58 protein-coding genes and 5 pseudogenes (2 of these 63 only partly in view) are annotated in these 55,847 nt (G+C 66.8%); 42 read left to right on the forward strand and 21 right to left on the reverse strand.

The window, feature by feature from the left end; all coding sequences use genetic code 11:
- Positions 1–1,521, forward strand: the 3' portion of a protein-coding gene (locus tag ACJ512_RS12035) for a PE family protein (protein ID WP_461480062.1). It extends 540 nt beyond the left edge of the window; 1,521 of the gene's 2,061 nt are visible here — the last part of the coding sequence; its start codon lies beyond the left edge, outside the window; the stop codon is at positions 1,519–1,521.
- A gap of 139 nt (positions 1,522–1,660) precedes the next feature.
- Positions 1,661–2,017, forward strand: coding sequence for a DoxX family protein (locus ACJ512_RS12040; RefSeq protein WP_407689701.1), 357 nt, complete (start codon positions 1,661–1,663; stop codon positions 2,015–2,017).
- On the opposite strand, the gene ACJ512_RS12045 is transcribed toward ACJ512_RS12040, so the two are convergent.
- A complete protein-coding gene (locus ACJ512_RS12045; RefSeq protein ID WP_407689700.1) occupies positions 2,014–2,490 on the reverse strand; it encodes a nitroreductase family deazaflavin-dependent oxidoreductase in 477 nt (158 codons plus the stop codon). The two genes, ACJ512_RS12040 and ACJ512_RS12045, sit on opposite strands and share 4 nt — an antisense overlap.
- Positions 2,491–2,615: 125 nt before the next feature.
- On the opposite strand from ACJ512_RS12045, the gene ACJ512_RS12050 reads away from it, so the two are divergent.
- Both ACJ512_RS12050 and ACJ512_RS12055 read left to right on the forward strand, forming a co-directional pair.
- Positions 2,616–4,031: an MFS transporter gene (locus ACJ512_RS12050; protein WP_407689703.1), complete on the forward strand. Its 1,416-nt coding sequence runs from the start codon at positions 2,616–2,618 to the stop codon at positions 4,029–4,031.
- Between the two features lie 80 nt (positions 4,032–4,111).
- Entirely contained in the window at positions 4,112–5,452 is a 1,341-nt protein-coding gene (locus tag ACJ512_RS12055) for an MFS transporter (protein WP_461480120.1), read from the forward strand.
- A 19-nt stretch (positions 5,453–5,471) separates the two neighbouring features.
- On the opposite strand, the gene ACJ512_RS12060 is transcribed toward ACJ512_RS12055, so the two are convergent.
- From ACJ512_RS12060 to ACJ512_RS12070, 3 genes are read right to left on the reverse strand one after another with little or no spacing between them, the layout of a single operon-like run.
- A complete protein-coding gene (locus tag ACJ512_RS12060) occupies positions 5,472–5,870 on the reverse strand; it encodes a hypothetical protein (protein ID WP_461480063.1) in 399 nt (132 codons plus the stop codon).
- 49 nt (positions 5,871–5,919) lie between these two features.
- A complete protein-coding gene (locus tag ACJ512_RS12065) occupies positions 5,920–6,327 on the reverse strand; it encodes a type II toxin-antitoxin system VapC family toxin (RefSeq protein ID WP_407689773.1) in 408 nt (135 codons plus the stop codon).
- The gene (locus ACJ512_RS12070) at positions 6,324–6,557 is read right to left on the reverse strand and encodes a FitA-like ribbon-helix-helix domain-containing protein (protein WP_407689774.1); all 234 of its coding nucleotides are present in this window, start codon (positions 6,555–6,557) and stop codon (positions 6,324–6,326) included. Before ACJ512_RS12070 ends, ACJ512_RS12065 begins: the two co-directional genes overlap by 4 nt.
- An 84-nt stretch (positions 6,558–6,641) precedes the next feature.
- On the opposite strand from ACJ512_RS12070, the gene ACJ512_RS12075 reads away from it, so the two are divergent.
- Entirely contained in the window at positions 6,642–7,352 is a 711-nt protein-coding gene (locus ACJ512_RS12075; RefSeq protein WP_407689775.1) for a response regulator transcription factor, read from the forward strand.
- Entirely contained in the window at positions 7,349–8,848 is a 1,500-nt protein-coding gene (locus ACJ512_RS12080; protein WP_461480064.1) for an ATP-binding protein, read from the forward strand. Before ACJ512_RS12075 ends, ACJ512_RS12080 begins: the two co-directional genes overlap by 4 nt.
- Here the strand turns inward: ACJ512_RS12080 and ACJ512_RS12085 are convergent.
- Together ACJ512_RS12085 and ACJ512_RS12090 are read right to left on the reverse strand one after the other, a co-directional pair.
- Positions 8,829–9,806 (reverse strand): S1 family peptidase, encoded by a 978-nt coding sequence (locus ACJ512_RS12085; protein WP_407685859.1) that lies wholly within the window; start codon positions 9,804–9,806, stop codon positions 8,829–8,831. The genes ACJ512_RS12080 and ACJ512_RS12085 overlap by 20 nt on opposite strands.
- A 46-nt stretch (positions 9,807–9,852) precedes the next feature.
- Entirely contained in the window at positions 9,853–10,587 is a 735-nt protein-coding gene (locus ACJ512_RS12090; protein ID WP_407685860.1) for a TVP38/TMEM64 family protein, read from the reverse strand.
- Positions 10,588–10,753: 166 nt separating this feature from the next.
- Here ACJ512_RS12090 and mutA point away from each other — a divergent pair, with 166 nt between their 5' ends.
- From mutA to hepT, 12 genes and pseudogenes are all read left to right on the forward strand, one after another.
- Positions 10,754–12,607: a methylmalonyl-CoA mutase small subunit gene (gene mutA / locus ACJ512_RS12095; protein ID WP_407685861.1), complete on the forward strand. Its 1,854-nt coding sequence runs from the start codon at positions 10,754–10,756 to the stop codon at positions 12,605–12,607.
- A 5-nt stretch (positions 12,608–12,612) separates the two neighbouring features.
- The gene (scpA, locus tag ACJ512_RS12100; protein ID WP_407685862.1) at positions 12,613–14,832 is read left to right on the forward strand and encodes a methylmalonyl-CoA mutase; all 2,220 of its coding nucleotides are present in this window, start codon (positions 12,613–12,615) and stop codon (positions 14,830–14,832) included.
- A 79-nt stretch (positions 14,833–14,911) separates the two neighbouring features.
- Complete coding sequence (gene meaB / locus ACJ512_RS12105; protein WP_407685863.1) at positions 14,912–15,883, forward strand: methylmalonyl Co-A mutase-associated GTPase MeaB; 972 nt, start codon at positions 14,912–14,914, stop codon at positions 15,881–15,883.
- A gap of 35 nt (positions 15,884–15,918) precedes the next feature.
- On the forward strand, positions 15,919–16,953 hold the full coding sequence (locus tag ACJ512_RS12110; protein ID WP_407685864.1) for a patatin-like phospholipase family protein: 1,035 nt from the start codon (positions 15,919–15,921) through the stop codon (positions 16,951–16,953).
- Between the two features lie 155 nt (positions 16,954–17,108).
- The gene (gene lipL / locus ACJ512_RS12115; RefSeq protein ID WP_407685865.1) at positions 17,109–18,395 is read left to right on the forward strand and encodes an esterase/beta-lactamase LipL; all 1,287 of its coding nucleotides are present in this window, start codon (positions 17,109–17,111) and stop codon (positions 18,393–18,395) included.
- A 78-nt stretch (positions 18,396–18,473) separates the two neighbouring features.
- The gene (locus ACJ512_RS12120; RefSeq protein ID WP_407685866.1) at positions 18,474–21,074 is read left to right on the forward strand and encodes an SEC-C metal-binding domain-containing protein; all 2,601 of its coding nucleotides are present in this window, start codon (positions 18,474–18,476) and stop codon (positions 21,072–21,074) included.
- A 70-nt stretch (positions 21,075–21,144) separates the two neighbouring features.
- Positions 21,145–21,405 (forward strand): annotated as a pseudogene (locus tag ACJ512_RS12125) (type II toxin-antitoxin system antitoxin MazE5); the annotation flags it as partial.
- Complete coding sequence (locus ACJ512_RS12130; protein WP_407685908.1) at positions 21,402–21,731, forward strand: type II toxin-antitoxin system PemK/MazF family toxin; 330 nt, start codon at positions 21,402–21,404, stop codon at positions 21,729–21,731. The pseudogene ACJ512_RS12125 and the gene ACJ512_RS12130, both read left to right, overlap by 4 nt.
- A 96-nt stretch (positions 21,732–21,827) precedes the next feature.
- Positions 21,828–22,079, forward strand: a complete 252-nt coding sequence (locus ACJ512_RS12135) for a FitA-like ribbon-helix-helix domain-containing protein (protein WP_407685867.1) — start codon at positions 21,828–21,830, stop codon at positions 22,077–22,079.
- Complete coding sequence (locus ACJ512_RS12140; RefSeq protein ID WP_407685868.1) at positions 22,076–22,492, forward strand: type II toxin-antitoxin system VapC family toxin; 417 nt, start codon at positions 22,076–22,078, stop codon at positions 22,490–22,492. Before ACJ512_RS12135 ends, ACJ512_RS12140 begins: the two co-directional genes overlap by 4 nt.
- A gap of 281 nt (positions 22,493–22,773) precedes the next feature.
- Positions 22,774–23,157, forward strand: coding sequence for a nucleotidyltransferase domain-containing protein (locus ACJ512_RS12145; RefSeq protein ID WP_407685869.1), 384 nt, complete (start codon positions 22,774–22,776; stop codon positions 23,155–23,157).
- 108 nt (positions 23,158–23,265) lie between these two features.
- Positions 23,266–23,577 (forward strand): type VII toxin-antitoxin system HepT family RNase toxin, encoded by a 312-nt coding sequence (gene hepT, locus ACJ512_RS12150; RefSeq protein ID WP_407685870.1) that lies wholly within the window; start codon positions 23,266–23,268, stop codon positions 23,575–23,577.
- Positions 23,578–23,684: 107 nt separating this feature from the next.
- On the opposite strand, the gene ACJ512_RS12155 is transcribed toward hepT, so the two are convergent.
- Both ACJ512_RS12155 and ACJ512_RS12160 read right to left on the reverse strand, forming a co-directional pair.
- Entirely contained in the window at positions 23,685–23,939 is a 255-nt protein-coding gene (locus tag ACJ512_RS12155) for a Txe/YoeB family addiction module toxin (RefSeq protein WP_407685871.1), read from the reverse strand.
- Entirely contained in the window at positions 23,936–24,211 is a 276-nt protein-coding gene (locus ACJ512_RS12160) for a type II toxin-antitoxin system Phd/YefM family antitoxin (RefSeq protein WP_407685872.1), read from the reverse strand. The genes ACJ512_RS12155 and ACJ512_RS12160 overlap by 4 nt, the downstream gene beginning before the upstream one ends.
- 173 nt (positions 24,212–24,384) lie before the next feature.
- Between ACJ512_RS12160 and ACJ512_RS12165 the strand changes: the two genes are divergently transcribed.
- Together ACJ512_RS12165 and ACJ512_RS12170 are read left to right on the forward strand one after the other, a co-directional pair.
- Positions 24,385–24,642 carry a ribbon-helix-helix domain-containing protein gene (locus tag ACJ512_RS12165; RefSeq protein ID WP_407685873.1) on the forward strand — a complete coding sequence of 86 codons (258 nt, stop codon included), beginning with the start codon at positions 24,385–24,387 and terminating at the stop codon, positions 24,640–24,642.
- Positions 24,639–25,070, forward strand: a complete 432-nt coding sequence (locus tag ACJ512_RS12170; protein WP_407685874.1) for a type II toxin-antitoxin system VapC family toxin — start codon at positions 24,639–24,641, stop codon at positions 25,068–25,070. The genes ACJ512_RS12165 and ACJ512_RS12170 overlap by 4 nt, the downstream gene beginning before the upstream one ends.
- Positions 25,071–25,227: 157 nt before the next feature.
- Here ACJ512_RS12170 and ACJ512_RS12175 read toward each other — a convergent pair whose 3' ends face one another.
- The 5 genes and pseudogenes from ACJ512_RS12175 to ACJ512_RS12195 form a co-directional block, all read right to left on the reverse strand.
- Positions 25,228–25,620 carry a type II toxin-antitoxin system VapC family toxin gene (locus ACJ512_RS12175; RefSeq protein WP_407685875.1) on the reverse strand — a complete coding sequence of 131 codons (393 nt, stop codon included), beginning with the start codon at positions 25,618–25,620 and terminating at the stop codon, positions 25,228–25,230.
- Positions 25,605–25,850: a type II toxin-antitoxin system Phd/YefM family antitoxin gene (locus ACJ512_RS12180; RefSeq protein ID WP_407685876.1), complete on the reverse strand. Its 246-nt coding sequence runs from the start codon at positions 25,848–25,850 to the stop codon at positions 25,605–25,607. Before ACJ512_RS12180 ends, ACJ512_RS12175 begins: the two co-directional genes overlap by 16 nt.
- A 226-nt stretch (positions 25,851–26,076) precedes the next feature.
- Positions 26,077–26,264 (reverse strand): annotated as a pseudogene (locus ACJ512_RS12185) (dodecin family protein).
- 267 nt (positions 26,265–26,531) lie between these two features.
- Positions 26,532–26,834: a toxin gene (locus ACJ512_RS12190; protein WP_407685877.1), complete on the reverse strand. Its 303-nt coding sequence runs from the start codon at positions 26,832–26,834 to the stop codon at positions 26,532–26,534.
- A complete protein-coding gene (locus tag ACJ512_RS12195; protein WP_407685878.1) occupies positions 26,831–27,058 on the reverse strand; it encodes a ribbon-helix-helix protein, CopG family in 228 nt (75 codons plus the stop codon). Before ACJ512_RS12195 ends, ACJ512_RS12190 begins: the two co-directional genes overlap by 4 nt.
- Positions 27,059–27,194: 136 nt before the next feature.
- Here ACJ512_RS12195 and ACJ512_RS12200 point away from each other — a divergent pair, with 136 nt between their 5' ends.
- Positions 27,195–27,410 (forward strand): FitA-like ribbon-helix-helix domain-containing protein, encoded by a 216-nt coding sequence (locus ACJ512_RS12200; RefSeq protein ID WP_407685909.1) that lies wholly within the window; start codon positions 27,195–27,197, stop codon positions 27,408–27,410.
- Positions 27,407–27,823: a PIN domain-containing protein gene (locus ACJ512_RS12205; RefSeq protein ID WP_407685879.1), complete on the forward strand. Its 417-nt coding sequence runs from the start codon at positions 27,407–27,409 to the stop codon at positions 27,821–27,823. The genes ACJ512_RS12200 and ACJ512_RS12205 overlap by 4 nt, the downstream gene beginning before the upstream one ends.
- 114 nt (positions 27,824–27,937) lie before the next feature.
- On the opposite strand, the pseudogene ACJ512_RS12210 reads toward ACJ512_RS12205, so the two are convergent.
- A pseudogene (locus ACJ512_RS12210) lies at positions 27,938–28,135 on the reverse strand (type II toxin-antitoxin system Phd/YefM family antitoxin); the annotation flags it as partial.
- 199 nt (positions 28,136–28,334) lie between these two features.
- Between ACJ512_RS12210 and ACJ512_RS12215 the strand changes: the two are divergent.
- The 8 genes and pseudogenes from ACJ512_RS12215 (at position 28,335) to ACJ512_RS12250 (ending at position 34,515) form a co-directional block, all read left to right on the forward strand.
- Positions 28,335–29,357, forward strand: coding sequence for an ImmA/IrrE family metallo-endopeptidase (locus ACJ512_RS12215; RefSeq protein ID WP_461480065.1), 1,023 nt, complete (start codon positions 28,335–28,337; stop codon positions 29,355–29,357).
- Between the two features lie 1,189 nt (positions 29,358–30,546).
- On the forward strand, positions 30,547–30,786 hold the full coding sequence (locus tag ACJ512_RS12220) for a hypothetical protein (protein ID WP_407685881.1): 240 nt from the start codon (positions 30,547–30,549) through the stop codon (positions 30,784–30,786).
- Entirely contained in the window at positions 30,774–31,127 is a 354-nt protein-coding gene (locus tag ACJ512_RS12225) for a type II toxin-antitoxin system PemK/MazF family toxin (RefSeq protein WP_461480066.1), read from the forward strand. The genes ACJ512_RS12220 and ACJ512_RS12225 overlap by 13 nt, the downstream gene beginning before the upstream one ends.
- A gap of 60 nt (positions 31,128–31,187) precedes the next feature.
- Positions 31,188–31,598 carry a nucleotidyltransferase domain-containing protein gene (locus ACJ512_RS12230; protein ID WP_407685883.1) on the forward strand — a complete coding sequence of 137 codons (411 nt, stop codon included), beginning with the start codon at positions 31,188–31,190 and terminating at the stop codon, positions 31,596–31,598.
- Positions 31,595–31,660, forward strand: a pseudogene (locus ACJ512_RS12235) (hypothetical protein); the annotation flags it as partial. The gene ACJ512_RS12230 and the pseudogene ACJ512_RS12235, both read left to right, overlap by 4 nt.
- A gap of 72 nt (positions 31,661–31,732) precedes the next feature.
- A pseudogene (locus tag ACJ512_RS12240) lies at positions 31,733–31,987 on the forward strand (type II toxin-antitoxin system TacA family antitoxin); the annotation flags it as partial.
- Entirely contained in the window at positions 31,984–32,484 is a 501-nt protein-coding gene (locus ACJ512_RS12245; RefSeq protein ID WP_407685884.1) for a GNAT family N-acetyltransferase, read from the forward strand. The pseudogene ACJ512_RS12240 and the gene ACJ512_RS12245, both read left to right, overlap by 4 nt.
- A gap of 66 nt (positions 32,485–32,550) precedes the next feature.
- On the forward strand, positions 32,551–34,515 hold the full coding sequence (locus ACJ512_RS12250; protein ID WP_407685885.1) for an SEC-C metal-binding domain-containing protein: 1,965 nt from the start codon (positions 32,551–32,553) through the stop codon (positions 34,513–34,515).
- A gap of 54 nt (positions 34,516–34,569) precedes the next feature.
- Here the strand turns inward: ACJ512_RS12250 and ACJ512_RS12255 are convergent, their stop codons facing one another.
- Positions 34,570–34,782 (reverse strand): dodecin, encoded by a 213-nt coding sequence (locus tag ACJ512_RS12255; protein WP_407685886.1) that lies wholly within the window; start codon positions 34,780–34,782, stop codon positions 34,570–34,572.
- Between the two features lie 231 nt (positions 34,783–35,013).
- On the opposite strand from ACJ512_RS12255, the gene ACJ512_RS12260 reads away from it, so the two are divergent.
- From ACJ512_RS12260 to ACJ512_RS12280, 5 genes are all read left to right on the forward strand, one after another.
- Complete coding sequence (locus ACJ512_RS12260; protein WP_407685887.1) at positions 35,014–36,906, forward strand: hypothetical protein; 1,893 nt, start codon at positions 35,014–35,016, stop codon at positions 36,904–36,906.
- A gap of 325 nt (positions 36,907–37,231) precedes the next feature.
- Positions 37,232–37,867: an FkbM family methyltransferase gene (locus ACJ512_RS12265; RefSeq protein ID WP_407685888.1), complete on the forward strand. Its 636-nt coding sequence runs from the start codon at positions 37,232–37,234 to the stop codon at positions 37,865–37,867.
- Between the two features lie 303 nt (positions 37,868–38,170).
- On the forward strand, positions 38,171–39,508 hold the full coding sequence (locus ACJ512_RS12270; protein ID WP_407685889.1) for a UDP-glucose dehydrogenase family protein: 1,338 nt from the start codon (positions 38,171–38,173) through the stop codon (positions 39,506–39,508).
- Positions 39,509–40,480, forward strand: coding sequence for a UDP-glucuronic acid decarboxylase family protein (locus tag ACJ512_RS12275; RefSeq protein ID WP_407685890.1), 972 nt, complete (start codon positions 39,509–39,511; stop codon positions 40,478–40,480).
- A 10-nt stretch (positions 40,481–40,490) separates the two neighbouring features.
- The gene (locus tag ACJ512_RS12280; protein WP_407685891.1) at positions 40,491–41,495 is read left to right on the forward strand and encodes a methyltransferase type 11; all 1,005 of its coding nucleotides are present in this window, start codon (positions 40,491–40,493) and stop codon (positions 41,493–41,495) included.
- Here the strand turns inward: ACJ512_RS12280 and ACJ512_RS12285 are convergent.
- The 4 genes from ACJ512_RS12285 to gmd are packed head-to-tail and all read right to left on the reverse strand — an operon-like array spanning position 41,407 to position 44,934.
- Positions 41,407–42,159 (reverse strand): glycosyltransferase family 2 protein, encoded by a 753-nt coding sequence (locus ACJ512_RS12285; protein ID WP_407685910.1) that lies wholly within the window; start codon positions 42,157–42,159, stop codon positions 41,407–41,409. The two genes, ACJ512_RS12280 and ACJ512_RS12285, sit on opposite strands and share 89 nt — an antisense overlap.
- Positions 42,160–42,164: 5 nt before the next feature.
- Positions 42,165–42,887: an FkbM family methyltransferase gene (locus tag ACJ512_RS12290; protein WP_407685892.1), complete on the reverse strand. Its 723-nt coding sequence runs from the start codon at positions 42,885–42,887 to the stop codon at positions 42,165–42,167.
- 59 nt (positions 42,888–42,946) lie between these two features.
- Positions 42,947–43,915, reverse strand: coding sequence for a GDP-L-fucose synthase family protein (locus ACJ512_RS12295; protein WP_407685893.1), 969 nt, complete (start codon positions 43,913–43,915; stop codon positions 42,947–42,949).
- Positions 43,912–44,934: a GDP-mannose 4,6-dehydratase gene (gene gmd / locus ACJ512_RS12300; RefSeq protein ID WP_407685894.1), complete on the reverse strand. Its 1,023-nt coding sequence runs from the start codon at positions 44,932–44,934 to the stop codon at positions 43,912–43,914. Before gmd ends, ACJ512_RS12295 begins: the two co-directional genes overlap by 4 nt.
- Before the next feature lie 653 nt (positions 44,935–45,587).
- Between gmd and ACJ512_RS12305 the strand changes: the two genes are divergently transcribed.
- From ACJ512_RS12305 to ACJ512_RS12330, 6 genes are all read left to right on the forward strand, one after another.
- The gene (locus tag ACJ512_RS12305) at positions 45,588–46,397 is read left to right on the forward strand and encodes a class I SAM-dependent methyltransferase (protein ID WP_407685895.1); all 810 of its coding nucleotides are present in this window, start codon (positions 45,588–45,590) and stop codon (positions 46,395–46,397) included.
- Between the two features lie 57 nt (positions 46,398–46,454).
- A complete protein-coding gene (locus tag ACJ512_RS12310; protein WP_407685896.1) occupies positions 46,455–47,420 on the forward strand; it encodes a GDP-mannose 4,6-dehydratase in 966 nt (321 codons plus the stop codon).
- On the forward strand, positions 47,417–48,514 hold the full coding sequence (locus tag ACJ512_RS12315) for a glycosyltransferase family 4 protein (RefSeq protein WP_407685897.1): 1,098 nt from the start codon (positions 47,417–47,419) through the stop codon (positions 48,512–48,514). Before ACJ512_RS12310 ends, ACJ512_RS12315 begins: the two co-directional genes overlap by 4 nt.
- A 225-nt stretch (positions 48,515–48,739) precedes the next feature.
- A complete protein-coding gene (locus tag ACJ512_RS12320; RefSeq protein WP_407685898.1) occupies positions 48,740–49,504 on the forward strand; it encodes a GAP family protein in 765 nt (254 codons plus the stop codon).
- A 55-nt stretch (positions 49,505–49,559) separates the two neighbouring features.
- On the forward strand, positions 49,560–50,522 hold the full coding sequence (locus tag ACJ512_RS12325; RefSeq protein ID WP_407685899.1) for a glycosyltransferase family 2 protein: 963 nt from the start codon (positions 49,560–49,562) through the stop codon (positions 50,520–50,522).
- A gap of 94 nt (positions 50,523–50,616) precedes the next feature.
- Positions 50,617–51,393, forward strand: coding sequence for a glycosyltransferase family protein (locus ACJ512_RS12330; RefSeq protein ID WP_407685900.1), 777 nt, complete (start codon positions 50,617–50,619; stop codon positions 51,391–51,393).
- A gap of 17 nt (positions 51,394–51,410) precedes the next feature.
- Here the strand turns inward: ACJ512_RS12330 and ACJ512_RS12335 are convergent, their stop codons facing one another.
- On the reverse strand, positions 51,411–52,748 hold the full coding sequence (locus ACJ512_RS12335) for a condensation domain-containing protein (RefSeq protein ID WP_407685901.1): 1,338 nt from the start codon (positions 52,746–52,748) through the stop codon (positions 51,411–51,413).
- Positions 52,749–52,881: 133 nt separating this feature from the next.
- Between ACJ512_RS12335 and ACJ512_RS12340 the strand changes: the two genes are divergently transcribed.
- A complete protein-coding gene (locus ACJ512_RS12340; protein WP_369739069.1) occupies positions 52,882–54,636 on the forward strand; it encodes an AMP-binding protein in 1,755 nt (584 codons plus the stop codon).
- Between the two features lie 170 nt (positions 54,637–54,806).
- On the opposite strand, the gene ACJ512_RS12345 is transcribed toward ACJ512_RS12340, so the two are convergent.
- On the reverse strand, positions 54,807–55,847 hold the 3' portion of the coding sequence (locus tag ACJ512_RS12345; RefSeq protein ID WP_407685902.1) for an MMPL/RND family transporter. 2,367 nt of this gene lie beyond the right edge of the window; the window shows 1,041 of its 3,408 coding nt (coding positions 2,368–3,408); its start codon lies off the right edge, out of view; its stop codon occupies positions 54,807–54,809.

A 55,847-nucleotide genomic window follows, 5' to 3' on the forward strand; every position in this document is an offset into this window, starting at 1 on the left:
GGTGACGGCGGGTTTTTGATCGGTAACGGCGGTACCGGGGCCGCCGGTGTGGCCGGAGTCAACCACGGCGCCGGCGGCGTGGGGGGCTCGGCGGGCCTGTTCGGCACCGGCGGCACCGGCGGGGCCGGGGCTGCCGGCGGCGGCGCCGGTGGTGCCGGGGGAACCGGAGGACTGCTGCTGGGCAACGGCGGCACCGGCGGTGCCGGTGGTACCGGGGTGGCCGGGATCGTCGGTGGCACCGGTGGTGCCGGGGGTGCGGCGTGGTTCTTTGGTGATGGTGGTGCCGGGGGTGCCGGCGGTTTGGGCGGCGCGGGAGTCACCGGTAGCGCGGGTGTGGCCGGTGGTGCGGGGACACCCGGTGTGCTCGGGTCCAATTCCGGTGCTGGTGGTGTCGGCGGGACCGGTGGTGTCGGTGGTGTCGGGGGCGGTGGTGGTGTGGGTGGTGTCGGTGGTCATGGTGGCGCCGGTGGGGAGTTGGTCGGTAACGGTGGTCTTGGTGGTGTCGGGGGGCTGGGTGGCTCCGGGGGTGTGGGTGGCACCGGTGGTCATGGTGGTGTCGGTGGTGTGGGTGCTGATGGCGGTGGAACCGTGGCCGGTGGTGCCGGTGGCAACGGCGGTCTGGGTGGTAACGGGGGTACGGGTGGTGGCGGCGGCGCCGGCGGTGCCGGTGGTGCCGGCGGGTCTCACGGCTTGTTCGGTGCCGCCGGTCTTGACGGTGGCGGCGGTGCCAGCGGTTCGCACGGCATCGAAGGTGTCGGTGGGGTCGGCGGTGCCGGTGGTGCCGGCGGGGCCAGCGTGGGCAACACCGGTGGGGGCGGCGGCACCGGCGGTAACGGCGGGAACGGCGGCCAATTCGGCGGCGCCGGGGGCATCGGCGGTGTCGGCGGCGCGGGCGCTTACGGCGGCACCGGAGGTGGCGGCGGGAACGGCGGCAACACAGTGTTCGCCGTCAGCACCGCCGGTGCCGGTGGTGAGGGTGGCGCCGGTGGCGGTGGCACCGTCACGGCGGGCGACGGTGGTGTCGGCGGCGGTGGGGGTAACGCGGGCGGGCGCGTGGTGGGTCTCGGCGGTGCCGGTGGCCAAGGCGGTCAAGGTGGCGCCGGGGAAGCCTCCGGGGTGGCCGGCGGCCAGGGCGGCGCGGGCGGTCAGGGCGGGACATCGAGCAGCGCTTTGAGCGAAGGCGGTGACGGCGGTGCCGGCGGTGCCGGCGGTGCCGGGTTCACCGGCAGCACTCCCGGCGCCGGCGGGCTCGGCGGCAACGGCGGTACAGGCGGTGACGGCACGTCGGCAGGCGGTCTGGGCGGTGTCGGTGGCGCCGGCGGCAGCGGCGGCGACTCGACGACCACCGGGGGCACCGGCGGGACCGGCGGCACGGGCGGCAACGGCGGCACCGGCGGAGCCGGTGCCGGCACGACCGGCGGCAGCGGCGGGGCCGGCGATCCGGGCGTCACGCCCATCGACTCGACCGGCGGCGCGGGCGGCGCGGGTGGTACACCCGGCCTGGGCGGTGGCGCGGTATAACCCGGTTGCGCACGTCGCGGGTCGCGTTCCCCAGCGTCGGCCCGCCCCGGCGATCCTGGCGTCGACGGAACCCACGAGTTCGGACCGCCGAAGGATGGTTTCCTCGGTCCCGGTCGGCGGCGCGCAATAGGATCTGCACATGAGCGTGCTGACTTCCCCGAAAACTTATGTGGCGCTTGCCGCGTTCCATGCCGGCGACGCGGTTGCCTGCGCGATCCCGGCGCCGCCGATCAAGAAGATCCTCGACGACCTCGACGTCCCGGAGAGCGTCCGGCCCGTGCTGCCGGTGGTCAAGGCCGCCGCCGCGATCGGCCTGTTCTCGGTGAGCTGGTTCCCGGCGCTGGCCAGGCTGACCACGGCGATGCTGACGGTGTATTTCGTCCTGGCGGTCGGGGCGCACATCCGGGCGCGGGACAAGATCGTCAACACCCTGCCGGCCGCGGCGTTTTTGGCCACCTTCGCCGTCATGACGGTCAAGGGGCCCGACCGCACCTAGTCGAGACGCAACTCGACCAGCGGCAGCGGCGTGCCCGTCTCGGTGATCGGAACGCCGAGCGTCGCCTCCAGCACGGGCCGGAGCTGCGCCCACGCGCGGGGGTGGCGGCTGCGGTAGTCGGACAGCGCGCGGTCGGCCTGCTGCTGGTCCAGGACGCGGGCGGTGGCGCGCCGGGGCGGATGGCTGCCGGCGTAGACCCGCACCCGCGGGTCGGCCTCGACGTTGCGGAACCACTGGGCCTTGCGGCCGAAGCCGGAGGCGACGACGTAGACGCCGGCTTCGGGGTGATCGATCACTTCGAGCACGGCGTAGCGCTTGGCGCCGGAGGTGCGGCCGGTGTGTTCGAGCATCAGGAACCGGGTGCCGAGCAATGCGCCCGCGCGGGCCTTGAAGATCCAGATCGGTGCGCGCATCAGCCGGCGCGACCGGAGCAGACGTCCACCGAGCCTGCCGCGAAGGGAGTGGGCCGACATTCGTCCCATCCTCGCAGTTCGCGCGGCCGTGATCCACGCGACCGCGTAGGCACCGTCCGTTGCGGGTACGTCACCGCCCGATGAGAACGAAAAGATGGACGCGGGACGAAGTCCGGGTCGCCGACATGGACGCGGCGCATCGCTCGATCCAGGGCACCGCGATCGGCAACTTCATGGAGTGGTACGACTTCAGCCTCTACAGCTACACGGCCACCACGCTGGCGCAGGTCTTCTATCCCGGGAACACCTCCAGCACCGGCAACCTGATCGCCACGTTCGGCACGTTGACCGCGGCGTTCGGGGTGCGCCCGATCGGCGGATTCATCTTCGGCCCCTTGGGTGATCGGATCGGGCGCAAGCGGGTCTTGATGATCACCATCGTGCTCATGGCGGCGAGCACGACCGCGACCGGCCTGCTGCCCGGCTACGGCACCGTCGGGGTCTGGGCGCCGATCCTGCTCGTCGTCATCCGCGTCTGTCAGGGCCTGTCCACCGGCGGGGAGTACGTCGGCGCCATGACCTACGTCGACGAACACGCCCCGGACCGGAAACGCGGCATGATGGCCGGGTTTCTGCCGATGGGCACGTTGAGCGGCTACGTCGCGGGTGCGGGCCTGGTGACGGCGCTGCAGGTCCTGCTGTCGACCTCGGACATGACCAGCTGGGGCTGGCGCCTCCCTTACTTTCTCGGCGCGCCGCTGGGCCTGGCGGCGCTGCTGATGCGGCTGCGTATCGAAGAGTCGCCCGACTACGAGGAGATCGGGGAGGACGAGCGCACAACCTCTGGTCGCGAACAGTTCCGCAAGACGGTGCTCGGGCAGTGGAAGGCGCTGGTGCTGTGCGTCTGTCTGGAGTTGACGATCAGCGTCGTCAGCTACATGACGACCGGGTACCTGCCCACCTACCTGAAGAAGACCGTGGGCCTGCCGGACAACCCGGCGCTGGTGATGCTGCTGATCGTGCTCGTCATCCTGATGGCGAGCGTGGTGTTCGTGGCCAAGCTGTCCGATCGCATCGGGGTCAAACCGCTGATGTGGACCGGGTGCGCCCTGCTCGTGACGGCGTCGATACCGGCGTTCCTGTTGATGCGCTCGGGTGGCTACCCGACGAAGTTCGCGGGCGTGCTGATCGTGGGGCTGACCCTGCTGTGCTTCAACAGCGTCGAACCGGCGACGCTGCCCTCCCTGTTCCCGACCAACGTCCGCTACGGCGCGGTGTCCGTCGCCTACAACATCGCGGTCTCGGCCTTCGGCGGGCCGACCCCGCTGATCGCCGAGTCGCTGGTCTCCTCCACCGGCGACGCGCTGATGCCGGCCTACATCCTGATGTTCGCCGGGCTGGTCGGCGCCGCGACGCTGTTCTTCACTCCCGAGGTGGCCGGCAGGCGGCTGCCGGGCTCGGGGCCTGCGGTCGAAAGCGAGGAGGAGGCGCGCGCACTGATCGGGGCGGAACGCGACTCGCGACCGGCGCCGCAATCAGCGCTGCGGTCCGCGCGGCGAAGGCCGGCGGCTCCTCCGCGTAGGCGGACGCGCGGCGGGTAAGCCTCCGCTCGATGGGTACGACAGCCGAGGGCCGTGGCCGCTGGTCGCGTGACGAGATCCGGGTCACCGACAAGGGCGCGATACGCCGCTCGATCCAGGGCACCGCCATCGGCAACTTCATGGAGTGGTACGACTTCAGCCTCTACAGCTACACCGCCACGATCCTGGCGCAGCTGTTCTTTCCCCAAAGCGGTGGTTCGGGCGGCATCATCGCCACCTTCGGCACACTGACCGCGGCCTTCATCGTGCGGCCGTTCGGCGGGGTCGTCTTCGGCCCGCTGGGCGACCGGATCGGGCGCAAGAAGGTCTTGATGATCACCATCGTCCTGATGGCGGCGAGCACGACCGCGACCGGACTGCTGCCCGGTTACGACGCCATCGGCGTCTGGGCGCCGATCCTGCTCATGGCCATCCGCGTCTGTCAGGGCCTGTCCACCGGCGGGGAGTTCGCGGGCGCCATGACCTACGTCGACGAACAGGCTTCCGACCGCAAGCGCGGCATGATGGCCGGCTTTCTGCCGATGGGGACGCTGAGCGGGTACGTGGTGGGCGCGGCGTTCGTGACCGGGCTGCAGATCGCGCTGCCGGCGGGGGACATGACCAGCTGGGGGTGGCGGATCCCGTTTCTCGTCGGCGCGCCGCTGGGGGTGGCCGCACTCCTGATGCGGCAGCGTATCGACGAATCGGCCGGTTACCAGGAGTCGAAGACGGACGACCAGCCGTCCGGCGCCGAGCAGTTCAAAGAGACGGTGCTGAAGCGGTGGCAATCGCTGCTGCTGTGCGTCTGCCTCGAGTTGACGATCGGGCTGACCGGCTACATGCTCACCGGATACCTGCCGACCTTCCTGAAGTCGACGGTGCACGTACCGGACAACCCCGCTCTGGCGATCGTGCTGGTGGTGCTGGTCATCCTGCTGTGCGCCGTGGTTTTCGTCGCGTGGCTCTCCGATCGGATCGGCGTCAAACCTCTGATGTGGACCGGGTGCGGAGTCCTGATCGTCGTTGCGGTACCGGCGTTCCTGTTGATGCGGTCCGGCGGTGGCTACCTGGTCAAGTTCCTGGGCGTCCTGCTCGTCGGGCTGCCGTACCTGTGCTTCACCAGCATCGAGCCCAGGACGCTGCCGTCGTTGTTCCCGACCAAGGTGCGTTACGGCGCGACGTCCATCGGCTTCAACGTCGCCGTGTCCGGTTTCGGGGGGCCCACCCCGCTGGTCGCGGAGTCGCTGGTCTCGGCGACCGGCAGCTCGCTGGCGCCGGCTTTCATGCTGATCTTCGCCGGTGCCGTCGGCGCGGTCACGTTGTTCTTCACACCCGAGGTGGCCGGCAGGCGGATGCCGGGCGCCGGGCCCTCCGCCGACGACCGCGAGGAGGCGCGCCGGCTGGCCGGGGAAAGGCGCGACTCGCGCCCGGCCCCGCGCTGAGGCGCGGGCTCGGGCGTCCTCAGCTGTGCGGGGCCGGCGGCTGGGCCGGGGCCGGCGGCCCGCCGGGCGGCGGCGGTGGTGGTGGCCGGAAGCCCCGCGGCGGCCTGGCCGGTCCGGGCGGACCGAAGCCGAAGCCGTCGGGGGTGAGTCCCGGCATCGGCGGCGGCGGGGGGCCGGGATGCAGGTGCGGGGCCAGCAGCGGCGGCGGGGGCGGCGGTCCGGGTGGCCCGGCGCTGATGATCCAGGCGAAGGCGATCGCCGCGACGGTGCCGACCGCGCCGACCAGCGCGCCCGCCACGGCGGCGCCGATCACCACGGGCGTGGAGTGGCGGCGTGGCTCGCGCGGTGGGGCGGCGGCGGGTGCAGGAATGGGTGCCGGGGTGGCTGCGGGGTTGTTGTCGTTGTCTTCGGTGCTCATGTGCCCGGACGTTAGGCGGCGGACCTGAAGTGGGTCTGAAGAAGTTGCGTCAGCTGTCGTCGGGAACCGACACCGCGCAGGCGATGCCCGGTGCCTGCGCGATCCGCCGGTCCAGCGTCACCAGCGGGGCGGCCAAAAGTTCGGCGAGCGCGACGTAGGTGGTGTCGTACCAGGACAGATTCGCTCGCAGCTCCCACACCCGGGTCGCCAGCAACTCGTACGGCCACAGGTCCACCGGTAGGTCGAGCAGGTCGGCGTGGGCCTGCGCGGCCTGCTCGGCGCCGATCGCCGCGGCGAGTTCGGCCCGCCTGATGACGTTGCCGCATTCGAACGGAAACACCGCGGGCGCCACCAGGTCGGCGTCTGCCAGCTGCGCCGTCGCCCACCGGCCGTCGCTGCCGGAATCCAGCAGGACGGCGACCACGGCCGACGCGCCGCAGACGACGCGCTCGCTCACCGGCGATCGGATTCTTTGGCGGCGAGGATGGCGTCCGCGTCGAGGCGCACGCCGGTCGCGTTCACCCGCGCGCGGGCCCGGGCGACGACATCGCGTGCCGACGGCCTGGCCGCCGTCGCGACGAGCAGGCCGCGCAGGTATTCCTGCAGCGACTGGCCCGACCGGGCGGCACGCGCGCCCAATTCGCCGCGGACGTCGTCGGGGATCCCGCGGATCGTGATGGCCACCATGCATGCAGATTAGCAGCGCAAGCAGCAGAACAGACGCGGTCCGATCTTCAGCCCAATCCCAGAAACGGCCACTACAAATAGGGCATGGCCGATTTGCTGGGGACGGGCGATCGGTTCACCGCGGGCACCCCGCGGGTGCTGGTGGTCGAAGACTCCCGGACGATCCGCGAGATGGTCAGCGAGGCGCTCACCGAGGTCGGCTACCACACCGACGCCCGCCGCGACGGCGACGAATTGGAGGACGCCCTCGACGGGCTGCGGCCCGACCTGGTGGTGCTCGACGTGATGCTGCCGGGGCGCGACGGGTTCGCGCTCATCGACGTGATCCGCGAGTGGGGAGACATCGGGATCGTGCTGATCACGGCCCGCGACGCCCTGCAGGACCGGTTGCGCGGCCTGGACGGCGGTGCCGACGACTACGTCGTCAAACCCTTCGAGCTCGCCGAACTGGTGTCGCGGGTCGGCGCGGTGCTGCGCCGGCGCGGACGGTTGCCGCGCGTCGTCCAGGTGGGCGACCTGGTGCTGGACGTCGAGGCCGGCTTGGCCGCGCGCGGCGGGCACCGGCTGGAGCTGACGGGCACCGAGCTGCGGCTGCTGACCTTCCTCGTCGAGCAGCGCGGCGGCATCGTCAACGCCGGGCAGATCCTCAACGCCGTGTGGGGCTACGACGCCTACGACCCCAACCTGGTACAGGTCCACGTCAGCGGCCTGCGGCGCAAACTCGAGGCCCACGGGCCGCGCATCCTGCACACCGTCCGCGGTCTCGGCTACCGCCTGCAGCCGCAGCGGCCGTGACGACCCCGACGCCGTCGCTGCAGCGCCGCGTGACGGTGGTGCTGCTGGCGTTGCTGGCCGGCCTGCTGGTCCTGCTCGGGGTCACCATCGACGTGAGCCTGGGCGTTCTGGCCCGCCGGAACCTGCACGACCGGTTGCTGGCGGCGACGTCCCGCGCCGACGCGTTGGCCGCCGCCCGGACGCCGCCGGACCTGCTGGCCGCCGAACTCAACGGGGGTGGTGTGCGGGCGTTGCTGGTCACCGCCGACGGCGCCACCTACGGCGATCGGGGCATCAGCCCCGACGCCCGCGCCGGCGCCTTCGTGCCGCCGCCCGGGCCGCCCCCTCCGCGGCCGCCCGGCCCGCCCCCGCCCGGCATGCCCCCCTGGCCGCCCCCGCCGCCACCGCCACCACCGCGCGGCCATCCGCCGCCGGACGCGACCGCGACCGTCGTGGTGCACCCGCTGCCCGGCGGCTCCCGGCTCGTCCTGGTCGCCGACACCACGCAGACCACGCAGGTGGCCCGCCAGCTGCGCGGGCTGATGATCGGGGCCGGCCTGGCCACCCTGCTGTTGGCGGCGCTGCTGGTGGTCGCGGTCAGCCGGGCGGCGCTGCGGCCGTTGGACCGGCTCACCGCGCTGGCCGACGACATCACGACCGGGGACCGGGGCCGTCGCCTGCATCCGGACCGCGCCGACACCGAGTTGGGCCGCGCCGCGGGCGCCTTCGACCGGATGCTCGACGCGTTGGAGGCCTCCGAGCGGCAGGCCCGGCAGGCCGCCGACGCGGCCCGGCGCGCCGAGGCGGCGACCCGGCAATTCCTCGCCGACGCCGCCCACGAGCTGCGCACCCCGATCGCCGGCATGCAGGCGGCGGCCGAACAGATCGCCGGCAGCGCCGGCCGGCACCGGGAGGACCCCGCCGCGCGCGGGCAGTACCGCAGGGCCGGCCTGCTGTTGGCGGACGCCCGTCGCGCCGGGCGCCTCGTCGCCGACATGCTGGATCTGAGTCGCATCGACGCCGGGATCCCGCTGCAGGTCGGAGACGTCGACCTGGCGGCCCTCGTGGACGCCGAAGCGGACCGGACCACACTGCTGGCGCCGCAGCTCACCGTGATCCGGACGGGCCTGAGCGAGCTCGCCATCACCGCGGACTCGACGCGGCTCGCCCAGGTCATGGCCAATCTGCTCGACAACGCGCGCCGGCACACCCCGGGCGGCGGCGCCATCCACATCGACGTCGCCGTCAGCGACGGCGCCGCCCAGGTGACCGTCACCGACACCGGACCCGGTGTTCCCGACGCCGAGCGCGAACGCATCTTCGAGCGGCTGGTGCGCCTGGATGCCGGCCGTGCCTACGACCACGGCGGCGCCGGACTGGGCCTGCCGATCGCCCGTGCCCTGGCCCGCGCGCACGGCGGCGAGCTGGTGTGCCTGCCGCGCGAGGGCGGCGCGCAGTTCGTGCTGAGATTGCCCCTGGCCGAGGGAGTTGCGGGCGCTAGCCGGCCGGCCGGGTGACGACGGCGGTCAGGTGCCACCTGTCCAGCCAGGGCTGCACCAACTCGGCCATGGAGAACTCCACGGGAACCGAGCATCCCGCGTGCGGATTGGCGGGATTGCCACCGCGGATTTCGATGCCGACCGCGGTGGCGGTGCCGTCGTTTTGCACGAGGTAGACCGGTCCGCCGGAATCGCCGCACAGGCCCGACGCCGAGAACGTGACCGTACTGTCGGTGACGTCCAGGACCTGTCCGCATTCGGTGATGTCGGTGGTCATGCCGAACTTGCACAGCCGCTGGCCGATTCGCAGTTTCGTCGTGACACCGGACACCGGCAGCGAGGCGGCGATGGCCGAGGACCGCGGAACCTTGTCGCCGTCGATCATGATCAGGCCCATGTCGTGGGCTCCGGCGTGATCTCCCTCGCTGACCGTGCGGCTGAACGTTCCCAGCCGCGTGTAGGGGAGGGTCCCGCCCAGGTTCATCGTCACCGCGCTCGGTTCGCCGGGCCGGTTGCAGTGACCGGCGGTCAAAACCGCCGCCCGACCCGAGCGGGTGCGAACCAGAAACCCTGCCGTGCAACCCATTCCGCCGGAACCGTCGGCGTAGTCGACGTAGATGCCGGCGCCTGGGCCGATGGCGCTTGCCGGCGGCAGCGGGATGGGTGACGCGACGGGGGACGGGGCTGTTGCTGCAACGGGGTCGGCGTTGTCGAGCGGCAGCCGCATCGCCGCCAGGAAGACGGCGGCGCAGCACAGCGCGGCGACCGTCGGCAGCGGGACACGCATTCCCAGCAGCGCCCGCCGCAGGTGGCCCGCGCCCGGTTGCGGGGCGCGGCGCCGAAAGATCCGGTGGACCATGAAGGACAAGATGGCGATCAGCACCGATGCCGCGGTGGCGATGAGCAGCGTGACGGTGCGGGCCCGCGTGGGCTCCGCGTCCTGACTCGCGAGTTCCAGTGCGCAGAGGACCACCACAACAAGACATTTCCCCCGATGCGGGGGCGCTAAAAGTGCGGTTCGCTCAGCGGCCGACGGCCGGCTCGCGGCGGTGCTGACGCCGGTAGTGGCGAACCTCGAACACCAGCCCCAGCAGCCCCAGGGCGCTCGTGCACAGCGACACCAGATACAGCAGCGGGTCGGGGTGGCCGGCCAGCGCGTCGCCGAGGACCACCACGGCGACGGTGCCGGGCAGCAGCCCGGCGACGGTGGCCACCGCGAACGGCAGCACCCGCACGGCCGACGCGCCGGCGGCGTAGTTCAGCGCGGAGAACGGTACGACGGGAATCAGCCGCAGCGACAACACCGCCGGCCAGCCCCGCTCCCGCAGGCGCGTGTCCACCCTGTCGACCGCGCCGTGGCGAACCAGGCGGCCCAGTTGCCATCCCGCCGCGCGCACCAGCAGCAGGGCGATCACCGCGCTGGCGGCGCTGGCCGACACCGCGATCAGCACGCCCAGCAGCGGGCCGAACAGCAGCCCGGCGGCCAGCGTGAACGCCGTGCGCGGAATCGGCACCACGGTGGCGACGACGTGCGTGGTCAGAAACGCCAGCGGGAACCACGGTCCGACGGTTTGCGCCCAGTCGCGCACCTGCACCGCGGTCGGCAGCGGCACCAGCAGCGCCACCGCCACCACGACGCCGATCACGAGCGCAGTCGCGACGGCGCGCGGCCGGGACAGCTGACGCGCGGTCGCGCCCAGCGCGCAGCCGACGCTGCGCAGGGTGCCGGTGGATTTGCCGGTGGCGGGGGCCGTCACGCCTTCAAAGGCTACGGGCCGCGGGTGAATATCGCGTTGCCCGAGTCTGGCGTTTCGCGATCGCGACCTCCCCGCCGGAGGGCCGCAGGCGATCAATTAGCCTGGTTAGCAAGTGGCGACCCGGGATGGGGAAGATTGCCAATTCCTGCGATTACAGGAGCAGTCGGTGTCCGTGGATGTACCAACGGAGGTACCTGCCGAACCAGCAGCCGGTCAGGAAGCGCTGGCGCGCTGGCGCACCGCGGTCGCGGGCGTGCTGGCCAAGAGCACCCGGCGTGACCCCGCGGAGCTGGGTGAGCAACCCGAGCGCTCGCTGGACACCCCGACCTATGACGGGTTTGCCGTCCGGGCGCTCTACACCGCCCTCGACGAGCTGCCCGAGCCGCCACTGCCGGGCGAGTGGCCCTACGTGCGCGGCGGCGACGCGGCGCGCGACGTCAACGCCGGCTGGAAGGTCGCCGAGGCGTTCCCCAGACCCGGCGCCGACGACGACAACGCGGCGGCGCTGGCCGCGCTGAACGACGGGGTCAGCGCGCTGCTGGTCCGGGTGGGGGAGTCCGGCGTGGCACCCGGGCAGCTCGGCGGCCTGCTCGCCGGCGTGCACCTGGACCTGGCGCCGCTGATCCTGGACGCGGGCGCCGACTATGCGGCGGCCTGCGACGCGGTGCTGGAGCTGGTCGACCGGCTGGACGTCGGCGCGACGCCGGCGGTGGACCTGGGCGCCGACCCGTTGAGCGCGGCGCTGGGTGGCCGGCCGTCGTGCCCGGTGCAGGACGTGATGGCGGTCGCGGGCCGGGTGGCCGGGCGCCGCGGCGTGCGGGCGATCACCGTCGACGGGCCGGCCTTTCACAACCTGGGCGCCAGCGCGGCGTGGGAGCTGGCCGGCAGCGTGGCGGCCGCGGTGGCCTACCTGAGGATGCTCGTCGAATCGGGGATCCCGGTCGGCGACGCGCTGCGCCAGATCAGCTTCCGGATGGCCGCCGACGACGACCAGTTCATGACGATCGCCAAGCTGCGGGCCGCTCGCCGGCTGTGGGCGCGGGTCGCCGAGGTCGCCGGTGACGCCGACGGCGGCGCGGCGGTGCTGCACGCCGAGACCTCGCTGCCGATGATGACCCAGCGCGACCCGTGGGTGAACATGCTGCGCGCCACGGTGGCCGCGTTCGCCGCCGGTGTCGGCGGCGCCGACACCGTGCTGGTGCACCCGTTCGACGTGGCGATCCCGGCCGGCTTCCCGGGCGTGTCGGCCGGCTTTGCGCGCCGCATCGCGCGCAACACCCAGCTGCTGCTGCTGGAGGAGTCCCACGTCGGACGGGTGCTGGATCCCGCCGGCGGCTCGTGGTTCGTCGAAGAACTCACCGACGAGCTGGCCCGCGACGCCTGGGGGCACTTCCAGGAGATCGAGTCACGCGGCGGGTTCGCCGACGCCCGCGGCTACCTCGCCGGGCAGATCGCCGCGGTGGCCGCGCGCCGCGCCGACGACATCGCGCACCGCCGCACCGCGATCACCGGCGTCAACGAGTTCCCGAACCTGGCCGAAGCAGCTCTGCCACAACAGGATTCGACGCCGGCGGTGGCGCGCTACGCCGCCGCGTTCGAGGCGCTGCGGGACCGCTCGGATGCCTTCCTGGCCCGCACCGGCGCGCGTCCCCAGGCGCTGCTGTTGCCGCTGGGCCCGCTGGCCGAGCACAACATCCGGGCGACGTTCGCCGCCAACCTGCTGGCCTCCGGCGGGATCGAGGCGGTCAACCCCGGGCCGCTCGACGCCGCCGGTGTCGCGCGGGCCGTGTCCGACGCCGGCTCACCGGAGGCGGCGGTCATCTGCGGCACCGACAAGCGCTACGGGGACGAGGCCGCGGGCGTCGTGGCGGCGGCCCGCAGCGCCGGCGTGTCGCGGGTGTACCTGGCCGGGCCGGAGCAGGCCATGGGCGATGCCGAGCCCCGGCCCGATGAGTACCTGACCGCGAAAATCGATGCGGTCGAGGCCCTGTCGAATCTGCTCACCCGATTGGGGGCGTAGCCGCGATGACCGCAACCACCTCTGTGATCGGCAGTTTCGCCGACGTCCCGCTGCAGGGCGACCGCTCCGGGCGGCCGCCCGCCGCCGCGGTGGATCGGGACGACACCTGGCAGACCCCGGAGGGCATCGACGTCAAGCCGGTCTACGTCGCCGCCGACCGCGCCGCCGCGCAGGCCGAGGGGTATCCGCTCAACAGCTTTCCCGGCGAGCCGCCGTTCATCCGCGGGCCCTACCCGACGATGTACGTCAACCAGCCCTGGACGATTCGCCAGTACGCCGGGTTCTCCACCGCGGCGGACTCCAACGCGTTCTACCGGCGCAACCTGGCCGCCGGTCAGAAGGGCCTGTCGGTGGCCTTCGACCTGGCGACCCACCGCGGCTACGACTCCGACCACCCGCGCGTGCAGGGTGACGTCGGAATGGCCGGTGTGGCAATCGATTCCATCCTCGACATGCGGCAGCTGTTCGACGGCATCGACCTGTCGGCGGTCAGCGTGTCGATGACGATGAACGGGGCCGTGCTGCCGATCCTGGCGCTGTACGTGGTGGCCGCCGAGGAGCAGGGAGTGCCGCCGGAGAAGCTGGCCGGCACCATCCAGAACGACATCCTCAAAGAGTTCATGGTGCGCAACACCTACATCTACCCGCCCAAGCCGTCGATGCGCATCATCTCCGACATCTTCGCCTACACCAGCGCCAAGATGCCGAAGTTCAACTCCATCTCGATTTCCGGTTACCACATCCAAGAGGCCGGTGCCACAGCGGATCTGGAGTTGGCCTACACCCTGGCCGACGGGGTGGACTACATCAAGGCCGGCCTGGACGCCGAGTTGGACATCGACAAGTTCGCCCCCCGGCTGTCCTTCTTCTGGGGTATCGGGATGAACTTCTTCATGGAGGTCGCCAAGCTGCGCGCCGGGCGGCTGCTGTGGAGCGAGCTGGTCGCCGGCTTCGGTGCCAAGAACCCGAAATCGTTGTCGCTGCGCACCCATTCGCAGACCTCGGGCTGGTCGCTGACCGCCCAGGACGCCTTCAACAACGTGACGCGCACCTGCATTGAGGCGATGGCCGCCACCCAGGGCCACACCCAGTCGCTGCACACCAACGCCCTCGACGAGGCGCTGGCCCTGCCGACGGACTTCTCGGCGCGCATCGCGCGCAACACCCAGTTGTTGTTGCAGCAGGAGTCGGGCACCACCCGCCCGATCGACCCCTGGGGCGGTTCGTATTACGTGGAGTGGCTGACCCACCAGCTCGCGCAGAAGGCCCGTGCGCACCTGACCGAGATCGCCGAGTACGGCGGGATGGCCCAGGCCATCAGCGAGGGCATCCCCAAGATGCGCATCGAGGAGGCGGCCGCGCGCACCCAGGCCCGCATCGACTCGGGCCGGCAGCCGGTGATCGGGGTCAACAAGTACCAGGTCGACGAGGACACCGAGATCGAGGTCCTCAAGGTCGAGAACAGCCGGGTGCGCGCCGAGCAGCTCGCCAAGCTGCAGGAGTTGCGGGCGAGCCGGGACCAGGCGGCCTGCGACGCCGCCCTGGCCGAGCTGACGCGCGCGGCGGCCGCCCACGGCCGCGCCGGTGAGGACGGGCTGGGCAACAACCTGCTGGCGCTGTCCATCGCCGCGGCCCGGGCCAAGGCCACCGTCGGGGAGATCTCCGACGCCCTGGAGAAGGTGTACGGGCGGCACCAGGCGGAGATCCGTACCATCGCCGGGGTCTACCGTGACGAAGCCGGAAAGGCCACCAACATCGCCCCTATTTCTCGAGCCACCGAGCTGGTGCAGAAGTTCGCCGAGGCCGACGGCCGCCGGCCCCGCATCCTGGTGGCCAAGATGGGGCAGGACGGCCACGACCGCGGTCAGAAGGTGATCGCGACGGCGTTCGCCGACATCGGTTTCGACGTCGACGTGGGCTCGCTGTTCTCCACGCCCGAGGAGGTGGCCCGGCAGGCCGCCGACAACGACGTGCACGTCATCGGGGTGTCCTCGCTGGCCGCGGGCCACCTGACCCTGGTGCCGGCGCTGCGCGACGCGCTGGTGCAGGTGGGACGGCCCGACATCATGATCGTGGTCGGCGGGGTCATCCCGCCGGGCGACTTCGAGGAGCTGTATGCCGCCGGGGCCGCCGCGATCTTCCCGCCGGGCACGGTGATCGCCGACGCCGCGATCGGCCTGCTGCACAAGCTGGCCGAGCGGCTGGGATATGCACTCGATTCATGAGTCTGCCCGCGAGAGTGCAACTACCGACGCGCCTACTCGGGAAATGCGTTGCCACTTGCACTTTCGCGAGGCCGGACAGATGAGCGTCGAGGAGCTGGCCGCCGCGATCCGCGGCGGCGACCGGGCGGCGCTGCCGCGGGCCATCACGTTGCTGGAGTCGACCCGGCCCGACCATCACGAGCAGGCCCAGCAGCTGCTGCTGGAGCTGATGCCCGACGCGGGCGGCGCCCACCGGGTGGGCATCACCGGCGTGCCGGGGGCGGGCAAGTCCACCACCATCGAGGCGCTCGGTATGCACCTGGTCGAGGGCGGCCACCGGGTGGGGGTGCTGGCCGTGGACCCGTCGTCGACGCGCACCGGCGGGTCGATCCTGGGCGACAAGACCCGGATGGCGCGGCTGGCGGTGCACGAGGAGGCCTATGTGCGGCCGTCCCCGACGTCGGGCACGTTGGGCGGTGTGGCAAAAGCGACGCGGGAGACGATCGTGCTGCTGGAGGCGGCCCGGTTCGACGTGATCCTGATCGAGACCGTCGGCGTCGGGCAGTCGGAGGTGGCCGTCGCCAACATGGTGGACACCTTCGTGCTGCTGACCCTGGCGCGCAGCGGCGACTCGCTGCAGGGCATCAAGAAGGGTGCCCTGGAGCTGGCCGACATCGTGGTCGTCAACAAGGCCGACGGGGAGCACCTGGCCGAGGCGCGGTCGGCCGCGCGCGAGCTCTCCGCGGCGATACGGTTGATCCATCCGGGTGAAACGCTTTGGCGGCCGCCGGTTCTCACGATGAGCGCAACCGAGGGCACCGGCCTGGCCGAGCTGTGGGACACCATCGAGCGGCATCGCCGGGTGCTCACCGAGGCCGGCGAGTTCGAGGCGCGCCGGCGCGCCCAGCAGGTCGACTGGACCTGGCAGATGGTGCGCGACACGGTGCTGGACCGGGTGCTGTCCAATCCGGCGGTGCGCAAGATCCGCGCCGACATCGAGCGCCAGGTCAAGGCGGGGGAGCTGACCCCGGCGCTGGCGGCCCAGCAGATCCTGGCAGCCGCAGCGCAGTAACCCGGTCTAAGCTGCCTCGCGACGGAAAGGCGGTTATGGCAGACGACAACGAGATGAACGAGCCGAAACATGCGGACGTCGTTCTCTCCGGTGGGGGTGTCAAGTTCATCGGCCTGGTGGGTGCCATCGTCGCGCTCATGGATGCGGGGTATTCGTTCAAGCGGGTGTCGGGCGTCTCTGGCGGCTCGGTCGTCGCGGCGGTGCTTGCGGCCGCATCCAAGGGCAACCAGCTGACGAGCCAGGAGATCAAGGAACTGGCGCTGTCGGTGCCGCTGAGCAAATGGCGTGATGCCCCGCCTGTTCCGTTTCTCGGTGCGGCGTGGGGGTTGCTTCGGGAGACGAGCATGTATCGCGGCGACTTCGCCCACCAGTGGGTTCGCAGTGAGCTGAAGAACCTGGGCGTCGACACCTTCGGTGACCTCTACCTCGACGAAGACGACCTGCCCGACTTGCGGCGCAGCAGGCTGGTGGTCACCGTCGCGGACGTGACGGCAGCGCAGCTGGTGCGGCTGCCGTGGGACTATCGGCGGCTCTATGGTTTGGACCCCGACGAGCAATCGGTTGCGGACGCGGTGCGCGCTTCGATGGCGATTCCGTTTTTCTACCGCCCGGTGACCTTGTTCGGCGCCACCGGCCGGCCATCCACGCTGGTCGACGGCGGTGTGCTGTCGAACTTTCCGATCGACACCTTCGACCGTTTGGATGGCAAGGCGCCACGCCGGCCCACGTTCGGGATCACGGTTGTGCCCAGGATCGCCGAGGGAATCGGCGAAGTGATGCCGGCTCTGAGGCCACTCCGTTTCTTCGAACAGACGTCGTTGCTGGAAAGTCTGCTCACCACCATGCTGGTCGGTCATGACCAGACTCAGTTGAACCAGCCGTGGGTCCGTTCCCGCGCCATCCTGGTCGAATCGACCGACGTCGGCGTCCTCGATTTCAGCGCATCCCGCCAGCGTCTCGAACAGCTTTTCGACAGGGGCTACGAGGCGGCCCAGGCGTTCCTTTCCACGTGGGATTGGTCGCTGTACCGGGAGCGTTTCCGGTGGCCCGCCACGACGCCGCGCGAGTGAAGCGACGCGACGAAACCCGCCGGCCAGCTGCGGCGCCCGCGCCCCTGACGCGCGTTTGCCGGCCGGCAAACCATCTCGGGCACCGTGACTAACGGATAGGTAAATAATCTATATTTCGCTCCGCACCGGTGTGAAATCCAAGTAAATTCAAAACTGTGACGGTGGAAACACGAGTCGATCGCCACGAGGTCTCCCACCTCGATGACCCCGACGCAGGTCATCGGGTGTCCGGCGCGGCGGACTCACATTTCAATTGCGTCGTTCGCAGTTTCGCCAGCATGTTCCCGGCGCGCCGGTTCGGCGGCGGCGCCCTGGCGGTGTACCTCGACGGACAGCCGGTGGTGGACGTATGGACGGGCTGGTCCGACCGGGGCGGGCACTCGCCGTGGTCGGCGGACAGCGCCCCGATGGTGTTCTCGGCGACCAAGGGGATGGCGGCCACGGTCATCCACCGGCTCGCCGACCGGGGCCTGATCGACTACGAGGCGCCGGTGGCCGAGTACTGGCCGGCGTTCGGGGCCAACGGCAAGGCCTATCTGACGGTGCGCGACGTGATGAGGCACGCCGCCGGCCTGTCGGGTCTGCGCGGCGCCACGCAGGAAGACCTGTTCGACCACGTCGTGATGGAGGAGCGGCTGGCGGCGGCGCCGCCGGGGCGCCTGCTGGGCAAGTCGGCCTATCACGCGCTGACGTTCGGCTGGCTGATGTCGGGGCTGGGCCGCGCGGTGACAGGGAAGGGCATGCGGACGCTGATCCGCGAGGAGCTCGCCGCGCCGCTGGGCACCGACGGGCTGCACCTGGGCCGCCCGCCGGCCGGCGCGCCGACGCGGGTGGCCGAGATCGTCATGCCGCAGAACATGGTCGGCAATCCGGTGGCCAACTTCGTGCTGCGCAAGGTCGCCAACGAGATGTCCGGCGCGTACCGCTCGATGTACTTCCCGGGCATCATGGATGCCGTCAAGGGCGACAACGCGATGCTGGACGCCGAGATGCCCGCGGCCAACGGGGTGGCGACGGCCCGCGGCCTGGCGCGGATGTACGGCGCGATCGCCAACGGCGGCGAGATCGACGGCATCCGATTCTTGTCCCCGGAACTCGTCGCGGGCCTGACCGGGCGTAAGAGCCTGTGGCCGGACCGAAACCTTTACGTGCCGTTGGCTTTCCACCTCGGCTACCACAGCCTGCCCATCGGCAACATCATGCCGGGCTTCGGCCACGTCGGGCTGGGCGGCTCGGTCGGCTGGACCAACCCCGCCGACGGGATCGCGTTCGCTTTGGTGCACAACAGGCTGCTGACGCCGTTGGTGATGACCGATCACGCCGCGTTCGTCGGGATCTACGCGCTGATGCGCCAGGCCGCCGCCAAGGCCCGCAAGCACGGCTTCCGGCCGGTGACCGAGTTCGGCGCGCCTTACGCGCAGGCCGGGGCCGCCGTCGGCTGACGGAGGTCCGGGTTTCGCCACGGCGTGACGCCCCACCGGCCGCTGACAGCGCAAGCCGGGGCGAGTAGTCTCGGGTCGATGCCTGAAGATTCGCTTGCTGCCGTTGTGCGCCAGGTTCTTTCGACGCGCGGCCCGATGAGCGAGGACGACCTGCTGGACGTGCTCGAAGCCGACGGTGTCGACCTCGGGCCCGATCCCGAAGAGGCCCTCGACGACATTCTCGACGACGACGAGCCGGTCGTGCCCTTGGCCGACGGGCGATGGGCCTGGATTCCGGCCGTGCTCGAAGGCAGAATTTTCACCCACCGCCTCAGCCAGACCGAGGTCGACCACGACCTCCTGGCGTGGGCACCCGACTTGGCGCCGGTGTCGATCCTGACCGAGGTGGAGGCCTATCGGCGACTTGCCGACGGTTCGCCGCTGAGCGACGTGTTTCCATTCCTGCACGACGAGGTGCTGGCGGCCCGCGGCGTGCCCGCGGATGCGGTCGACCTCTCGGGCGCGTTGCTGCTGCCGAGCGGGCACCTCGCCGCCCTGGGCGTGCGCGCCGGTGACCTCGTCGGGGTGCGTGTCGGGGCGAGCGGCCTGGAGCTCGTCGCGGTCGCCGAACCGGTTGCGGAACCGGTTGCGGGCCACCCCGGCGCGGCGCTGGCGGCGTTGCTCGACGAGCGCCCCGACCGGCCCGAGCTGCTCGACATCGCGACGTGGACGGTGTGCGCCGACGACGACAGCCTTTTTCGCGAGCCGACGGCTCCGCTGGGTGATCTGCTCGCCGCGAGCGGGCTGGCTCGCGACGGCAATCGGGTCGCATGCGGGGGCTTCGACTTCGCCGCAACGCGGACGGCCGACCGGCTCGAAACGATCAAGGAACGCTACGAACTCGACGACGACGAGGCGCTGGCCGTGCTGGCCACGGTCACACTGCACGAGCAGACCCTCGACGTGGTCGAGGCCGTGCGTGCCCGCCTGGACGACGGCGACGAGCCCGACGTCGCCGACATCGCCCCGGCCCCGGTGGCCGGAGAGCCGTCATCCGAGCCGGAACGCGCCACGGTGCGCACTGTCCTGGAGCTGCTGGGCGAACCGGCCGTGGCCGCCGCCGCGCTGCGCGAGATCGACGTGGACGACGAGACCTCGGCCATGGCCTTGGGGGTCTTCGCCGAATCGGCCGAGCCGATGGCGCCACGAGCCGCGCGCCCGGCCTTGCGCTGGATGCGCGCCAAGGCCCACGAGGCGCTCGGCGACGTCGAACAGGCCGAGGCGGCGCTGAATGACGCCGAGTCACTGGACCCGTCGTGGCCGTTGACGCTGCTGGAGTTGGCCCGCTACGCAGGCGATCGGGGGGACGCCGAGCGGGGGTTGTCGCTGCTGCGCCGGGCGGGGGCGCCCCCCGACGATCATCTTCAGCAACTGCTCGAGGCGTTCCGGCCGGCTCCCCGCACCGACCTGGGCCGCAATCAGCGGTGTTGGTGCGGTTCGGGGCGCAAATACAAGGTGTGTCACCTCAACCGCGAGCAGCTGCCGCTGGAAGAGCGGGCGGCCTGGCTGTATCAGAAGGCGGCCATCGGTCTGCTGGACGGTCCGTTCGTGGCGAAGTTCCTCGAGATCGCCCGTGTCCGGTCGCAGCACTGGGACTCACCCGCTTCGCTCGTCGACGGGCTGCGCGATCCTCTGGTCGCCGACGTGGTGCTGTTCGAGGGAGGGGCGTTCGCCGAGTTCGTCGGTACCCGTGGCGTGCTGTTGCCCGACGACGAACGGTCGTTGGCCGAGCAGTGGCTGCTGGTGCAGCGGTCGGTGTACGAGGTGCTCGACGTGTCGCGCGGGCAGGGTTTCACCGTGCGCGACGTGCGCACCGGCGACGTGCACGAGGTGCGTGAACGAACCGCCAGCACGCAGGTCAAGCCCGGTGAATTCTATTGCGCCAGAGTCGTTCCCGCGGGGGAGACGATGCAGGTGTTCGGCGGGTTGGAGCCGGTTTCGCTCGGGGAGCGTGACGGGTTGATCGCGCTGCTCGACGACGAGCTCGACCCGGTCGAGCTGGTTGCGGCGCTGTCGCGGCGGTTCGCCCCGCCGGTGCTGTTCAACACCGAGGGCGAGCCGTTGACGATGTGCGATGCGGTGTTGCGCAGCGCCGACCCGGAGGCGCTGGCCCGCGGGCTCGACGGCCTCTACGAACGGGAGGAAGGCGAGTCGGGGGACACGCTGGTGTGGTTCGAGCACGTCGTCACCCACGGCATGCAGCGGATTCGGGCGCACCTGGAGCTCACCGGCGACGAGCTGCACGTGCACGCCAACAGCGCGGAACGCTTCGACCGGGTGCTCGCCGCTGTGCGTGCGCTCGACGCGTCGGTGAGTGTGCTCAGCGAGACCCGGGAGCCGCTCGGCGATCTGCGCGACGCCCAGCGGCTCGGCGGCGACGACGCGGAGAGCGAGGTGATCGACGACGTGGCTGCCGACCCGGCCCTCGCCGCGGCCCTCGAGGACATGATCCACACGTACGAGGCGGCCTGGCTCGACGAACCGATCCCCGCCCTGGCCGGTCATACACCCCGGCAATGCGCCGACGACCCGACCCGGCGCCCGGACCTGATCCGGTTGCTCGATTCGTTCCCGCCGGACACGGGCCGGCCCGGCGCCATGAGTCCGGCGCGGCTGCGCGAGGCGCTCGGGCTGGATTGATTCCGCCACCGCGGGAGGACGAGTGTCGCCGGCGTGCGCTGATGCGCCCAGATATGCGCAGAGGAGTTTGCCCAGGCGGTGGCATAATCGTGGCATGAACCGCATACGTCTGAGCACTACTGTCGACGCCGCGCTGTTGAGCAGCGCACGCGACGTGCGGGCGGGAAGCACTGACGCCGCGCTCATCGACGAGGCCCTGCGGGCATTACTTGCTCGCCATCGATCGGCGGAGGTGGATGCGAGTTATGCGGCCTACGACAAGCACCCGATTGATGAGCCCGACGAGTGGGGCGACCTGGCGTCATGGCGGCGGGCGGTGGGACACTCGTGAGCTCACTTCCGGCACGCGGCGAGGTGTGGTGGTGTGAGATGTCCGGGATCGGCCGGCGTCCGGTTGTTGTGCTCTCGCGCGATGCGGCGATCCCTCGGCTTCGACGCGCACTCGTGGCGCCCTGCACCACAACCATCCGGGGACTGGTCAGCGAGGTCGTCCTCGAACCCGGTTCCGACCCGATTCCGCGGCGTTCTGCGGTGAATCTGGACTCGGTCGAAAGTGTCTCGGTCGCAGTGTTGGTGAATCGGCTGGGCCGCCTCGCCGCCACCCGGATGCGCGCCATTTGCGCGGCTCTCGAGGCCGCGGTCGACTGCGCTGAATGATGGCACCACCGTCAACGGGGCCATTCTTGGAGTGCTCCACAAACTCGACCGCGAGGTCAACGCACTTTCTGAACGATATCATGATATCGTTGCTCGGTGGCGCAGATTCTCATCCGTCAACTTGAGGACGACACCAAGGCCAAACTGCAGCGACTGGCCCGTCGACACGGTCGCAGCACCGAGGAAGAGGCACGCGAGATCCTGCGGAACGCAGTCCGGAACGTCGATAATCCGCCCGGGCGGCTCGGGTCTCGTATCGCGTCACGTTTCACAGGCATGGGCCTCACCGAGGACATTCCCGAACTGCGGGGCCAGCCCATCCAGCCTGCGCAGTTCAACGAATCATGATCGTGCTCGACACCAATGTGCTCTCCGCGTTGATGCGGGACACACCCGATCCGGCCGTCGTGGCATGGCTCGATCATCAGCCCACCGAATCAATCTGGACGACATCGGTAACGGTATTCGAGATCCGCACCGGCATCGAACTTTTGGCGTCAAGCCGGCGCCGTAAGCGGCTCGACGAGATGTTTTCTCAACTCCTCGACGAAGACCTTGATGGTCGTGTGCAATCTTTCGACCTGACGGCCGCGATTACCGCTGGGACCATCGCCGCCACCCAACAACGAGTCGGGCGTGCGGTGGAAATTCGTGATGTGCAGATAGCCGGCATCGCCGCATCCCGGCACGCAACTGTGGCTACCCGCAATACGCGCCACTTCGACGGAGCGGGCGTCGACTTGGTAAACCCTTGGGACTGACGTCTACCCCGGATTCCTCGAGAATGCCCCAGGTCCAGTGATAACGGAGAGCAAGGGATTCCGAATTCGCGGGCGACGCCGCGACGCGGGCGACGCCGCGAGCGTAACGGCACCGCGACATTCCGAGCCGGATTTCGCAACCGCGTTACGCTCGCGGGGAGCTCACCCGCCGATGCCGGCCGTCGACGCGGCGGGTCCACCATCCCGACAGCTCGCCCGTTGGATCTCTGCGATCAGGCGGGTGGACACAGATTGTCGCTGCGCGGTGCGACAATCGGACCGTGGATCCCGTTGAAGCCCGGATCGCCGAATCCGTCGAGGCGCTGCGGCGTAACGGCGCGCTGTTCGCCTACCTGCACGGCAGTCGAGCGTGGGGAACCGCCCGCGACGATTCCGATGTCGACATCGCGGCCTACTTCGGCGGACAACCCCCCCAGGCGTTCGAGGTCCTATTGCCCGCAGGCGTCGATCTGTTGGTGCTCAACAACGCCCCTCTGGAACTCGCGGGCCGAGTCGCCCTGCACGGCAAACTGCTCTTCGAGCACGACCCCGGCGTCCGGGTGGTGTGGGAGGCCACGACCCGCAAGATCTATTTCGACGAACTGCCGCGGCTGAACCGGGCCCATCGGGAGTTCGCGGATGCGGTGCTGCGCCGTGGTGGATGAAGTCCGCGTTCTTCGGTTGTTGCGCGCCGTCACCGATGATCTCCATCTCTTGCATCAGGAATCCGGGGCTGGTGCAGCGCGGCGTGCTGATCGGTTGTGGTTGCGTGTGTGAAGTACACGTTCGTCACGTCGGTCGAGGCGTGCATCGATATCGCCCAGCACATCTGCTCGGCGCAAGGTTGGGGGCCGCCGGCGGCTAACGGCGACGCCATGGACGTGCTCGGGGCCCACGGGGTGCTCACCGTCGACCTGTCCGACGCGATGCGAAAGGCCGTCGGCTTTCGCAACGTCTTGGTGCACGAGTACGTCGCGGTGTCCGACGCGATCGTGGAATCCCGGCTCAGCGACCTGCGCGACCTGGAGCGGTTCGTCGAGCAGGTGGCCGCATTCTTGCGCGACGGCCCGGCCGTCGGCCCCTGACGCCATGCGCCGGGCGGGTGACGCCGGGGCGGGTGTGGATTGGTCGGCTTCGTTCCTGACAGCGCGGACAGCGCCCATTTGTGGCGACGTGTCGTTTTTTGGGCCGCTCAGTAGTGGTAGCGGGCCTTGAGGATTTTGACCTCGTCGTCGGCTCGATAGACCAGCCGATGCTCGTCGTCGATTCGGCGGGACCAATACCCCGCCAGCTCGCCTTTCAGGGGCTCGGGCTTGCCGATCCCGTCGAATGGATCGCGGTGGATCTCTGCGATCAGGCGGGTGATCCGCCGGGCGGTCTTGCGGTCCGAGGCCAGCCAGCAGAGGAAGTCCTGCCAGGCGTCGGGGTCGAAGTGGATGCTTCTCACTCCTGGCCGCCGGCCATCTCCCGCAGCTCGTCGACGGATTTGGCGACGGCGGACTGCCCGGCTTTGTCGCGGGCGACCGCTTCCGCCAGCCGCCTGGCGTTTTCCGGGGAGCGCAGCAGGTAGACGGTTTCCTGCCACGAGTCGTAGTCGTCGGCGGACATGAGCACCGCATCTCCGGCCTTGGAGGTGATGCGTACCGGCTGGTGATCGGTGTTGACTTGCTCGAGCAGGGGGAACAGGCGCCGCCTGGCGTCGCTCGCGCTGATACTCATCGTGATCCTGCCTGAAGGTGAGTACAAAAAATCTGTACTGTCATGGTACAGGATACCGGTACGTATGCTCCGTACCTCGCGCAACTGATTGACAGAAGGTCCGTGGCGACGCGCTGCGTGCCGAGTATCGGTTAGCATCATGACAGCATCTCAGTTGATGCGATGATTACATCATGCGGACCACGGTGACTCTGGATTCCGACGTTGTTGCCGCGCTGCAGCGGGCAGCGCGCGAACGGGGGATGTCGTTCAAAGCGGTGCTGAACGACGCGGTGCGGCGCGGACTGAGTGGCGGGCCCGCGCAACGCAGGTATCGCACGCCGAGCAGAGATATGGGGCTGCGCACCGGCTTCGACATCGACAAGGCGTTGACCCTCGCCGCCGCGGACGAAGATACGCAGATATTGCGTAAGCTCGCGCTCCGTAAATGAGGCTGCTCGATCTCAACATCCTCATCTATGCGATCGACGAGTCGTCATCTCGCCACCGGGCCGCGAAGGCATGGCTTGATGAGACGCTGTCGGGTTCGGGCACCGTCGCTTTCGCATGGCACGTCCTCGTCGGCTTTGTCAGGCTCTCGACGCGGGCCGCGGTGTTTGAGCGACCGCTGACCGTTGCCGAGTCGTTCGACCTCGTTGAGGGATGGTTGGAGCAGCCGTGCGTGACGATCGTGCATCCCACAGATCGCCACGCGTCCGTCCTTCGCGAGTTGCTCACTGGGCTGGGTACGGCGGGAAATCTGACCAGCGACGCTCATCTGGGTGCTTTGGCGATCGAACACGGCGCCGAGCTGTGCTCCACCGATGTCGACTTCAGTCGGTTCTCAGGCGTGCGATGGATCGATCCGCTGCAGACGTAGATAACGCCCGCTGGATGGTAAACAGCCGGATTACTATGCAGCCCAAAGCGACTCGCATCGGTTGCCGCGGCCACGATCGCCTGCGCCTAGTCGGAGATTTCCTGCGGTAGTCGAACTTGACGGCTCGGCGCTTTTCTCGGTGACGTGCCCCGTGCGGTCAGACCGCCACGACGTCCACCAAGTCGCCGAGGCCGTCAAAGTCGTCGGCGTTGCGGGTGTAAAGCCGGGCAGAATGAGAGTGGGCGGTCGCCGCTATCAGCAGGTCCATCGATCGCGCTCGCGGCTCCCGTCCCGCGTCAACGACGGCTGCCGCCACCTGACCATAGCTCGCCGCCACGGCATCATCGACAGGCAGCGCGTCGAACTTACGCTGAACGACCAGCAGGCGCCGTAGCCGCTCGGAGCGCGCCTTTTGTTCATGTGCCACCAGAACCCCGAAGTGCAGTTCGGCCAATGTGATTGCGCTGATGGCCAACTCGCCATCAAGAGGCTCGACATCCGTCGCAATGACCACACTGGTGTCGAGGATCGCTCTCACTGCTTCATCCACGGGTCGCGTATTTCCTGGGCGATTGCCTCACGGTCGGCATTCCACGCGGGATCTGCGGGCCCCGCGAACAGTTCGGACACATCGGCCCACCGCCTCCAGGCTCGAGAAGCCGCGGGAATAAGCCGGGCTCCAGGACGTCCGGCCACGGTGATGGTGATCTCCTCGCCTTCTCCGGCGCGGCGCACGAGTTCGGAGGCGTTCTGCCGCAGCTCGCGTAATCCGATCTTCACGTGACCAGGGTAGCACATGTATAACTTGTGCTACCTCTGGCATGAGGCTGGGATTAGCTGAGGAAAGATGCCACACGGCGGTTCCGAGTGGATCTAGATCGGGCTGTCAGCCAGGAGATCACGCCTCGTGGCTGAGGCTCCTCGTCCGCCGCGGGGGCTCATTGACGTCGGTGCGCCGGAACCGGCGGATTGGCCGGACCGTCTCCGGCCGATGACCTGATCGGGTCTACGAGTCTTCCAGGCGGAAGCCTACTTTCATGGTCACCTGGTAGTGGCCGACGGCTCCGCCCTCCGGGTGGCCACGAATCGACTCCACTACTAACCAGTCCAGCCCAGGTTGCACACCGTCTGCGCCGCTCGCGCCAGGCCGCTGCGGATAGCCGCGTCGACGCCCTCGGGTGAACTTCCGAGCATCTCGATCACGCGGCAGGTGTGATTGCGTGCTTCCCGCGCCGCCAGCACTCCCTTCAGGGGCCACCGGGCCGCGAAGGCATAGCGTGATGAGACGCCGTCGGGTTCGGGAAGGTTCGTTCCTGGTTGCGCGGCCGGACCGCGTGCTGCCCCCGCTGACCGACGACATCGTCCCGAGACGCCGGAGCGCGGTCGCATCGTGACTTGATCAGCTATCTCGCCGCGCACAATGTCGCCGGCGGCTCAACCTACGACGCGTTGGTGAGTTTCTCAGGAAACGAGGGCGGTGAGGGTTGCGGTCGCCTCGGCAAGTGCGGGGCCGCCGATGTTGCCGATGGGTTCGTCGAGCGCCGCGCGAGGAAGCCACTGAACAAGCTCCGGCAGGACAACTCCCGTGGGTTGCTGCACCGTGGCTATCAGAGCCATCGTGCCGCTGGGGATTTCACCGGGAATGAAGGGGCAGGTGATGATCCGGCCGGTGGCGGCTGCGAGGTGAATCGCGTTGGACAGCACGACTACATAGAGTTCCTGGTCGGTGTCGCGGCGTGGCGTGATGTCGCCGGGGGCGATCACAGGCCGGTGGCCCGGTTGGCTTGATAGACCTTTTCCGCGTAGGCGTCGATATCCAGCGTTGGCACGGTGTGTGTGGCGTAGTTCTGCAGCGAAATTCGGAGATGCTCGTGGCGCAGGGCGCATTCGATCATCTCCGAACGATTCAGTCCGGCCGCCTGAGCATCCGCGTCGGCTGCCGCCAGTACAGCGTGGTCGATCGTCACCGAAACCTTGTCTTTCGTCATGTCGATGATCCTACTTCGAGTAGGATAATTGGTCGTACTAGACGGTGAGGACGAAAGGGTTGGCGGTCAGGATCCGCGATGACCGTCGCGATTTGATATCAGTTCAGCGATATCATTTGCGTTTATGGAGCAGATCGTGATCCGCAACCTTCCCGAGGGAACCAAGGCAGCGTTGCGGGTGCGGGCTGCACGTCATCATCACTCCGTGGAGGCCGAGGCCCGCGCGATCCTCACCGCGGGCTTGTCGGGTGACGATGTCCCCATGTCGGTACTGCTGGCCGCCGACACCGGAGATGACATCGACTTCGAGCCAGAACGTCTCGGCCTGATTGCCCGGACCCCAGAACTGTGACCTATGTCCTGGACACCGACGTGGTGTCCGCTTTGCGCGTGCCGGGACGCCACCCCGCTGTGGCGCAGTGGGCGGACTCGGTAGAGGTCTCCGAGCAGTTCTTGGCGGCGATATCGTTGGCCGACATTGAGCGTGGCGTGATCGCGAAGGAACGCACCGACCCAGCCCAGGGTGAGCACCTGCGGCGCTGGTTCGACGAGAAGGTGCTGCGCATCTTCGCCCGCCGGACGCTGTCCTTTGATCTGCCCGCCGCTCGCATCCTGGCCACCTACCGCGTGCCAGAGCACGCCCCGTATGGCGATGCGTTGATCGCGGCCATCGCCCAAGCCGCTGGAAAGATTGTCGTGACCCGCAACATCCGACACTGTGAACGTCTCGGTGTTCGATGCCTGGACCCGTGGAGTGACCGCTGAGGCTGAGCCCGTCGAGTTTCGGTGACTCTCGGGTTTTCACGGTGGAGACCCATTCCGCGACGAGGACTGAATCCGAGTTTCGGGATCAAACGATTCCCGTATTGGCGGTCAAGGTCAGGCCCGTGCCCACCGCAGCTCGTCGACGGATTTGGCGACGGCCGACCTCCCGGCCCCGGCGCGGGCGGCCGCTTCCATCAGTCGCTTGGCGTTTTCCGGTGAGCGCAGCAGGTAGACGGTTTCCTGCCAGGAGTCGTAGTCGCCGGCGGACATGAGCACCGCATCTCCGCTCTTGGACGTGATGCGTGCCGGCTCGCACCGCGACATCGCGGCGCTACTCGACTGACCCACGCTCAGGCCGAACGACGGCGGCACCTTCCCCAGGCTGGGGCCTACGACCTCGACAACGTTATGTCCATGTGTGAAAATCGCACACATGGACCACGTAACGCTTGGACACAGGGTTGCCCGAGCGCGAGAAGACGCTGGCATCCCCCAAAGCAAACTCGCCGAAATGGTGAAAATGGATCGTACGGCACTGGTTCGGGCCGAAAAGGGCGGTCGCAAGCTTGCTATGACGGAGATGGTGGCCATCGCAGAGGCTCTTCGGCGGCCACTGGCCTACTTCGTAAATGAGCCCTTACCCGCCGTGGTTAATCGCCGGTCGGACAACACCCGGCAGGATGAGACATCACATGCCCTCGACGACGAGATTGAGATGTTTGCCAGCGACGCGCAGGCGTTGCTAGAGCTCGGTTTGCTTCAGACCGTTGTCCGGAACGAGCAGGATCACACCCCCCAGAGTTATTCGGACGCAGAGGACTTGGCGCGCCGGGTGCGGGATCGCCTTGATCTAGATAGCAGTCCGATCCATAACCTCGCGCACGTGTGTGAACGGGCGGGGCTCTACACCTACGCCACCGCATTGGGCGAAAACGGCCCCGATGGGGGTTGCGTCGAGATCAACGACGGACTGGCGGTGGCGGTTGTCAATGGGGATGCCCGTTCCGGGAGACGCCGAATGACACTCGCGCATGAACTTGGGCATTGGGTTTGTGGTGATGCCTACGACGGCTCACCGGGCGACGATCACGAGAAGATGATCAACGCGTTCGCCATTCACTTTCTGGCTCCCCGCGCGGGAGTGCAGAAGGTATGGAATGACCACGTTGAATGGAGCGTTCGCGACCGCGCGCTGGCTGTGGGATCGATATTTAGGTTGAGCTGGTCGGCAGCGGTCGGCCAGTTGAGGAACGTGGGCCTGATCCCGTACGAATCGCTTCAGTCTCTGCTAGACCGCGAACCCCGTTATGGCGACTACGTCGCACTCGAATTGTCATGGGATGACGAGCCTAAATGCCCCTATGTTTCACCCGGTTTTGCCGCCGCGTGCGTTGAGGGATACAGGTCGGGGCGGCTGACCGCAGCGCGGACGATCGAACTGCTCCGTGGAACGATGACTCGCGATGATCTGCCCGAGCAGGAGGCGGAATCGCTCGAAAGCCTGCGGAAGCTGTTCGCAGTCGACGGTGACTGAGGGCGCACAGTGGGTGATGGACACCAGCACTTTCACCCACTTCTGCCGCGCTGGATACGGGCATATCTTGGAGGCGTTAGCGCCCCAAGGCGTCGTGCTCATTCCTCGCGCAGTCGAGCTGGAGATCGACGCGGCTGGAAATCTGCATGCAGGCGTTCCGTCCTTGGATACCATCACGTGGGCCGAACGAACTTTTCTAAGCGACGATGAGGACTCCAGGTAAAAGCAGTGCTCGGCGGCGGCACTCGCGAACATGTGGGGGAATGCGCCGTAATCGCGTGCGCCAAGCATCGCGGATTGGTTGCTGTACTTGATGAGCGGGCGGCTGTGGCGCAAGCGAACGTGCACGCCATCCCGTGCCTCGACACTATGAGGATATTTGCCCAAGCGCACAGTGCCGTCTTCGGTCGAGACGCCAGCAAGACCGTAGCCCTGGTAGACGCGCTGCTCGAAACCGGAATGTGGTTACCGGTGAAGTCAGGTTCTGAGCTATTCGCCTGATCTGCGGTAGCAAAGGAATCCCCCGGTCAATATGACCGAGGGATTCCACAAACCAAGCCTGCCGAACCTCACCGCGACCTAACGAGACGTGCCGTTGGTCGTGATCGGTGTTGACTTGCTCGAGCAGGGGGAATGTTGACCGGCGTGCACGATGAGCATGATGGCGGCGTTCTCGGTGAGGATGATTGGCGCGGTTTGGTGTTCACGCTGACGCCGTGATGCTTGCGGTGACGCTTGTCGGGTCGGCAGTGATGTTCACGCTGCCGGCCGGAGAGGGGCGTGCGGGATCGTCGGCCCGGCCGGATTGGGCCGGGCGATATGGCCGGTTCAGGTTGGTGCTGCCAGGAGCCGGCCTTGGGTATGCAGGCCGATCAAAGGTCCATGGGGGTTCGGTCAGGCCCAACCGGCGGCGGGCCGCGCATGCGGCTGCAGCCAGAACAGTGAGTGCCGTCGCGCAGCGGGTTGGTGGCGCGGGGCAGTTGGTTGAACGCGTCGAGATCGAGCAACCCGCATCATCATGGCCCTGGAAAATCATGGCCCTGGAAACAACCCGGCATCGTCACGATGCCGCGTCGCTCGCGCTGATATTCACGTGCAGCTCCCTGAAGCCGTACAGGAATATCGCACTGGCAGGGAAAATGTACGTGTGTGTTAACCGCGTTGTTTACGTCTCTGTATACTTGCGGCCGTGTTGCGCGTGAGTGACGAGACCCGTGAGCGAGTGCTGCGGATCGGTCGTGAGGAGTTCGGCGGCGCGTCGGCAGATGAGACGATCCGTCGCCTGATCGACGAGCGTTGGCAGGCGGCCGCCATCGCTGCGGTGCGCAATTACCGCGAGAACGACCCCCGGGGTTGGGCGGACTATGTCGCCGAAGCCGAAGAGTCGACGGGTGCCGACGCGCCCATCACCGATCAGTGGGCGGAGTGAGGCACCCGCCACGCATCGAGCCGGGGCAGGTGTGGTTCGTCGACTTCGATCCGGTGCGTGGGCGCGAGCAGGGCAAGGACCGGCCGGCGCTGGTGGTTTCATCGCGCTTCCACCTGGACCTGACGATGGGGCAGCTGATCTGGGTGCTGCCGCTGACAAGCGCGGAGCGCATCGGCTGGCTGCACCGGGTCCGTGTGGGCTCCGGTGGCGGTTGGGTCATCACTGAGCAGATTCGCACGGTGTCCGTCGAGCGGTTTCGCCGCCACGCCCCCGAGATCGAGCTCTCGGTCGCCGAACTGGACGAAGTGCGGCATGTGCTGGCGCAGATGCTGATCGTTTGATGCGTCGAGCTTTCCCCTGCGCTGGCGCAGGTGTTCGCCCTGCGGGGCGACAATCGGGCGGTGGATGCCGTCGACCCCCGGGTCGCCGAGGCCGTCGAGGCGCTGCGGCGCCACGACGCGGTCTTTGCCTACTTGCACGGCAGTCGCGCCGACGGCACCGCCGGCCCGGGCTCCGATGTCGACATCGCCGCCTACTTCGACGGGGCAGCGCCCCAGGGCTTCGAGGTGCTGTTCCCGGCCGGTGTCGATCTGTTGGTGCTGAACCGCGCTCCTCTGGAACTCGCCGGCCGGGTCGCGCTGCACGGGAAACTGCTCTTCGAGCGCGATCCCGGCGCTCGTGTGGTGTGGGAGGCCACGACCCGCAAGATCTATCTCCACGAGCTGCCGCGGCTGAGCCGGGCCCACCGGGAGTTCACGGACGCGGTGCGGCGCAGGGCCGGGGGCCACCGGCGGACAACGGCGATGCCATGAATGCGCTCGGGCGCCACGGGGGCTGCATGGCTGAGCTGTCCGATGCCATGCGTAAGGCTGTCGGCTTTCACAACGTCCTGGTGCACGAGTGCGTCGAGGTGTCGGACGCGATCGTGGAGTCCCGGCTGAGCGATCTGCCCGTGCGTCTGACCGCCGAACAGGACGCGCTGATCCGGTGTGCAGCCGAGGTGGAAGGGACCGATCTCACCAATTTCACGGTCACAGCAACGCTGGCGCATGCCCGCAACGTGTTGGCCGATCGCCGCCGGTTCGTGTTCGACGATGCGGCGTGGTCGAAATTTATGGCGGCGCTCGACCGGCCCGTGTCGCACAAGCCACGGCTGAAAGCGCTGCTCGCCGAGGAATCCATCTTCGATGCAGCGGAGTGAGCGGCTACAGCACGCCGCGCCCGATCGGTGAACGCGACGATCTCCTCCCATTTGACTGCGGCGAGCCCAGCTTGGACCACTACCTGCGTGCCCGAGCTTTGGCCGACCACGTCGAAGGCGCGTCTCGTTGTTACGTGACGTGTCGCGCCGACCGGGTCGTCGGCTTTTACGCGCTGGCGGCGGCGTCGGTGCAGCGCCGGGCGACGCCCGGACGAGTGCGGCGCAACATGCCAGAGCCCGTGCCGGTGATTCTGTTGTCCCGATTGGCGGTCGATCGCGCGGAACAAGGCAAGGGGCTCGGTGCGCATCTGCTGCGGGATGCGATCATTCGCAGCGTGCGCGCGGCCGGCCTGATCGGCGCGCGGGCGATGTTGGTACACGCCATCAGCGATGAGGCCCGCTCGTTCTACGCCCATTTCGACTTCGAGCCGTCGCCCACCGACCCGCTGCACCTGCTGTTGCCCATCAGGGACGCCGACGCGCTGACGCGGGCGTGAGGTGACCGCTTTCCTGCGCGACGGCCCGTCCCTGACGGCGCGCGCCGCGCGGGTAGCGTCGGGGCGATGTTCGACGCGATTGACGCCGCGGTGCGCCAGGTTCTGTCGGCGCGCGGCCCCATGACCGAGGACGACCTGCACGACGCGCTGGTCGCCGACGGCGTCGACCTCGGGCACGATGCCGAGGCGACGCTCGCGGAGGCCCTCGACGGGAACGCCGATCTGGTCATGCCCCTGGCCGACGGCCGGTGGGCGCTGATTCCGGCGGTGCTCGACGGCAGGGTGTTCACCCACCGCCTGGGTGAGGCCGAGGTCGCCCACGACCTGATCGAGTGGGGCCCCGACCTGGCGCCGGTGTCGATGCTGACCGAGTTGGACGCCTACCGGCGGCTCGCCGACGGCGCACCGATCGGCGACGCGTTTGCGCTGCTCGACGAGGACGCGGACGCCTTGGCCGCGCGCGGGGTGCCCGCGGCCGCGGTCGGCGGCGAGGGGGCCTTGCTGCTGCCGCCGGGGTGCCTGGCCGGCCTCGGGGTCCGCGCGGGCGATCTCGTCGGGTTGCGGGTCACCGCCGACGGTTTCGACCTCACGGTGGTCGTGGGGCCGGCTCCCTCGGCCGGCGGCGCGGCGCTGGCCGCCCTGCTCGAGGAACACCCCGACCGGCCCGAGGTGCTCGACAACGCGGTGTGGACGGCGTGCGCCGACGACGAGGGCCTGTTCCGGGAGCCGACCACGCCGCTGAGCGAGCTGCTGGCGACCAGCGGGCTGGCCTGCGAGGGCGACTGGATCGCCCGTGCCGGTTTCGATTTCGCCGAGTGGCGACTCGACGCCCGGATCGAGTCGATCAAAGAGCGCTACGAGCTCGACGACGACGAGGCCCTGGCCGTGCTGGCCGTGGTGGGAATCTACGAACAGGTTCTCGACGCGGTCGAGGGCATGCGGAGCGCGGAGACCGCGCCGCCCGCGGATGGCGAGGTGGCATTGGATCTCGACCGGGAGATCGCCGCTGCCGCCCTGGAGTCGCTGGCCGAGCCCGCCGTCGCGGCCGCCGCGCTGGACGAGATGGACGTGCACGACGACCAATCCGCCGCCGCGCTGGGTGTTTTCGCCGAGACGGCGGAGCCGCTGGCGCCGCGCGCGGCGTGTCCCGCGCTGCGCTGGATGCGGGCCAAGGCGCTCGAGGCGCTCGGCGGCTGCGAGGAAGCGGAAGCGACGCTGCACACCGCCGAGTCGCTGGATCCGTCGTGGCCGCTGACACTGCTGTCGCTGGCCCGCTATGCCGGCGACCGCGGCGACGCCGAGCGTGGCCTGGCGCTGCTGCGCCGCGCGGGGGCGCCCGACGACGACGAATTGGTGCAACTGTTCGAGCGGTTCCGCCCGGCGCCCCGGGCCGGCCTGGGCCGCAACGAACGCTGCTGGTGCGGGTCGGGCCGCAAATACAAGGCGTGCCACCTCAACCGCGAGCAGTTGCCGCTCGAGCAGCGGGCCGCATGGCTGTACCAGAAGGCCACCACCGACCTGCTCGACGGAGCGTTCGGGTCCCTGTTCGTCGACGCCGCCGAGGCCCGGGCGCAGTACGGGGACGACCCCGAGGCGCTCGTCGCCGCGTTCGGCGATCCGCTGGTCTGCGATGCGGTGCTGTTCGAGGGCGGGGCGTTCGCCGAGTTCCTCGACACGCGCGGGTTCCTGTTGCCCGACGACGAGCGCGCGCTGGCCGAGCAGTGGCTGCTCGTGCGGCGTTCGGTGCACGAGGTGCTCGACGTGTCACCCGGCCAGGGATTCCTGCTGCGTGACGTGCGCACCGGTGAGGTGTGCGAGGTGCGCGAGCGCACCGCCAGCGCGCGGGTGCGGGTGGGCGAATGCTATTGCGCCCGCGTCGTTCCCGCGGGGGAGACGATGCAGATCTTCGGCGGGATGGAGCCGGTGTCACCGGGCGAGCGTGACGAGCTGATCGCGCTGCTCGACGACGAGCCCGACCCGGTGGACCTCGTCGCGGCCCTGTCGCGCCGGTTCGCCCCGCCGGTACGGTAGCCGAGGCGGCCCGCGGGTTGGCCGCGACCGTCACCGACTGCTGCCTGATCGGCTCTACGAGTCTTCGAGGCGGAAGCCGACTTTCATGGTCACCTGGTAGTGGCCGACGGCTCCGTCCTCCAGGTGGCCGCGAATCGACTCCACTTCGAACCAGTCCAGGTTGCGCATCGTCTGCGCCGCTCGTGCCAGGCCGTTGCGGATAGCCGCGTCTACGCCGTCGGGTGAACTTCCGACTATCTCGATCACGCGATAGGTGTGATTGTTCATCGCTCTACCTTCGCACCGGCCGGTTCGCGAAGGCTGCACAGATCGGGATTGTGTCTCGGCGGATCGGTTGCTGGCTCGGCAGACGCATCGATCGCTCGTAGGTTGCTGGCCGGTGGATGAAGAGTTTGCGATTCGGGTCCGACAACGGGGCGGTTCGGGTTACGCTCCGAGGCAACTGCGGTGGGGTTCGCTGTGTTCCGCTGCCGTTTCGCGGGAGAAAAAGGGGGAAAAGTGAGCCGACCCCTCGGGATGCGTCGACGCGGGGTTTCGACGTTGCGGGAGCGCTTATCGGCGCCGGCCGCCCGGGAACGCCAGAGTTCATCGGACCCGGGCTCGACGTTGGCCGCCGCGGGACCTCCTAGCCGGTTTATCCGGTTTATCCAGCTGTTTGGGCTTCCGCGAACGTTCGCCGCGATCGTCGTGCTGTCGGCGCTTGTCGTCGTGCCCACGTTGTGGGTGGGCTTTTACGCGGATGATTACAGTTTGATCGTCGAAATCGAGCATAAGGTGCCGTCCCTTGCACACCGGTCTCCGCTCGACCTCTATCATTTTGCTTCCGACCGCACCGAGGTCGAACGACAGATTCGGGACGGGCCGACTCCGTGGTTCAGCGATCCCGGTTCGACGATGCACTTCTTCCGGCCGCTGACGAGTCTCGTGTTTGCTCTTGACCACAGTCTCTGGGGTTACCACGCGGCGGGCTACCACATCACCTCGGTGCTGCTCTACGTCGGACTTGTTCTGTGTGTGGGCCTCTTTTTCCACATCGCTCTCGGCGTGCGCCGACCAGGCTCGTCGGCAGTGACGGCGACGCTCGCAACTCTGCTCTTTGCCGTCGACCCGCATCATGTGATGCCCGTCGACTGGATCTCGTCCCGCCACTTCGTGGTCGCTGCTATCCCGGCGGTGCTCGGCCTCGCTGCCCACGTGCGATTCGTCCGCGAGGGTTGGGGCCCGGGTCTCTGGCTTGGCCCGATCGGCGTCGTCGCGGCGTTGCTCGGCAGCGAGGCCGGTGTGGGCGCTGTCGTTTACTGGCTGGCTTTCGACGCGTTAGGCCCGGCACCGCCCGAGCGGTCGTCGCCCCGCTCGCGCCTGTTCTCGAGCATGCCGGTAGTTGCGATCACCACGGTTTATTTAGGCGTCTATACATTTTTCGGTTTCGGCTCGCGCGGCGGTGCATATTTCGATCCCACCAAAGAACCACTCGGTTTCTTGCGTGCCGCCGCTCAGCGGGTCCCCATGTTGGTGGGTATCGCGTTATCGGGGATTCCAGAGGCGGCCCAGGCGGTGCCGGCGGTTATTTTCGTCGTGCTTGGATTTGGCGCCGCGCTTATCGCGTTTGCGCTCTATCGGCTCGCGCGGCCTGCCGTCTGCGATGCGGAGCAAGCCGCGCTGCGGTGGTTGCTCCCGGGGGCTGTGTTCGCGTTGGTGTTGACAGCTGGCCCTCCCAGTGCGCGGTTGATGCTCTTTCCGAGCATCGCAAGCGCGTTGTTCGTTGCCATCTTGATCTACCGCGGCAGCCAGCAACTGGCCGCCGCACGCCCGCAATCGACGCTGCGCGCTGGGCGCTGGTTTCTCGTTGGGGTACACCTCGTCCTTGCCCCAGTGGTGTTCGTGGTCGCCACCACGCAACTTGCCGATGATGCCCGCGGGGAAAGCGATGCCTTCGTCGGAGCCGAGTTCGACCATTCTGCAACACATCACGTGATCGTTCTGGCGGCCCCTGATATGGAAGCGTTCTACGCCGGTGCGATCGCCCAGGCGCTTCAGCCACAGGCGTTGAGTGGTTGGCACATCTTATCCATCAGCGACAGCGACCATCGCTTTACGCGCACCGGCGTGGCCAGTTTCCGGCTGGACGTTGTCGGCGGCGCACATGGACCCGGCGGGTGGGATTCGCTCCGCGAGGCCCCTCGGGTTGGTCGCCACGTGGAACTCACCGGTGCTGCGCTGACCGTCCGCACCGTCGAGGGTCGTCTGCCCACATCCCTCGACGTGACGGTCGATGTCCCTCTAGATAGCCCTAGCCTCGCATTCGTGATCTGGCGCAACGGCCGCCTCGTCCGGTTTGTCCCCCCTCCGGTAGGGGTCAGCGTTGAAGTTCCTGGCGGCCATGGAGCTTGACGCAGCTAGTTGGCCAGGGATGTCCTTGACAGGGCTTGCCGCCTTAGGATCCGTTGAATCGCGGCGATTGTAGGCGGCGGTCCGGGCGTGCGACCACGGCCTCGACGGTCGAGAATCTGCCGTTTGGAGCGCGCAGTCGACCCTGATCAGTTAGTGTCTGTCCGCGGTCGTGTTGATCGGGTGGATCGCCAGTTCGGCCGGTCTGCTTATCTAGAGTCAGGGCGTTGCTATCAGGATGATGAGATGGGATTGGGTTGGCGCGCTCGGGCGGCGATTGCGTTCGTCGCCACCGCTGGTGCTCGGCGCAGTCAGATCACCGAGGTTGGTGACCGGCGAGCGCTCCTACTCCCAGGAAGGCGAGGACCGGATCCTCGCTAGGCTGTTCGACTCGGCTCGCGAGGGCTTCTACGTCGATGTTGGTGCGCTCCATCCGATGCGGTTTTCGAATACCTTTCTGTTCTATCGTCGCGGGTGGCGGGGTGTGAACATCGACGCTATGCCAGGCTCGATGCGCCTTTTCGAAAGATGCCGGCCTCGAGATACCAACGTAGAGGCCGGCATTGGGCTTACTGCAGGCTCGATCCCTTTCTACGTGTTCAACGAGCCCGCTCTCAACTCGTTCGATCGAGAGCTTTCGGAGAGCCGCGACGTCGCTCCATACAAGATCCAAAAGGTCATCGATGTGCGCGTTTCGCCGCTCAACGAGGTGTTGGGCGGTTGCCTGCCGCACGGCAATGTACCGTCCTTCCTGACCGTCGACGTCGAAGGTAGAGACTTGGACGTCTTGAGATCCAACGATTGGTCGGCCTTTCGGCCTACGTACGTCCTCGCTGAATGCCTGGGCATGACCGTAGAGGAAGCGATGCAGGGGCCGGTGTCGGAATTTATGTCCTCCGTCGGTTACCACTTCATCGCCAAGACCGTCAATACTGCGTTTTATCAAGCCGGGGACTCCCGATGACCGCCCCTCTCCCGGCTCCACCACGCCTGCCCGGTGTACCGAATCCCGTATCGGACTCCTTGTGAGCGGCCACCGGCACTGCATAACCCACGACCCGAGGCATTCAGGTACTTCACCATGTAGCAAACCAGCTGCCCCACCGAAGTAGGTCGAGGTTCCCTGCTTGCACCGTTGGTCGCCGGGAATGGGCGAGATTCGGTCAATGCCGGAAAAAGGCCCTCGGATCCGGGCGAAAGCCGCACGGGCACCTGGCACGTTGCGAGAGTATGGGCGGCGATCCGATCGAGCGGGGAAGGGGTCATCTTGAAGATTTCGGTGATCGGGTGCGGCTACGTCGGCCTCGTCACGGGTGCCTGCCTGGCGGACAGTGGCAACGACGTCGTCTGCGTCGATATCGACCAAGCCAAGGTAGACCTACTGCTAGCCGGAGGAGTTCCGATCTACGAGCCAGGCCTGGCTGAGCTGATCGAACGCAACCGGGAGAGCGGGTGCATCGACTTTACGACCGATCGCCGCCGAGCGGTCGAGCACGGAGACGTGATCTTCATCGCCGTCGCAACGCCGATGAGTGAGAGCGGCGAGGCCGACCTCACGTACGTGTATTCCGCGGCCGAAGACATCGGCTCACATATGGACCGCTATAAGGTCGTCGTGGACAAGTCGACCGTCCCGGTGGGCACGGCCGACCAGGTTCGGGCGATCATCCGCTGGAAGGCCAAGCACGATTTCGACGTCGTGTCCAATCCCGAATTCCTCAAAGAGGGCACCGCGATCAGCGATTTCATGAAGCCCGACCGCGTGGTAGTCGGCAGCGACTCGAAGCGCGCCATCGAGGCCATGAGAGAGCTCTACGAGCCGTTTCTGCGCACTTTCAATCCTCTGATCACCATGGACATCAGAAGCGCCGAAATGGCGAAATATGCGGCGAACTGTTTTCTCGCAACGAAGATCTCTTTCATCAACGAGATCTCGAACCTGTGCGAAAAGGCCGGCGCCGACATCTCGGCGGTGCGTGAGGCGATCGGCGCGGACCGGCGCATCCGCTACGAATTTCTATTCCCCGGGGTGGGCTATGGTGGCTCCTGCTTGCCGAAAGATGTTCAGGCGCTCATACATACGGCCGCCGGTCTCGGTTCGGACATGCAATTGCTGCGCGCTGTCGAGCAGGTCAACGCCGGCCAGAAAGCCACCCTCGTATCCAAGATCGTCGCCCATTTCCGGAGCGAGCCGCCTGCGGGAAGCCTGGAAGGCTTGCGTTTCGGACTCTGGGGCCTCAGCTTCAAGCCCCAGACCGATGATATGCGGGAGGCGCCTTCCGTAACCGTCGCGAGCAGGCTCGTCGAACTCGGGGCGGAAGTGCGGGCCTTCGATCCCGAAGCGACCTTGCAGGCGAAGAAGGTGTTAGGAGCTTCGATTGAGTACGCCGACAACATGTACGAGGCCGTCGACGGCGCCGACGCCCTGGTGCTGGTCACGGAGTGGAAGCAGTTTCATCGGCCATCTTGGCAGCGCCTCAAGTCGATAATGCGTGGCTACGTAGTGTTCGATGGGCGAAACATCTATGATCCTAAGCGCCTTCGGGCCGAGGGGTTTGATTACTACGGCATGGGCCGGAACTGGGACTCTAAGGAGAGCAAATAAGTGAAAGCCCTCGTCGCGGGCGCTGCCGGGTTCCTGGGATCCCACCTGTGCGATCGTCTTCGCCACGACGGCTTCGAGGTGCTCGGGCTCGACAACTTCTGCACCGGCCGCCGCGAGAATATCAAGCACCTTGAGAGTGACTCGGGCTTCCGGTTCTTCGAGCACGACATCACGCGGCCGATAGATGCGGCTGTGGCGGGCCCACTAGATGTCATCTTCAACATGGCCTGTCCCGCTTCGCCGCTCACCTATCAGCGAGATCCTCTGTTCACGCTCGAGACGAATTACGTGGGGATGAGGAACTTGCTCGAATTGTCGCGCGACAAGGCCGCGACAATATTGCAGGCATCGACTAGCGAGGTCTACGGGGACCCCACGGTTCATCCTCAGGTCGAGGGCTACTGGGGCAACGTGAACTGCTTCGGCGTACGCAGCTGCTATGACGAGGGCAAGCGTGTTGCGGAGACGCTGATGCTTGAGTACGCGCGTCGTTACGGTGTCCGGATCAAGATAGTTAGGATTTTCAACACCTACGGTCCACGGATGGACCCCGAAGATGGCCGGATCGTGTCGCGGTTCATCGACCAGGCGCTGCGGGGTGAACCGATCACCGTTTTCGGTGACGGCAGCCAGACTCGGTCGTTTTGCTATGTCGACGACCTTATAGAGGGGCTGATGAAAATGGCCGCGAGCGGTCCGTCATTCACTGGGCCCGTCAATCTTGGCAGCCCAGGGGAATTCACCGCTAACGAGGCTGCCACTCTGATCAAGGAAATGACTGGCTCCGGCTCGGAGATCGTCTACCAGCCCCTGCCGCCGGATGACCCGAGACAGCGGAAACCAGACATCAATCTCGCTGAATCCGTGCTGGGCTGGCGTCCGCAGATCCCATTTGCGCAGGGAGTTGCGCGCACTATCGAGTATTTCAGGGGGATGACTGAAGGGCGCCCCGCGTCTTCAGAATCGGTTTAAGGACGGGACTGTGACAGCAACGACGACCCCGGTCGTCTTCATCATCTTCAACCGGCCGGATACCACGAGGCAGGTCTTCGAGGCGATTAGGGCGGCGAAGCCGAGGAAGCTGCTGGTGGTCGCCGACGGGCCCCGCGAGAACAGGCCCGGAGAGGCTGAGAAGTGCCTGGCGACACGCGGAATCATCGACGGAGTCGACTGGGATTGCGACGTTCAAAGGAACTTTTCGGAGACGAACATGGGCTGCCGGCTTCGTGTCTCCACAGGCATCACTTGGGCCTTCGAACTCGTCGACAAGGCGGTCATCTTGGAGGACGACTGCATTCCATCTGCATCGTTCTTTCACTACTGTGCCAACCTGCTTGATCGCTATGAGGCAGACGAGCGCGTCATGATGATTTCCGGGGACAATCATCTATTTGGACAAGCGCAGACGGCGGATAGTTATTATTTCTCCCGGTATCCGCACGTGTGGGGATGGGCCACGTGGAAACGGGCCTGGCAGAAGTACGACCTCAACATGTCCGACTGGCCGGAGATCAAAGAAAGGCGGCTTTTCGACCAGTATCTTCCGACCATGAGCGAGCGCGATCACTGGGAATCCGCCTTCCAAAGCGTATATGACGGCAACATCGATACCTGGGACTATCAATGGGTCTACAGCATATGGGCGAATTCCGGCCTGAGTGTTAGTCCTGCGCGGAATCTCGTACGGAACATCGGCTTCCATGCAGAGGCGACGCACACAAAAGGTGGCACCGTCTACGCTTCACTGGTGGCCGAGGAACTCGACTTCCCGCTGGCCCATCCGACGACCGTGTTGGCGTGCTCCGACAACGATCAGCTTGAGGCAAGGCTGCGGATCGCTCACTCGAACAACCTGCCGTATGGGGTGAACGCCGCCGCGTCGGCGCTCAGACTGCTGATCAGGAGGGCGATGCCGCATGGCCGAGTGCGTTCTTCTGTCTCCGAGGCAGCCGACGGCGAATCATCTCCAAAGCCGCCGCCACGATGAACCTCGGCAGCCGCTTCTTGAATTCCTGGTCCTGCTTGCTGCTGAGTCCGGACATGTCGTTGTAGTCCGCGACGATAATGTCCATATACCGGGTGACCAGTGCTGGGTTGGAAAAGCAACGGACGTTGAAATCCCAATCGGCCCAGAGCTTATAGCGCAGATTGTAGGGTCCGATACCGGCGAACAGCTCCTGGCGGTAGAAGATCGACTGGTGGCATATATTGATGTCGAATAGCAAGCGGTCGAGGTCGAACTCGCCGGCATAACGTGCTGAATCTGAGCGGTGCACCACGTCGCCGTAAACCAGATCGCTGGGCTCGTGTTGGTCGATGAAGGCCGCTACTTTGGCCAGTGTCTCCGCCTCGTGAAGGGTGTCGTCAGCGCCCAGAAAAATCAACCAAGCGCCGCTGGCCAGCCCGATGCCTTTGTTCATGGCGTCGTAGGGGCCTTGGTCGGGGCCGCTGTGAACGACGAGACGCCTGCCGAGGATAGGGGCATAGCTGTCCGCGATATCGCGGGTCCCGTCCGTCGATGCACCGTCAACCAGGACCACTTCGAAGTCATTGTGCGTTTGGCCCGCGATGCTGTCGAGGCATGCTCGTAGGGACGATTCCACGTTGAAGGTCGGCACGACGATCGAGAAAAGCGGTGCTGCCGTAGGCATTTCAGTCAATCGCTTTCACGAAAGAAGATGCCATCTGCCTGCAGCATCCGCCCATTACGCATATCTGTGAAGCAGGGCACCAATCCGGTAAGCGTAAAGCCCAAGGAATAAGCGAGATCCAAAGCTTCGCGAATAAGCATGCTGCCTTCGTACAGCGGGGTGAATGAGAGCTCTAGTTGCAGGCCGACGCAACGATCACTCACCGTGGACTCACCGCCCGCGAGCACTTGTTTTTCGAATCCTTGCACATCGACCTTGAGAAAAGCTACGTCGCGCGGCGTCAGAACTTCCGCCGCGACGGAATCTAGCTGGCGGATTGGCACTTCTTCCGTGCCGACATAATTTGCCGGAGGGAATGCGTCTTGATGACTCTTCAGCATTGGCAGCACGGAACTACTTTCCCCTGCGTTCCCTGCGACGTTTATTTGAATCGTCCCATCGCTGTCGCCAAGCGCGTATTGGCGACACTCCCAAAGCGGATCCTTCGACGCCCTGGCGTTCAGGAGCGAGAACGGCCCGGCAAGCGGTTCAAACGAGACCACGCGGCCTTTGAAGTCCGCCTTGCGGAGCCCGGCGGCGTATTGCCCCGAGTTGGCCCCGATATCTAGGACTACGTCTACGTGGTGTGATGTGAGCTGGTTGATGAAATTGCGCGTCGAGTCCAGCTCAGGATAGTAGCGCGACACCGCTATGCCGGTGAGCATACGGGCACGGTGCAGCAAACCCATTGCACGACAGTAACAAACCAATGAGGTTGCGCAGAATCGCGGGTCGCCTTGCGCCCGAATCATCGCCTCGCCGCGGCGGCGTTCTCCCGATACCACGCGACCGTGGCTTCGATGCCCTCACGCAGCGCGATGTGTGGTGACCATCCGGCCTCTCGCAACACGGAGACGTCCAGCAGCTTGCGGGGTGTGCCGTCCGGTTTGGTTGAATCCCAGCGGGTTTCGCCCGAGTAGCCGACCGCCGCGGCCACCATTCCGGCGATCTCGGCGATGGAGTGATCAACGCCGGTGCCCACGTTGACGTGACCGGGTCCGTCGTAGTGCTCCAGCAGGAACAGTGATGCGGCGGCCAGGTCGTCGACGTGCAGCAGCTCGCGTCGGGGTGTCCCGGTGCCCCAGTTCGTGACCGACGGCGCCCCGGCGGCTTTGGCCTCGTCGTAGCGGCGGATCAGCGCGGGCAGCAGGTGCGAGCCGGTCGGGGAGAAGTTGTCGCCCGGGCCGTATAGATTCGTCGGCATCGCCGAGATCCATGCCAGTCCGTGCTGGCGCCGCATGGCCTGCACCTGCAGGATGCCGGCGATCTTGGCGATCGCATAGGCGTCGTTGGTGGGCTCCAGCGGGCCGGTGAGCAGCGCGCTCTCCGGGATCGGTTGCGGACTGAGCTTCGGGTAGATGCACGAGGAGCCCAAGAACAGCAGTCGCGGCACCCCGGCGGCGAGGGCGGCGTCGAGCAGGTTGACCTGGATCTGCAGGTTCTCGGAGAGAAAATCGGCCGGATAGGTGCTGTTGGCCAGGATGCCGCCGACTCGGGCCGCCGCGTCGATCACCACCCGCGGCTTGGCGTCGAGCATGAAGTCGAACGTCGCGGCCCGATCGGTCAAGTCGAGATCCGAACGTGGCCGCACCACCAGGTTGGTGAATCCCTCGTCGCGAAACCTGCGCACGAGCGCGGACCCCACCAGCCCGCGATGCCCAGCGATGTAGACCGGTGCCGCCCGGTCTAGGACGCCAATCGTGTTGTTGGCTTTCATGTTTGGCCGGGAAGGGTCGGCGTGTCGATCCATGGCGTGCCCTCGCACCCCAAAGCGGCGATGTCGGCGTCGACCATCAGCCGTGCCAGCTCGGCGGTGTGGATGGAGGCTTTCCATCCCAGCTTCTCCGACGCCTTGGAGGCATCGCCGATCAGCGAATCCACCTCGGTGGGCCGCAGGTAGCGTTCGTCGAACTTGATGTGCTCCTGCCAGTCGAGCCCGGCATGCTCGAACGCGGTTTGGGCGAACTCGCGCACGGTGTACCCGCGCCCCGTCGCCAGCACGAAGTCCTCGGGTTCGGGCGCCTGCAGTATTCGCCACATTCCCTCGACGTACTCCGGCGCGTAGCCCCAGTCGCGGACGGCGTCGAGATTGCCCATATAGAGCTCGGACTGTTGGCCGGCCTTGATCCGCGCCACCGCTTGCGTGATCTTGCGGGTCACGAACGTCTCACCGCGTCTCGGTGATTCGTGGTTGAACAGGATGCCGTTGACGGCGAACAGCCCATAGGCTTCGCGGTAGTTGCGCGTTGCCCAGTACGAGTAGACCTTCGCCGCGCCGTAGGGCGACCGCGGGTAGAACGGTGTCTGCTCGCTTTGTGGCGGCGGGGACGCCCCGAACATCTCCGAGGACGACGCCTGGTAGAAGCGGCAGTGCACCTTGGACAGGCGCACTGCCTCGAGCAGACGCATGGATCCCATGCCCGTGGTGTCACCGGTGTGTACCGGTTCGTCGAAACTGACTCGCACGTGGGACTGCGCCGCGAGGTTGTAGACCTCGTCGGGTTCGATAGTGCTGAGCAAAGTGACCAGCCGAGTGCCGTCGATCAGGTCGCCGTAGTGCAAAAACAGGCGGGCGCCCGCGTCGTGCGGGTCGACATAGAGGTGATCGATGCGCGAGGTGTTGAACGTCGAGGCGCGACGGATGAGGCCGTGGACCTCATATCCTTTACGTAGCAGCAACTCGGCGAGGTAGGACCCATCCTGTCCGGTAATCCCTGTTATGAGCGCTCGCTTCATTCGGCTCCCACTCCTGTCAGTGCACGCTCGTCAGCGGATTCCCGGCATCCCCTGGTGGCTGTCTGACTCCATAAGTGCCAAGACGGCGGGGCGCCTTCGGTTCATAGTAGATGGGGTAGGCGATCTCACTGAGTTATGGCCTGCGCTGGCTCGCGTTCGCCGTGGTGTACGAGATGGAGGCCCCGTTGCCGCGGCGACGTTCAAGGCCGATCCGATGGCGCTTCCCCGGCCAGCTGGCCATCGAGTGAGGTCAAACAACCGGCAGCGCCGTTTCGTACAGCAACGGTTTCCACTGCGCTACAGGAACTTGACCATTGACAGAATATGAGTTCGGCGCCATAAGCGCCTAGGTACGCAATGGTTTGCGTCCCGCCTCAACGCGAGGCTGGGAGTAGGGGGCAGTTCGGATGTCATCAAGACCGATGGTGCGGCGGGGCTCAGTCCGGCGTCCGAGCAAGTCGGCCGCGACCACGGTCTCCGGGAGCCCGCGAACCGATTACCGGCGCCAGCAGGGAGGCCGTTGCTAAGATGGCCGCGGTCGAAGGCGACAGTAATGGTTCCCTGCGTGCGCTGGTCGGGCGTGTCAGATGCGATGGTCGTAGCGTACGGTGTAACCCTTCTGTTCCTCTTGGTTGCAGATCCGCAGAAGGCTCGTGGGAGGGTTCGATACCGTGTTGTGCCGGATCTGCACTTCCAACACCCAGCTGGCGTTCACCCGTAAGGTCCTTGCCAAATACGACTGCCGGTACTACTTCTGTCCCAATTGCGGCGGCCTTCAGACGGAGGAGCCCTACTGGCTGGAGGAGGCCTACGCCAGCCCGGTGGCATCAGCTGACACGGGGATTCTAGTGCGCAACCTAGACCTGGCCCAAGCGACATCGTTGGTCCTGTTCTTCTTGTTCGACCGGCGCGGCCGTTTTCTGGACGCCGCGGGCGGCTACGGCATTTTCACCCGTCTTATGCGGGACCTCGGTTTCGACTATTACTGGACAGACAAGTACTGCCCCAACCTCACCGCGCGTGGTTTCGAGGCAGATGAAAGTTCTCGCCTGCCATACACGGCGGTCACAGCATTCGAAGTGATGGAGCATCTTCCGGACCCGGTCGCGTTCCTCGCTGAGCTGCTAGAAAGCACGGGTACCGACACGATCATCTTCACCACCGAACTCTTCGCTGGCGAGCCCCCAGCTCCGGAGGCATGGTGGTACTACTGTTTCGCCACCGGGCAGCACATTAGCTTCTATCAAAAATCAACGCTGGAGCTCATCGGAAAGCGTTTTGGCATGCGTTTCCACAGCTCCGGTACGCTGCACGTCTGGACTCGGGCGAAACTCAACCCGCTAGCCTTGCGTCTGCTCAGCTCGCCGCAGGTTTCCGGACTTCTGCGAAACTTGCCGCCACGCATCCTTGGCTCCCGCACCTGGGCCGACCACGAGAAACTCATGGGTATCGATGGAGGGTAGTAGTTTGCGCACATCGCCCCGCCCGACCCGTCCCGCAGAAGTGGTCGAGGGTAGGAGATGAGAGCGCTCATCTGCGGCATCTCGGGTCAGGATGGCGCCTACCTGGCGCGCCTGCTGCTTGACAAGGGATACGAGGTCTTCGGCACCTCGCGCGATGCGCAGGTCGGTGGGTTCGCGAATCTGGTTCGCCTCGGAATACGCGATCGTGTGCGCCTGGAGTCGATGGCTCTTAATGACTTTCGCAGCGTGCTGAACGTGTTGCGCAGCACCGATCCGGAAGAAATTTACAACATGGCTGGGCAGAGTTCGGTCGGCCTCTCGTTTGAGCAACCAGTGGAGACTCTTGACAGCATTGCCCTAGGCACGGTCAACCTACTTGAAGCAATCCGCTTTCTGGACAAGCCCATTCGTTACTACAACGCCGGCTCGAGTGAATGCTTCGGAGACACTGGCGGACGCGCGGCTAACGAAAAAACCCCCTTCAGCCCCTGCAGCCCGTATGCAGTGGCGAAGGCTACGGCGCACTGGCTGGTCGCCAATTATCGTGTGGCATACGGATTGCATGCCAGCACCGGCATTTTGTTCAATCACGAGTCTCCCCTGCGTCCCGAGCGCTTCGTGACGAAGAAGATCATTGCGGCGGCTGTGCGCATCGCCAGGGGCGAGCGTTGGCGTCTGACGTTGGGTAACGTCGCGATCAAACGAGACTGGGGATGGGCGCCCGAATATGTGGATGCGATGTGGCGCATCCTGCAGCAAGACACTGGCTCTGACTTCGTGATCGCAACTGGGGAGAGTCGGAGGCTCGACGAGTTCGCGGCGGCGGCTTTCGAGCAGGTGGGGCTCGATTGGCGCGAGCATACAGATCTCTCGGATGCCTTGAGGCGGCCGTCAGATCTGGCCGAAGGCCTCGGCGATGCCTCCAAAGCGCGGGAGGTCCTCGGTTGGACGGCGACCTACACGATGCGCGACGTAGTCAAGGCGATGGTGGAGGCCGAGTGGGCTCGGGCTGACAGCCGGTGAAAGTCGCGTTCGACCATCAGATCTTCGCGCAGCAGCGATATGGCGGCGTTTCGCGGTATTTTTTCGAACTTGCTAGGCGCTTGCCGTCCGAGATCGTGTCCGACGTCTCGATCATCGCTCCGTTGCACATTAACAACTACCTGGCGGCTGATTCCGCCCATCCCGCTGTCCGGGGCAGGTATGTGCCGTACAGGTCCGGAAGTGCCGCCCGCGCCGTAGATCTGGTCAACCGGTTCGCAGTACCTTTGGCCTGGCGAGGCGTTAATCCGGACATCGTGCATGAGACATATTTCGCCACCAAACCAGTCGGCAGGGGTCGGCATCGTGTGGTGACGGTATACGACATGATCCACGAGCTTTTTCCCGACGAGTTTCCAGACGGAGAACGGGTGGCCGCTGCCAAGCGCGCCGCGGTGGGTCGCGCTGACCACGTGGTTTGCATTTCGGAGACGACCCGACGGGACCTCGTGCGCATTTTGGGTATCGATGCGGCGCGTACGAGCGTTGTGCACCTCGGTTATTCGATGACCAACGAGACGGACCTGACGGAGCCAAGCAGCGGTCCGCGCAGACCCACCCTTTTGTACGTCGGGAACCGCAGGGGATACAAAAACTTCGGGGTTGTCCTGCAGGCGTATGCCAACTCGGTGGTGTTGCGGGATTTCGAACTTATCGTCTTCGGCGGACACCCGGTACTGCCTGAGGAACAGCAAGAAATCGCTCGACTCGGCATCGCCGGTAGGGTGCGGTTCGAGTCTGGGTCCGATCGAGAACTCGCAGCCCGCTATCGGCACGCAGCTGCGTTTCTATATCCATCGAAGTACGAGGGGTTTGGCATTCCTCCTCTCGAGGCGATGAGCCATGGCTGCCCGGTCGTATGCAGCAATGCCGGCTCCATCCCAGAGGTAGTCGGGGATGCCGGACTGTTCTTCGAACCCGACGACGCCGAGCAATTGCGTGCGACCCTGGAACGCGTCGCGACGAGCGATGGACTGCAGGCGGACCTGCGAGCACGGGGATACGCCCGTCTCAACGCGTTTTCCTGGGAAAAGTGCGCGACCGCAACGGCCGAGATCTACCGCGAGCTCAGCTGAGGTCTGCCGCAGCCCCTTGGGTAGGCATGCCTGCATAAGAATGGCCCTTGGGTCACCCCGTGCGGGGAGGTGGTTCCTCTCGATCCGCAGGCAGTTGCCCGAAATTGGTCGCTCCTGGTAACCGCGGCCCGACGCTTTGCGGCCGGCTCAGCTAGCTGCTACCTGCCTGTCCAAATCCGGGCGTTACGCCACGAGACGCGTCGCATCAAGGTAACGTCCCCTCTGATGTGGACTGCCGTACTGTTTTTGGGTTTCGGGATGGCGATCGATCCCCTGCGGTTGGGGGTCGTGGTTGTCCTGGTGTCGCGGCCCAAGCCGATGCTCAACCTGTTCGCGTGCTGGCTGGGCGGCATGGTCGCGGGCGTCGCTCTTGGCGTTGCGGTGCTCGTCGGGCTGCGCGATGTGGTTCTCCTGGTCATTCACAGCGTGATGTCCGTGCTTACACACCTGAGATCCACGGTCGCAATCTTGAGTGGCGGAGGTCTTCAGATCACTCTTGGTGTGCTTGCTCTGCTGTCAGTTGTGGTCCCGGTGATGCGAAAGCGCGCGCGGGCTCGGGCTGGAGTGGCGGCAGGGGTAGCGGGCGGTCACACCTGCGACGTAGCGCCCCCGCAGTCGCGCGTACTGAACGTATTCGCGCACTTGACTGCCATCACCAACAATATTCTGCAGCGCGGCACTGTCTGGCCGGCTTTCGTAGTAGGACTTGGATCGGCAACGCCGCCCTATGAGTGCATAGTGGTACTAACCATCATTATGGCGTCGGGAGCAGCGCTCGGCACCCAAATCGGTGCATTCGTCGTATACACGCTGATCCTTCTTGCGGTGATCGAGATTCCGCTCATCGCCTACGTTGCGATGCCCAATAAGACACAGGCCGTAATGCAGTCCCTGCATAATCTGATTCAGACTCACCGTCATCGGATCACCCAGGCCGCTCTCAGCACGGTCGGCGTTTCGTTCGTGGTCCAAGGCTTGGGGAGTCTCTGAGCCGCGCCGTGACGCATTAAGCGTGGTATCGGTGAACGTTTGCAGCCTCGATAAAATGCCCGGACATCCCCGCGTCTCGGTGTGCGTACCCATGTACAACAACGGCGCGACGATCGAGCGCTGCCTGCGCAGCATCCTGGACCAGGACGGCATCGACTTCGAGATCGTCGTTGTCGACGACGCATCCTCCGACGGCGGCGCCGCGGTCGTTGCGCGCCTGCTCAGGCCGGGGGACCGGCTCATCCGCAACCACTCTCGTGCCGGCCTCAACGGCAACCACAACCGGTGTCTGGAACAGGCCCGCGGCGACTACGTCCAGTTCGTCCACGGTGACGACTGGCTGCTCCCGGGGGCGCTGCGGACACTGGTGAAATGCTTCGACGACCCAGCGGTCGGCATGGCTTTTGCGCCGCGGCAGGTGGTCAGCGACAACCGGTGGTGGAAGTGGCGCTACGGCACAATGCACCGCCACTTCTGGTGGCTTCGGGAACACAATCGGGGCCCATCACTTGTCGCGCAGATCGCATTGCGGGGCGGAAACGGAAACTGGATCGGCGAACCGACCTGCGTCATGTTTCGGCGCCAGGTGGCATTGGATGCGGGCGGCTTCCGCGAGGACGTCTACCAACTCGTCGACCTGGACATGTGGTTGCGGCTGATGCTGCGCTGCGACGTCTGCTTCATCCCGCACGAACTATCGGTGCGCAGCCACACGGGGATGACGGAGACGGCGATGGTCATGAAAAGCCGGCGATACTGGCTTGACCACCTGCGCATTCTCACCTGGCTTATCGTGGATCCGGCATCGCCGACCGGCGTTCGGGTCATCGCGGGACTGTGGTGGCTGCCCGTGTGGCTGCCGCTGCCGCTGTTGGCCGCGGTGCTGGGCCCCCAGCGGTGGACGCGCCTGAAAGCGGCGGTTTCGGCGCCCGTACGCGAGTTCGCGTTCGCGCGGCGCTTCGCGCAGGCAAAATGCCAGCACGACGCCCCCCTCGACTGGGTGGCGAAAGGGGCTTAGCCGCAATGCTGTTCGAATTTGCGCGGTGTGGCGATGCGTTGTTTCGATCCCCGATCGGGCACCGGCACAGCCGACACCGGGGTACGGTAGCCTCGTGTCACTTCTGATAATCGTCCCGGTGTTCGGGCAACACGAGTACACCCACGCCGTGGTGGGCGACTTGGAGCGCGAAGGCGCCGACTACCTGATCGTGGACAACCGGGGTGACTATCCCCGGATCGGCACCGAACGGGTCAGCACGCCCGGGGAAAACCTGGGTTGGGCCGGCGGTAGCGAACACGGCTTCCTGATTGCGTTTGACGAGGGTTACTCCCACGCAATGACGCTCAATAACGATACTCGGCTCTCCAAGGGGTTCGTCGGCGCTTTTCTCGATCCGAGGCTGCCCGCCGATAGCGGAATCGTCGGGCCGATGTTTGATTATGGATTCCCCTACGCGACAAACGATCAGAAACCCGAAGCCGCAGATTACTTTCCCCGGCCACAGTATCGAGTAGTGCCCGCCGTGGAGGGAACGGCACTGATGGTTTCTCGCGAGTGCTGGCAGGAAACGAGCGGTTTTGACCTTGTTAACTTTAGCCACATGTGGGGGCTCGACCTGGAACTTGCGGTACGTGCACGCAAGGCGGGGTTCGGCGTCTACACCACCGAGATGGCGTACATCAACCACTTCGGGCACAAAACCGCCAATGAGCGATTCGGCGCCTGGCGCTACACGCTCAATGCGAACGTGGCCATGCTGCAGGGGCTGCGCCGGCTGCACGGCCTGCCCGCGGCGCTGGGCATCATGCGGCAGATCGGAATTGCGCATGACCGCAAGTGGCACAAGCCCATTCCGCTCGACGATGCGAGCCGCCAGCTGACGGACTGACGGCCGCCGCCGCCCGTTCAGTGCAAAATCTCGGCGGTCAAGCCGAAGTCGGCGAAAGCACGAGACGTGACGTCGCGCAGCGCGTCCAGGGAGTTGTTGCGCCCGGGCAGATAGGCGTTGACCGAAATCCACAGTTTTCCGCAGCTGCGCCCGGACACCACGAACAATTGACCGCCCATGCGCTCCAGGGTGTGCTTGTTGATGCCCGGTTCGATCAGTCGTCCCGATGCGTAGTCAGCCTCGGTGCCGTCGGGCCGGTTCACCACCGGGTCGGTGTCCCCGACATTGGAGCAGCCGATGGGAAGGTCCGCGGTGCCCAGGCCCATGCCCGCCGCACGGCGCGCCACCCATTTCGGCGTCAGCGACGTCAGCGGCAGTGGCGCCAACAACTCCTCGGTGGTCTCGGCCAGGTCGGCGAAGGCCTGCTTGAACTTGAGCCGCACCTCGGTGAGATCGGAGGCCAGGTTCGCCGGATCGACGGAGATCACCGGGAACACCAAGGCGTTTCCCCGCGTGTCGTCCTCGGTGCGGTTGCTGACCGGAAACGACAGGGTGACCGTTCCGTCGTCGCAGATGCGCCCCAGCCGGGCGCCGAGCCGGCCCGCGAACGCCGCGAAGAGCGTGTACCCGTTGCCGCCAATGCTTTTCGCGCGTCCGTCCCACTCGGCCAGATCGACATAGGCGGTCAGGGCGGGCACCGTGACGGGCTTGTCGTCGCCGGTTCCCCGCGGCGAGGGGGGCGCCGACGCGATCGAGGCGGCGACGTCGTGGCGCCGTTTCCGGGCGATGCGCACCGTCGCGGCCACCGCCCGCCCCAGTTCCGGCGCCGAGGCGAGGAACGCCTTGCCGTCTTCCAGCACGGCCCGCCGGCGGGTACGGGACCGGGGGAGGGGATAGCCCAGGTAGCGAGTCCGGCCGTGGGCCGCATCGCCGATCGCCTGCAAGATCCCGAGCCCGTCGACGAGCGTGTGCGAGGTCACCAGGGTGACAGCGGTGCCACCGTCCTGCAGGGGCAGCACACCGAGATGCCAGCTGGGTCCGTATTCGGGGTCCAGCGGCAGCCTCGCGCGCTCATGCGTCCAGGCGCTGATTTCGGAGCGCGGACGCGGTGTCTCGGCGACGTCGATGTCGGCCGGACCGCGGGAGATCACCCACCGGTCGCGCGCAAACGGGATCGGTGACCGTTCGACACGTCGCCCCAGCAGCCCGTATCCGAGGTTGCGGTTGAATCGCCGCAATCCGTCCATATCCACGGGGCGGTTGTAGATCCAGCTGAACTGCACGAGCGCGCCATAGCCAAGCGCCCGCAGACCCAGGAACGAGGCCTGATCCATGTGAGCGAGCCGGTTGTCCACCGCGATCAGGGTAGTTGACCGGCGCCGCAATACGCAGGGCTTCGGGATTGCGCCCCGCCGCCGCGACATATTGGTACTCTGACAGCTTGCCAGTCTCGGCCGCAACGGCCCGTCACGAAGGTAACCTCATCCCGTGGTCCAGTCCTCCATCCCCGCGGTGCTGCGCGAACGTGCGAGCCTGCAGCCCAATGACACGGCGTTCACGTTTCTCGATTACGACCAGGATTGGGACGGCGTCGCGATACCGCTGACGTGGTCGCAGCTTTATCGGCGGGTATCCAATCTCGCCGCCCAGTTGCTCGATCACGGGTCCAAGGGTGATCGGGCCGTGATCCTGGCCCCGCAGAGCCCCGACTACCTCATCAGCTTTCTCGGCGCGCTGCAGGCCGGGCTCATAGCGGTCCCGTTGTCGGTGCCCTACGGCGGCCCCCACGACGAGCGCACCACGTCGGTGCTGGCCGACACCACCCCCACCGTCCTTTTGACCACCTCGGGCGTCGTCGACCACGTCAGCCCGTACGCCCGGGCGCAGGAGGGCGGATCGGCGCCCTCGATCGTCGAAGTCGACCGGCTGGACCTGGATTCGCGGCCGAGCGGTCCGCGGCCCGGATCGCGCCGCGCCCCCGCCGAACACTCCGAAACCGCCTACCTGCAGTACACGTCGGGTTCCACCCGCACACCGGCCGGGGTGACGGTCTCCAACAAGAACGTCTTCACCAACTTCGAGCAGATCATGGCCGACTATTTCGCTCTCGACGGGGGAGTGGCCCCACCGGGACTCACCGCGGTGTCGTGGCTGCCGTTCTACCACGACCTGGGGCTGCTGCTGGGAATAGTCATGCCGATTCTGGTGGGGGCGCCCAGCGTGCTCACCAGCCCGGTTGCATTCCTGCAGCGACCCGCCCGGTGGTTGCACCTGATGGCCGGCGACGGCCCCACATTTTCGGGAGGGCCGAACTTCGCGTTCGAGGTGGCCGCGCGCAAGACATCTGACGCGGACATGGCCGGGATTGACCTCGGGGGCGTCCACACCATCCAAAACGGCAGCGAACGCGTGCAGCCGAAAACACTCAAGCAATTCGCTGACCGGTTCGCCCCGTTCAATCTGAATCCCGCGGCCCTGCGGCCGTCCTACGGCATGGCCGAGGCCACCGTGTACATCGCGACCCGGAACGTGGGCGATCCCCCCGAAACCGTGCACTTCGACTCCGAGAAGCTGCCCGCCGGCCAAGCGCAGCGCTGCGCAACCGGAAGCGGCACACCGCTGATCAGCTACGGTGTCCCGAAATCGATGCTGGTCCGCGCCGTCGACCCCGAGACCTGCCACGAATGCCCCGACGGAACAGTCGGCGAGATCTGGGTGCACGGCGGCAACGTGGCTTCGGGCTACTGGCGCAAACCCGAAGATACCGCCGCCACGTTCGGGGCCCGCATCAAGAACCCCTCCGAAGGCACCCCCGAGGGCCCGTGGCTGCGCACCGGGGACTCGGGTTTCTTCTCCGACGGCGAGCTGTTCATCGTCGGCCGCATCAAGGACCTGCTGATCGTCTACGGGCGCAACCACTCTCCCGACGACATCGAGGCCACCATCCAGGAGGTCACGCCCGGGCGCTGCGCGGCGATCGCCATCCCGGACAAGGGCGTCGAAAAGCTGGTCGCCATCATCGAACTCAAGAAGAAGGGCGAGTCCGACGAAGAGGCGACGGACAGGCTCCGCGTGGTCAAACGTGAAGTCACGTCGGCGATTTCGAAGTCTCACGGGCTGCGGGTAGCCGATCTTGTGCTCGTCTCGCCCGGCGCGATCCCCATCACCACGAGCGGCAAGATCAGGCGCTCGCAGTGCGTCGAGCTCTACCGGCAGGACGAGTTCACCAGGCTAGACGCCTAGGAGCGTGGGTCAGTAATCCCAATCGCGGGTTCCGCAGGTGAAACTTCGGAATCCGCGCTGGCTAGATTTGGTGGACCGGCCTGTTTTCGTTCGTCAGCGGCGATCTCAGGCCCTCGCGATTTTGCGGGTTTCTTCAAATCCCAATACTGACCCACGCTCCTAGTCCTTCGTCACCGTCCGTCGGGGCCGAACAGCGGGAGCGACTCGTCCTGGTCGCCTGCCTGCTCGGCATCGGCCGTGCGGTGTTTCCCGTTGCTCCCGTTGGCATGCCCGTTCGTTCCCACGCTGACGAGCGCGTGCGACAGGACGTCCGGGCCGAACAGCGGCAACGAGTGGCCCAGATAGCGGTCGACTCTGCGCTTGTGGTTGCCGTTGCGGCGGCCGTTGGCGGACACCGCATCACGTGTCGGTTCGACCAGGTCATCGGTCAGTTGCGTGGACATGCCGCTGAGGTCGAACAGGGGGAGTGCGTGGTTGGGGACATGCGCGGTCGATCGATCGCCCTTGGACGCCTTGTGCGCCCCCGGTGCATGACCATTTGCCTGCGGCGCAGGCGCCGGGACGTGGGTTCTGGGGCTGGGAATGACCTTCATCCGGACCAGTTGTTCGGAAATCTGCTCCAGCTGGCGCTGCTTGGTCTCGTACGCCGCGACCACCTGCGCGGGAGTCTTTCCGAGGTTCGACGGCCACCAGTTCTTCTGGCCGATCATCGCGGCCAGCGCCGGCACCGTGATGGTGCGCACCACGAACGTGTCGATCAGAATCCCCATGCCGAGGATGAAGCCGGCCTCGAGCATCGTGTAGATGCTGGCGCTCATCAAGCCGAACATGGAGGCGGCGAAAATCAGCCCCGCCGAGGTGATCACGCCACCGGTCGAGCCCACGGTGCGGATGACCCCGACGCGCACCCCGTGCGGTGACTCGTCGCGGATCCGCGAGATCAGCAGCATGTTGTAGTCGGCGCCGATCGCGACCAGCAGGATGAAGGACAGGCCGGGAAGGCTCCAGTGCAGGTTCTGGCCCATGAATATCTGGAACACCAGCACGCCGAGGCCCATCGCGGACATGTAGGAGAGCAGCACCGAGCCGATGAGGTACAGCGGCGCGACGATGGCCCGCAGCAGACCGACCAGAATCAGGAACACGATGAGGATCGTCGCGATGACGATGAAGTTGATGTCGTGGTTGTAGTAGTCACGAGTGTCCCTGAG

Source organism: Mycobacterium cajalii, assembly GCF_045809005.2.
In the GTDB taxonomy this organism is placed as follows: Bacteria; Actinomycetota; Actinomycetes; order Mycobacteriales; family Mycobacteriaceae; genus Mycobacterium.

Bases quoted from the DNA above. Each gene is read 5' to 3' on its own strand.
- ACJ512_RS12040 (WP_407689701.1), top strand. From the start codon at position 1,661: ATGAGCGTGCTGACTTCCCCGAAAACTTATGTGGCGCTTGCCGCGTTC.
- ACJ512_RS12045 (WP_407689700.1), bottom strand. From the start codon at position 2,490: ATGTCGGCCCACTCCCTTCGCGGCAGGCTCGGTGGACGTCTGCTCCGG.
- ACJ512_RS12050 (WP_407689703.1), top strand. From the start codon at position 2,616: ATGGACGCGGCGCATCGCTCGATCCAGGGCACCGCGATCGGCAACTTC.
- ACJ512_RS12060 (WP_461480063.1), bottom strand. From the start codon at position 5,870: ATGAGCACCGAAGACAACGACAACAACCCCGCAGCCACCCCGGCACCC.
- ACJ512_RS12070 (WP_407689774.1), bottom strand. From the start codon at position 6,557: ATGGTGGCCATCACGATCCGCGGGATCCCCGACGACGTCCGCGGCGAA.
- ACJ512_RS12075 (WP_407689775.1), top strand. From the start codon at position 6,642: ATGGCCGATTTGCTGGGGACGGGCGATCGGTTCACCGCGGGCACCCCG.
- scpA (WP_407685862.1), top strand. From the start codon at position 12,613: ATGACCGCAACCACCTCTGTGATCGGCAGTTTCGCCGACGTCCCGCTG.
- meaB (WP_407685863.1), top strand. From the start codon at position 14,912: ATGAGCGTCGAGGAGCTGGCCGCCGCGATCCGCGGCGGCGACCGGGCG.
- ACJ512_RS12110 (WP_407685864.1), top strand. From the start codon at position 15,919: ATGGCAGACGACAACGAGATGAACGAGCCGAAACATGCGGACGTCGTT.
- ACJ512_RS12120 (WP_407685866.1), top strand. From the start codon at position 18,474: ATGCCTGAAGATTCGCTTGCTGCCGTTGTGCGCCAGGTTCTTTCGACG.
- ACJ512_RS12140 (WP_407685868.1), top strand. From the start codon at position 22,076: ATGATCGTGCTCGACACCAATGTGCTCTCCGCGTTGATGCGGGACACA.
- ACJ512_RS12160 (WP_407685872.1), bottom strand. From the start codon at position 24,211: ATGAGTATCAGCGCGAGCGACGCCAGGCGGCGCCTGTTCCCCCTGCTC.
- ACJ512_RS12165 (WP_407685873.1), top strand. From the start codon at position 24,385: ATGCGGACCACGGTGACTCTGGATTCCGACGTTGTTGCCGCGCTGCAG.
- ACJ512_RS12170 (WP_407685874.1), top strand. From the start codon at position 24,639: ATGAGGCTGCTCGATCTCAACATCCTCATCTATGCGATCGACGAGTCG.
- ACJ512_RS12195 (WP_407685878.1), bottom strand. From the start codon at position 27,058: ATGACGAAAGACAAGGTTTCGGTGACGATCGACCACGCTGTACTGGCG.
- ACJ512_RS12215 (WP_461480065.1), top strand. From the start codon at position 28,335: ATGGTGAAAATGGATCGTACGGCACTGGTTCGGGCCGAAAAGGGCGGT.
- ACJ512_RS12250 (WP_407685885.1), top strand. From the start codon at position 32,551: ATGTTCGACGCGATTGACGCCGCGGTGCGCCAGGTTCTGTCGGCGCGC.
- ACJ512_RS12255 (WP_407685886.1), bottom strand. From the start codon at position 34,782: ATGAACAATCACACCTATCGCGTGATCGAGATAGTCGGAAGTTCACCC.
- ACJ512_RS12285 (WP_407685910.1), bottom strand. From the start codon at position 42,159: ATGCCTACGGCAGCACCGCTTTTCTCGATCGTCGTGCCGACCTTCAAC.
- ACJ512_RS12290 (WP_407685892.1), bottom strand. From the start codon at position 42,887: ATGGGTTTGCTGCACCGTGCCCGTATGCTCACCGGCATAGCGGTGTCG.
- ACJ512_RS12295 (WP_407685893.1), bottom strand. From the start codon at position 43,915: ATGAAAGCCAACAACACGATTGGCGTCCTAGACCGGGCGGCACCGGTC.
- gmd (WP_407685894.1), bottom strand. From the start codon at position 44,934: ATGAAGCGAGCGCTCATAACAGGGATTACCGGACAGGATGGGTCCTAC.
- ACJ512_RS12310 (WP_407685896.1), top strand. From the start codon at position 46,455: ATGAGAGCGCTCATCTGCGGCATCTCGGGTCAGGATGGCGCCTACCTG.
- ACJ512_RS12320 (WP_407685898.1), top strand. From the start codon at position 48,740: ATGTGGACTGCCGTACTGTTTTTGGGTTTCGGGATGGCGATCGATCCC.
- ACJ512_RS12325 (WP_407685899.1), top strand. From the start codon at position 49,560: ATGCCCGGACATCCCCGCGTCTCGGTGTGCGTACCCATGTACAACAAC.